Source organism: uncultured Mediterranea sp., assembly GCF_902493215.1.
Taxonomy (GTDB): Bacteria; Bacteroidota; Bacteroidia; order Bacteroidales; family Bacteroidaceae; genus Bacteroides.
In genome coordinates this window covers 288,357-346,027 of sequence record NZ_CABUOL010000001.1, presented here as the reverse complement: position 1 = coordinate 346,027, position 57,671 = coordinate 288,357, and the positions used below count along the sequence as shown (strand labels likewise).

Genomic DNA, 57,671 nt, shown 5'->3' with positions numbered 1-57,671 from the left:
TGGGTGATCCGCTTGTCTTTCCATTGGACGGAGATTTCAAAATTGCCCCGTGCCACGAGCCCTTCATAGCTTCCCGTCTGCCAGTTGTCGGGAAGAGCCGGTAGCGGACTGATATACGCTTCATGGCTTTGCAGAAGCATTTCGGCAATGCCTGCGGTCGTTCCGAAGTTTGCGTCAATCTGGAAAGGCGAGCGGAGGACGGCGATGCAGTTGGTCCATAAGTTATCTGCTACGGCTGTTTTCAGCAGCGTTTCGAGTACCTGATGGGCCCGTTCTCCGTTTCCGGTTCTGGCCCAAAGATTCAGCTTGTGTGCCATGGACCATCCTGTCGAAGCGTCTCCGCGCAGGTTGAGCGTGGTTTGGGCGGCATCAATCCATTGTGGCGACTGGTGGTTGATGAGGGTACCCGGGTATAGGCCTATCAGGTTGGAGATGTGACGGTGGTTGGTCTCCAGCACAATGTCGTCGTAGTATTCTTCTTCGCGATATTCCTTGACCTGACCGGACTTGCCGACGATTACGGGGTCGAGCTGTGGCATAAGTTTCTTGATTCTTCGGGTCAGGGCATTGCTCCGATGAAGGATTCGGGAAGTCTTCAGGACGTCGTTGAAGGTCTCGTAAATCATTTGCTGGTCGAAGGCACATCCGACGGTGGGATAGGGTTTCCCCGTCAGCTTGCTGAACTGTTCGGGCGACGATGAGGGATAGGCCAGCATGTGGCCGAGTGTGTCGGTCAGCGTTTTGCAGAAGAACTGCGCCATGCCCGCAATGGCCGGATAGCTTATTTCCTTGAGGATGTCGTCATCGGCCGTAAAGTAGTAATAGTCGGCAAAGAGTTTGGCGGTCATTCCTCCGGTACCCGGGCCTGAGTGCCCTCCTGGCTGTCCGATGAAGAAAGGCCCTGCACCAGCTCCGATGACCCATCCGTTGTCGCCGGGTTTGGAAGAGTAGGCATCGGGATGGTGCTTTCGGATATATGCCGAGGCTATCTGTTCCGCTTTCGGGCGGTAGGCCTTGTAGTAGTCCACATAGCTTTCGAAGAGCTCTGCCAGGTTCGTACTGAAAACGGGCCAGTAGTTCATCTGTATGTTGATGTTGTGGGTATAGTTGTTGTTCCACGGAGCCAGTTCGTACTGGTTCCACACGCCTTGCAGCAATGGGGGCAGGGTTCCCTTGCGCGAACTGCAGATCAGCAGATAGCGTCCGTACTGGAACATCAGTTCTTCCAGATAGTTGCTGCTTTTCCCTTCCTTATAGTCTTTCAGCAGCTTGTCGGTGGGCAGCGCGGGCAGAGCTTCGCCCAAATCGATTTTCACGCGGTCGAAAAACTGGCGGTAGTCGGCCGAATGCCTTTCCAGCAGCTGTTCGTAACCCAGGGCAGAGGCTTTTTCAATGGTCCTGACTACCTCGTCGTGCGGGTCGGCCTGATTCTTCAGCCTGCCGGCAGGCGCTCCTTCGAAGACGGAGGTCTGCAGTTTGTAGTTGGTACCTGTCGTCAGGAGTATGACTGCCGAATCGGCTTTCTCTACGTGCAGCCAGTCGTTCCCGTCGTCCGTGCGGTTGGCATGGATGCTTCCTCCGTAAGGGATGACTTTGATTCTTCCCTCATAAATCATTTTCAGGTATTCCGTTTCGCCACGCATGGAAAGGATGTTGTCGCTTTCGGCCACAACCCTTCCTGTACGTCCGTTACCGCTGAATCGGGTTTGTGTAGGTCCGCTCAGATACCCCTTGGTGATGGAATCGGGGCGTTGTAGGGCTCCGAACGGTACCAGATAGGGAATCTGTATCCGCAGGTTGAACGTGATGCTGGCCGCCTGATCTGCCGTCAGCTTGATGGCGATAATTTTGTCCGGATAGCTGGCAAAGTAGGTACGCTTGTAGGTTGTTCCCTGATAGCTGTATTGCACCCGCTGGATGCCGTCGTTCAGTGTCAGGCTCCGTTCATAGTCCTTGCGGTTGTTGTGGAAGAAGTCGAGATAAACATTGGCAAAGGCCGTATTGGTCTCGGTTCCCCATAGTCCGCGGATATGCAGGGTCTTGTCGGACAGAAGGATGCGTTCGGAGTCGGTCCGCCCGAAAACCGATGCGCCCATATAGCCGTTGCCGATGGGCAGGGAGTATCGTTCCCAGTCGGCGTCGGTGGGGCGGTCGCTCCAGTCTTTTTCAAACACCCCTCCATCGTTGGCTGCGGGAGCGGTGTACCACAATTTGTAGATCTTTTCTGTTCCGTTTGCCGGTTGCGCCGTAACAGCCAGAAACAATGAATAGGTCAGAATCTTGATATATTTTGTCATAACATGGATTTTATATGAGTATAAGCGGGTTATTGAACTGACAGAATCTTGTCTTTGATGAGTTTGACGAATTTGTTTTCATACCAAAACATCCAATCGGAGTTTGTTGTCTGGATGGCCAGATGTGAATGATAGTTCATCGGCAACAGATAACCTTCCGGCTGTCCCAGGACGCGTATCTGCGAATAGACGCTTTCCATGTTCTGCCGGACCGTGTCGAACTTGTTTACACAAAGTTTCAGGTTGTTCAGGCTTGGAAAGTCCCGTCTTTGGTCATACTCGGCCAATGCATACAACAGCTCGGCCGTATAGCCCGTCAGGTCATTGATACATTCGAAAACCTGAATGGAATATTCGTTTCGCACAGCCTCGTTCCGATACACAGACAGAAGCTCACGCAACTGCTGATGTTTGGCCAGTCCGGCTCGGGCTTCTTCCAGCCGTTGCTGGTATTTCCGGCTCCATTCGCCTTTGTTCGGTGTAGGCAGGCTCATCAGCTTGAATTTGCCGCCAGTACGATACAGTGCACGTCTCACTCCTTCGTCCAATAGGCCGGTTTCCCAAAGGGCGAATGTACTTTCCAGCAACGGACGGAAGTTGGGCAGCTGGGCTGCTTCATATCCGAATTCATTGATACGATAACGCTTGTCGAATTCGTCCTTTGGCATCTCCTGCTGTATGTTCCAGCTGTATTGCGCATGGGCTATAAAGCCTTGCCAGAACGTATCGCTGAGCGGAGACGCATCGTCCCATGCGGTACAGAGTACGCCTTCGATAGGAATATCTTTTCTTGCAAGCTGAAAGCTTTTGATATTGTCGACAAAACCTCCCAGGGGCATCATGGCAAAGGTGGTCTGGGCTGCGGTGGCTCCCATTGTTTTCAGCTTGTGGTCGTGATACCACTTCAGTGCCTTCTTGTTGCCCGGCTGGTTGGCATTCCCATACTGCCAGCGCATGTAGATAACCTCTTTGGGAAACGATTGGATATGTTTGTCTAATTCGGGAAGTTGCCTGTTCCACACCGAATCTACTTGCTGAGGTGGAATCTGGTCCAATATGGCAGGATAAAGTCCGGCTTGTTTGAATACCATGTCATCCCAGAAAATAGGGGTTCTGCCGTGCTTTACGGCATAGTCGCTTACACGTTTCAGCCATTTCATTTGCAGTTCGAGTGCGTTCTTGTGCTGCTTCTTGCATAAAGGGCAGGTTCCCAATGTCCCGACTTCGTCGCCGCCTACATGCAGGTATTTCCCATGTGGAGTAGCCTTTATGGCATCAGCATAAAGACTGAATTGGACTTTATAGTAATCTTCGTTCGACGGGCAGCATACCCAGTCGGAAGCGGGGTTTTCGCGCAAATGTTTCATCTCTTCATGCTTCAGGATGTAATCTGCGTGTCCGATGCCTTGAATCAGCGGACTGACTTCAATATTGAGCCGGTGGGCATATTCGCACCATTTTTTCCATTCGTCTATGCTCCATGCATTGGGAGCACCGATGACAGGGTATGTCTCATATTTTATTTTGTCTTCGAACTCAACGATAGCTGCATTCAGCTTATACGAGGCCATCTTGTCCAGGATGTGGTACATATATTCCTTTTTGTCTATATGGTGTTTCAAGTCCAGATGAATGGCCCGATACTTGCTGTAAGGTTTGTCCTTTATTTGGAGGGCAGGTATTTCAGCCTGAATCTCACGTGCCACTCTGGCCAGCTGTTCCAGTGTCATTAAGCCGTATAGCAGCCCTTTGGACGTCCGGGCGCATATTCTGATCTGTTTATCCTGGATGGTCAGTTCGTATTCTTCTTCATCTTGTATCTTTCTGTCTGTTTCAAGCAGGATACTCCCTTCTTTCGTGTCCCTCATGACGTAGGGAAAACTCTTGATACTCTTGATGCTATCCGGTAGCTGAACTTTTTTCGCAGCATATAAGCCTTTGATGTCCATTGGGCTGACACCTTCCTCGTCGTAAGTTACGACAGATTGCGGTGCAGGCAGTAATGCGTGGATAATGGCCGAATTCTGTTCATCGGAATTTTGGGCCTCCATATGGGTGCAAACGGAGACGAACGCACACAATGTAATAAGGATGAGCTTGTTCATGTTATTAATCATTTAAGTTTCGTTCTCATAGTTACACAATTTCCACAGTCTTTACCTTGAGGTAATGGGATACTGTAACTTTTGTTGTTGAAGATGATTTCTATTTCCTTCAGGTTGGGATTCATGGTTGCGTCTGTAACTGACAGAATCATTTCGCCTTCCTGTTGCTGTATCATGACAGCACAAGGTGACGATACTTTTAAGTTCAGTTTTGATGCTTTCAGGCCATTATTACCAGGATAGAATACAGCTTGTATGGTCTGCTTGTCCAGGCTTCTTATGGCTTGTACCAAGGTATCGTTTCGCAAAACTTCAAACGGCAATTTCCCGGTTGGAACACCCTGGCCGGTATATACTACGTAGCCATAGGTCCCATTTTTGGGAGTTTGTCCATGATCAGCCCAAATACGCAGTACACGTACTTCAGCAGGAAGATTTTTAATGTTCTTGTTGGTGGGATTCATCTTGACCCAGTCGGCAGTTTTCGTTTCACGACTGATATACAGCTGGGAGGTGTATTGAGGAAGGCGGCAATAAGAGAATTTATTGTTCTGTGTAATCCATACCGGTTCTTTCTCTTTACCGCTCAGAATGGTGTCCGGAGCAGTCAGCAGATACTTCTTTCCTTTATGGGTTACGTAGACTTCATCGGTCCATGCCGTTTGGTCTACAGTCGTCCGTATATGTCCTTCCCTTTCAGGAGCCAGATTGGTTACTCCTGCTCCCAAGCCGACGAAATAGTCCCCCAGGATGAAATAACCTTTGTAGGCCTGGAAGTTGTACAAAATGTCGTTGGCTATATCTCTGTCACCCCTATCATTAACATCCTTTTTGTCGGACCCGTTCATTTTCTCGAAAATGTATCCAGCCACTCCATTTTCTTTGGAGTCTGTAGCTCCGGCCGCATAGTTGTATTTGCTGCAATAACCGCGCCAGTTGGTCACGGCCGTAAGTTTGTCCATGCCTTCGCGTGCTGTTACACCCGGCATGGCCGTTACGTCCCATCCTCCCATAATCTGGAAGTATTCGTTGCCGTCCCGTTGAAACAAGGTAGCCCCGTCAGTAGGGTAGAAGTTGTAATTGTCGGCGAAAGCTGCGCTCTCCAGGCCATCTGTACGTACAGAAGACATATTGATACAAAGATGGTATTGAGGAGTCTTCTTCATCAAATCATCGTTATTGAAGAACCAGCGTACTCCACTGTATGCACCTGCTGGATACCCTTCCATGAGGATGTTGTTTTGTTTGACTTCTGCTTGTAACTTTTTCAGTTCGCTTTGTTCTTCGAGGGTAAAGGAAGAAAGCCAGTTTTCCATCACATTGTTCAGCATCTTGGTATAAGGAATGGACCTTGGGGTCGGATTATAGGCGTAAGACCCTCTGTCGAGTCCCGGCAGGCGGAACCCTTTGTAGTAATACCAGTTACCGCCGCGGAAGAAGTTCATGAGTGCTTCTTTGTTCTCTGTGGAGAGCTGTTTGGACCAAGGAGTTCCCCGTAACATGTTGAGCAGATTCAGTGCGTTTGACGCACCGTCGATGGGGTATCCCCATACCAGGCATTGCATACCGTGTCCCCATCCGGCACCATCGGCTGTAAAGCCTTCTGTCCAGAAAGAATCGTGGTAAGTGGTTTGCGAGGTCGTGCTGATACCTTTCTGACTGACTTGCGCCAAAAGGTCAACCATCGGGATAGAGTGGTACATCACGGCGACAGGCAGTAGAGAACGGTATCCTAGCGCATTTCCGCCCACCCACCAGACGTGGTTGCGGAAACGTTCAAGCGATACCACATTTTTGTCGGTTTCATCGTTACGTAAGGGTTGTGTCCAAGCTTCCAGACCTACTGTTTTCAACATGTCACAGGCTCCTTTCATTAGCGGACTTCCTTCATTTCTTTCTGCTTCCTCCATTTGGGGGAGAAGAGCAAAATATACGTTGACCGCTGCTGTCGGGATGGCAAAGCAGGAGGCATGGAAACGGGGCTTATCATTCGGACGTCGGATTTCTATTTCACCGTAATGAATGATGGCTTTCCAAAAAGCATCCCAGGAGAACAGGCCTTTATCCAATAAGTCCAACCGATGAGCCGTCGCGATATGGAAAAGGCGTTCGTAAGCTTGGGCTATGAAGATACCTACTTCATCTGTCGTTGTATTGCCATATCCTTTTTGATAGGTATTTTTTCTTTCGAACCTTTCTTCTGTTGGGTTCATATCTTCGAATGTTCCGTCTGCCTTCAGCAACTTAAGAAACTCGAGTGCTTTTTTACCAGAGTTATCTGCTTTCAGACGGTAAGGGTGGGTGTGAAAGTAGGTACGCAGTTGCACAATGGCCTGTTGTTTCTCCTTGTCTGTTACCTGCTTTGCTTCCTGATAGTAACGGTGATAATTGTCGATAGCCCATTGGCGCTCGGCCTGTTGGGCATAACTGTAAACAGATAGTGTTATACAAAATCCTGTTATAATTTGTTTCAGTTTCATGGTTATCATTTTGTCTTTAGAGTTTGTGACCTTTATAACAACTCTTATTCTTACATTTATTTTAGAGTCAATACGGTTTGATGTGTCTTTCCTTTGGATACACCATCACCGGCAAATTGGTCGAAAGTATATTGTCCTTTCTTACCATTTACTTCTATGGTGATTGTCAGTTGGTTTAACCGTTGGGATGGATCCGCGAAAAACAGTTTGTAGCTTTTCCCATCCATTTCTTGGATCATCAGTGCGCAAGGTTTGTCCACTGTGACTTTCAATTCGTCTGTGCTGATCGAACCGGCTTGATAGAATAGGGCTTGTAGAAGTTTCTTTTTGCCATCTGTTACAGCCTGGACATCGGAACTGTTGGCTACGATGCGATAGTCCTGCACGTTGAATCGGGACATGTCGTTTCGTGCGATTTTAGGTACAATAATATAGCTGTAAGTTGAGTTAGAGGGCGTTGTACCGTGATTCAGCCACAATGTACATACATCTTGATTAATTATTTCATCACTCTTCCCTTTGTTGATGTCTTTCCAGGAACCGCTTCTGTTTTCAAGTTTGAACGAGACTTGTTGTTTTTCCGGGAAGAAATAGCCGATGTCTCCATGCCAGAACCACTCTATGGGTACGTCGGTAACTGAACTACCGTTGGATACAGTGGCAATATTACCTGATGAAGAATAGACCGCATCGCTACGAAGCAGACATTGGTCCACGGTTGTATTGACCGGTTGAGACATGGGGGAGGAAATTCCACTACCCAGGCAGATGATGGCTCCATCCATAAAGAACCACGATTTGTATCCTGAAATCTGTACGCCATATTTGGTAATTAGCATTTTGAATCCACTTAAACCGTTTTTCCCATCGGAGAGACCACCACAGAAATCACTCTCACCAGGTTCTCCCCATCCTTTACACAGAGGTATCTGATTCTCCATTTGTGGATTGGTAACACCCGGTACCCGGTTCCAGTCCCAAACAGGAAAGATGTTAAGATATTCTCCACCTTTGACCCCAACGTCGATTGAACCGTCACTCATAAAGAATGATTTGATGTTTTCGTTATTTCCGTGTTCAATTTTTCTTGTACGGTTGGAAGCCAGACGTAGGCATGCAGAATAATTTTCTCCTTGAAAGAGTGTCCAGTCACCAATGTTATAATGAGTCAATGTTTCCTTTATACCGGCGTAGTTTCCTTTTTGGATGTAGCTGATGTGCCGGTCATAGTCCTCGGCATGGTTTGGATCTATTTTTTTCATACGTTCAAAGAGATTGGCAAGTCCACTGCTTTTTAAAGAATTAGGTCGGCTCACACTACGTCCTACGATATTGAAGAATTGTATATTGCTGCGAAAACTACGTGCATAGGTTTCGTTGACAAAACGATAGAGTATCTCTTGTTGTTCTGCTGACATCCGATATTCTGTACCTGCTGTATATTCAGCTACGCGCATTACTCCGCTGAGCATGACCGGTCCATAACCACCGATATAGGTTTGTGGCCCATGTTGGAAATACCCTAAGTCATATTGTATACCTTCTTCCTGGCTGTTTACGTAACTCAATGGCATGAATGTGTGGGTCACGGCTGTTTTTATCACATCTCTATCCTGTTGTAGGAGTCCCCGATACAACCAGTGTAGGGCCACATCTGTCTTATTGGCACCGGTATGTTTGGCAGGGTCACTGGCTGTTTCAATCATGTAGTCAAAAATCTTGTTTTCCAGTTCAGGCGAGAGCGGTTCGGCTCCGTATCGTGAAAGAATCAGAATGACTCCCATTTTTTGCGGAACAGAAATTTGATTGTTCCACCAATTATCGCATGTAGGTTTTTCTGTAATCCAAAATGAGAGTCCTTTAGCAATGGCTTTCTGTAGTTCTGCTTTACCGAAAACATCGCATTCTTTGAATATATAAGCCTGTACCATTTGTGTGAGACGGTCTATATGTGCTTCTGGCTTGAAGCCTAAAGAACGGTCTTTGTAGTCGATGTCAGGGAAAGCTCCTTGTTCGTTTATAACAGACAACCATTTGACTGCGTTTTCGTTGAGATATTGCGCATTCGTTCCCATGTTGGCTGTCTTGATTCGTCCTAATATAACATCACATGTCTTTTGAAAATCTGAATCATCGGGTTCGGGAGTCATAGGTGTATCGGCCGAATGTCCGATACCGTTGTCACTGCATGCAGCGAATAGCATGGGTGTTGACGAACATGCATAATAGAAACAACAAAGCGAGACTATATATTTTAGTTTTATCATTTTAATAGGTTTTATTTGTTAGACTTGTGTGAAGTTGGTTATTCAAGAACAAATCTATGGATATTTGTTGATTTTGCATAACAGGATACGATAAAAAGTATGTTCTCTGGATGTTTTAGCTGTTAACGTCCTACTGGAGTGAGCTGAATATAGCAGGGGAGACCATCTTTCAGTTCAACGGTGAGTTTTGTATATTCTCCATCAGGCGAGCAAGATAAAATACTCTTGTCCAGACACCGTTTGACATGCCAGCACCCTTTGAAAATTAGGGTTGAATGGGTTGGGCTCGATTTCCAGGTTTTCTTTTCTTTGTCGTTCTGAGGTCTTAGGTCCGGACTGCATATAGCCAGATCCAGTAAATTCTCTTTTTTAGAGAAACGCTCCATCAGTAACAGTGGTGTATCACTTGCCTGTAAAAAACCATCCTGTAAAGACTTGGCAGGTGCAAACAATGCGTAAGCCAATGTTTTTGAAGGTTTGTGCTTTATGATGTGTAAAGAATCTGCTTGTTGGCATATTTCGAATATACCTTTTTTCTTGTGGAATAGTTTTCGACTGTGTGCTGATAGTTCCTGAGGTGTAGTGCCAGGGACTACTACGAAACAATATTTCTTATTGGAAGGTTTTACACCATGATTGATGTAAGCTTTCGAAACTTCAAGACTATTGAACGATGATTCGGTAATACCTTCTGGTCCAGGTGTGGATTGGGTATTGTTGACAACAACCAATGGGTCATTACCTGCCGGAATAATATATCCGGTTGAATAAGGGGTTATCAACCAATTATTTTTATCTGTTTCTAGAATGACGTTTTTACCTTTTCTGATTTTCTCCCCATTAAGAATCATACAATCATTGTTAGGATTGTTGATAGCCTGGAATAAGTTGGTAGCAGTAATCTGGTCATTGCCATAATTCCCATTTGAACAGATTCCACTTCCTAGACTTAATAAGAAGCCGTCAAAAACAAATACAGATTTACAGAATGAAAGATTGGTTGGCTCAAATCTTCTTCCTCCCCAATGATCGCCTTGATTGAAAGAGGCTGCAAATATTCCACAGTCTTTCCATGATAATGCACCTGAAAAATTCGTTGTCTTTGCCCATTGGTCAAAACGATCGGTATTATTCCCGTTAGGCATCATTTCTTTCCAATCAGTATAATGTACGGTGGTGGTTCCTGGCACGACATTCCAGTCCCATCCTCCCCGTTTTCCGCTGAAGCGTTCCCAGTTGTCAGGGTATCCAGACTCTTTCAGCGGACCATTGTATATGATTTCCAAACTTCCGTGACTTTGGTAACGACCGAATCTATTTGTTTTGCTATAGATTTCACCTCCCCAAAAACGGGTTGTCGGGCATCTCATGGTTGCTACCCAGTTTTTATAACGATAGATACCTACAGGACTATAATTGAATTGATAAAATCCGTCCAGTTTATGCGGAGTGATGTCCTTATAGACGTTTGTTTGGAAAAAAGCATTGTAATAAGCAGCCAGGTCTTTATCAATAGTTTCTCCTTGGATGTCTCCTCCTATTTCTACTAATTTTTGAAACAACTCGGAGCCGAAGTCTACTTGTAATCCGGCAAAAGGATGTCGTCCAGCCAGGCTATTGGCAAAATAATGTTGTTCGCCAGATATTGGCAGATTGGCCATTAAATATTCACTGACAACAGCTCTCTTGATTCTTTCATAGGCGTTCTTGTCTATTCGGAAATCTGTCCCTTTTAAACGATATATATATTCAACCCATGTTTTATAAGCATACATATAACCATTATAATGTGTCCTGTGATGAAATCCTGTCCCATCAATTTTTAGGCCATCCATATCGCCTTGACTATATTCTGTACACGATGACAAATAGTGGGAAAAAGCTTTTAGATCTGCAATGGCTTGAGTCTCGTCAGGTTGTTGTAATGCGCAAACGAACAGGTGAGGCAATACGTTATAAATATAATCGGTGTTGATGTTTTGTTTAATGATATCGGTACTTGCATAGAGCTTGTTGAATTCAATCAAAACTTTTACAGCCTTTATCAGGTCCTTTTTCTGCTGTATATTACATGCTGGTAAAGCTGATAACAGATGAAAGGGTATTTCTCTGACATTTCCATAACTGCTATAAATCAATTTAGGAATACGGGCTATGATTTTGTTATCTAATGTTTTTTGAATAAAATCATTGAAAATAGTTTGTTGGTTTACATTCGATAATGCTGCGTAGGCTAAGCTATGAATTACCTTTGAAAAGTTTAAGGCTTCATTCCAATCCATGCTTTCTTTTGCTTCGTAAGGGAAAGCTTGTGCCAGTTTAATAGCGTCTTTAATCTCTTCATCTTCTACTTTATTACATGTCCAAGGATATTTTTCTTTTAATCTTAGCAAATCTTGTTTTTGCTGTAGACTGTACTTGCAATCTTGAGCATAAATTATAGGGAATATAAGAAAGAGAAAAATAAAGATTAAAAATGAATGGATTGTATTTGACAGGTAATAAGTTTTCATAAGCATTCTTGTTTTAGGAAGAAATTTTGGACTGGAATTTGATATCATGGCTTTGACGGTCTTCTTTGGGTATAAGCTTAAACTGCTGAGATAGATATGATTTCTATCCCAGCAGTTCGTTTTGAGGTTAGAAGAATATCCAATATATCTATATTGGTGTGGCGTTATGTCATTCCGATTTTACCATCCAGGATTCTGGGTTAAATTCGGATTCACAAAAATCTCATTTTGGGGAATCGGATAAAGATACATCTTGTTGTCCCAAACACGTTCCTGAACTTTAACTTTCTCGTATGACAATGTTCCGTTATTATTCAGAATCTTCACTCCGTAGATATCTTTTACAAGTTCGCCTTGCTGCCAGCGACGAATATCCCAGAATCTGTGGTCTTCAAATGCCAACTCTATGCGACGTTCTTTGTGAACCTTTTCACGGAATTCGTCTTGTCCGTTAGCTACAACCGGTGGCATATTGGCAGCACTGCGTACCTGGTTCAGAGCTTCCCGTGCAGACAAGGGGTGCTCATTGTCTGTATAATCAGGGTTCTTCCATTCGTTCATAGCTTCTGCATAGTTCAGTAGAATTTCTGCATATCGGAATGCGGGATAGTGATGAGGTTTCTTTACAGGCTTAATAGGATCGATCGATACACTTTCATCAATCATTTTCTTTAGATAATATCCTGTTGTGGTGGCTCCTTCAAGTGGATATCCGTTTTTACCTCCTTCAAAAGTTTCCAGCTTGATTTTTTTGAAGGTATAGCCGTTGCATAGAATTGTTTTGTAGAAACGAGGATCTCTGGTCGGTTTTCCATCCTGATCATAATACATGTTTGCGACATGTTCAGGGTTGTTCCAATCGAAGGAACTACCATCTTTCATCTCGTATTCGTCTACAAGATTCTGGGTTGGAACATTTCTTCCCAATGATACTTCTCCGAAACCTCCAACAGGGAAATTATTCATTTCAAATGAATTGTTTTCAGAAGTTCTGGTCTCAAAAATCAATTGCTTGGAAGTCAAGACGTCATTTCCACTTTTGTTCCATAATGGATCCTTGTCTATCTTTTCCAGTGAATAAACTCCCAAATTTATTACATCGTATGCAGCGTCAGCAGCCTTTTCCCAAAGGGCAGGATCATTGTTTTTGTTGAACAATGGACTGGCTGCATATAGTAAAGCGCGAGAACGGATGGCATAAGCAGCACCACGGTTTACACGTCCTACTTCCTGTCCGATAAAGTCTACAAACGATAAGGGCAGTTCTGGAGCTAACGTTGCACATTCTTTGTCGATGTAGTCTATGACATCTTTGAAAGAGGATTTCTCAATAGAGTTAATCTCATTTAATGAATATGTCTGGAGCACCAGCGGAATATCTCCATAGCGTTTGGCCAATTCGAAGTGGTATAGAGCACGTAATACTTTTACTTCTTTCAAAGACATGCGGGCCTTCTTAAGTTCATCTTCATAGTTCTTGTCCCATTTGAATATTTCAAGGGCTTCTTCAGAATAGTCTTCCAAGAACATATTGGCATCATGAATGAGTTCATAATATCCCCCCCATTGATTGTCAATCTGGTTGATGGGACTCCATTTATCATTATAGATATCATAAACAGCATTGCTGTTCAGTGTATACATGGCGTTGTCTGTAGCCGATTCGCGCAATGCGCTGCCAATACTTCCAAAATCAGATGGAAGTTTCCGATAGATTGCTGTAGACAACGATTTTATATTGTCAAAAGCAGCATAAGCATCTTCTTGAGTGATTCCCTGTGATTCATCAAAATCCAGGAAGTTGCAGCTGCTGAGTGTTGCAGCTGCGAGTATGCCAATATAATATTTCTTTATTTTCATAATGTGTTTCTTTAGAAGTTTACGTTTACACCGAAATAGACGGACATCAAATCCGGGTAGTTGACAGACAAATCTTCGCAATTTGAGTAGGCAATATGGTCTAATGAGAATAAGTTGTTTCCTCTAACATAAACTTGGCAATTGTTAACTCTCATTGCGTTGGTTATTTTTTTAGGCAAATTATAATAAACATTCAGGTTGCGTAATTTGAAATACGATCCGTCAGCCAACCATTGAGTACTATTTTGAAAATTGTTAGCATTATTCAATGTTGTCAATCTTGGCAGATTGGCTGTAGCTTTAGTGTTTTCTGTCCACCGGATATTATCTTCAGTGTACCATGTAGATAAATTGTTGGTACCATTTCGCAAAGCCCAATATACGCTTGTAGATGTTTTGGAGTCGTCTGAAGCCAACATTCTGCTTACTTGTCCTATGCCTTGGAATACCATGTCTACTCCAAAGCCTTTGTATTCAAATCCTAAATTGAGGCCGTAGTAGAAACCTGGTGTTGTGGAATGTCCTATTGCAACTACATCCCATTCGTCAATCTTCTTGTCACCATTCTGATCTTTATATTTGATATCACCAGGACGTACATCCGAGAACATTTGTTTGGGGCTGTTTTCGATTTCATCCCAATCATTGAAATATCCGATAGCTTCGAGACCGTAGTTCTGTCCCAGACGGTCACCTTTCTTGTATAGCCATTCATACGGTTGATATCCCTCGCCATTTTCTATAATTTCTGTTCTCATTTTTGAGAAATTGCCTCCCACATAGTAGGTAAAATCGTTACCTATCTTGTCTTTCCATGACAAGGACAACTCAAGTCCTTTGGTATCTATAGCTCCAATACATTGCTGAGGAATTCCGGTTCCTATAACATCAGAATAAAGTGATGTCGCGTTTACAAGCATGTTTCTACGTTTGTCCATATAGAAGTCTGCTGCCATTGACAAACGTTTGTCCAACATTTGCAAGTCCAAACCTACATTGTATTTATCTGCCATCTCAATGTCCAAATCTTCAATAGCAAGTGCTCCTGCAATCAAACCCGGGGTACCTTGGGGAGTGATACCAAATTGGTAACTTCCTCCACCTACCCAGAATCGTTTGTCGAGGTCGTAACCGATGTTGTCATTACCCGAACGTCCCCATGAAGCACGTAATTTCAAGAAATCAACAATATCTTGATTCTTCATGAAAGCTTCTTCGGAAACAGTCCATGAAGCAGAAACAGCAGGATATGTTCTATATTTGTCATTTTTTGACAGTACACTTGTACCCATCCGGTTCACAAGTATGTCAATTCCATATCTGTCAGCATAATTATAACCTGCTGCAAACATATAGGATTGACGGTATTTGGAGGCATTTCTTCCTTTGGGAACGTATGATTGCTGCCAATATTGTGCCAAACCACTGATCGAATGCTTTCCGAATGAACGATTATAGGCTACATTGCCTTCAATAACAGTACGCATGTATTGGCTGTTAAGCCCTCCGTTGCTGATAGACAACGCTTCATCTTCACCTTTCACCTCTGTTACAACTTCATAGTTTCCGGTTTCAGGATTCAAGACCAGATAGTTTTGTTCATATTCATATTTTTGTGTACCTGTTTCTTGGAATACTGCATCATTGTCGTATGCAATCGAGAGACTGGCACTCAAACCTTTGGTGAGCATAGACAAATCTTGATTGATACGCAAATTGGATTGAAGCAGACGTCGGTCTGTTCTGAAATATCCTATATCTGCAATTTCTGCAATGGGGTTGTGAGGGAATAATGTACTTCCTCCCCATTTGCCCGATGTGGTTTTTACGGGATATGCGGCAGCCGGAGTATCATATAAGTAGCCAAACATGTCTGTTTCACCGGTTCTTGGACGGTTCTCTTCTCGGAGTAAACCAAACATAGATAAGGTGGCCGTTGTTGTATTGGTTATGTCAATATCCAAATTGATACGTGCGTTCAAATCGTATTTCTTCATTTGCGCATCGTATCGATCGGACATGCTTGTGAGCTGTTTGTCCAAAATACCTTGGTCGTTTTTATAATTAATCAAGGCATAATAACGAACAGACTTGCTACCTCCCCGGAAAGATAAATTCAGCTGATGGTTGGTTGTATGATTGCGTAACGCTTCACCCAACCAATCGGTATTGGCATATAAATCGGGTTGGCTTCCATTTTTGAAAGCCTCCAGTGCCTTGTCATCATATTGAAGAGGAAGTCCATCGTAATACAATGCTTCATTCTTCATTTGAGCGTAAGTATAACCGTCAACGAATTCGGGCTGGTTGATAGGCATTCCCATACCGAAGGTATAGTTGACGTTGAATTCCCTTGAATTGTATTGTCCACGTTTGGTTTTGACGTTAATGACTCCATTAGAACCGCGTAACCCCCAAAGAGCTGTTGCAGCTCCGTCTTTTAATATGGTGATGCTTTCAATTTCCTCCATATTGACATATTGCAAATCACGGGGAACGCCGTCAACCAATACCAAAGGTTCTGTTCCACTGAAGGCTCCTCCACCACGGATGGTCAGAGAAGCATTGTCTGTCCATCCAGTATTTTGCTTTACAAGAAGTCCTGGGAACATTGCGTTCAAGGCATTGGTAAGGTTGTGGGTCGAATTCTTTCTCAGTTCATCTCCTGAAATTGTTGTGAAGGATTGACTCTTGTTACGTTCTGTATAGGACGTTCCTTGGTTTTCAGTTACAAAATCCATATCAGTCAAACTGATTTTCATGGAGTTGTCAGAAATCCACAAACGTCTTGATTTACCATCGGCGTAATTCACCTCGATATAGTCACCCTTTTCTGCTTTGAGGGTAAATACACCGTTTTCATCAGTAATGGCCTTATTGTTGGGTGTGTCTACTGTACAAACGGCTACACCTTTGACAGGGGTACCATTAGCATCTTGAATAATGCCTGTAATTGTTTGTTGTGCTTGTGCTACTGCAGAACATGAAAGTAACCAAGCCAAACTGAACATGAATATATTTTTCCTTTTCATCGTTCTAAATTAATTTGATTAAGAATTGATTATTCCCATCCAGGATTCTGTACCAAACCATATTTTTTATTAATCTCTTCCAATGGTAGCGGTACTAAGTAATACTTGTCATCCCAACGTTCTACCCATACACGTTTGTTGGGGAAGAATTGTGTCGGTTCATGTCGGAATGATCCGTCATCTTCTTTCCAGGTGTCGAGTGTATATAGTTCGACATCCAGATAGTCTTTATGTTTCCATCTGTTGATATCGAAATATCGTACTTCTTCGAATCCAAATTCCAATGCGCGTTCGCGAAGAATCGTTTCACGTAAGTCAACGCCCGGAGCGACCATCTCAGGAGTATACCCCCACATTTCAACTCTGTCACGAACCAGATTAATATAATCGTATGCATTTCTTCCGAATTCGTCCTTTTGCTCGGCTATCCCTAATTCATTCATTGCTTCGGCAATGCTCAAATATACTTCCGGCAGTCTTAATAATGGGCATTCATAGAATTTATTCTGAACATCCTGTCGTAAGTCTTGGGTATGTTTACGGACTGCATATCCTGTAATGGCATAATTGTTCCAGATCCAGTCTCCATTTCCTTTACCGCCCATACGGTTCGGCGCATCGCGTCCACCCCAATAGATTTCTGCTTTTCGGCCTAACATTTTGTCTTGGTTTACTATGACAGTTTCATATAAGCGCGGGTCACGAACCATGTTACCGTCTTGATCAAAGAACGGATACTTTTTGTGAACTGGATTGTCCCAGTTGAATTCAGATCCATCCTTCATTTGGAACATATTGATATAATTCAATGTCGGTTGTCCGGCTCCATATCTGATTTGTGATACGGCTTTTCCGTTGACATTCCATTTCGTGAATCGATGACTGCAAATCAGAATCTCCCGATTGGCGCGTGTGAAATATCCATCCCAAAAGTCCTGACGGGGATTTCCTGTATCTACTAATTTATAGAAATCACCATTCTTTTGATTTTCGCGCAGGAAAGCAAGTCCGGCATCCAGTGCTGCTTGCCAACGTTGCTTATCGTAATTTCCCCACCAGGTGTAGTGAAGATCGCTAGCTTCGCCTGCTCTGAAAGGTTTGTCGCTATTGAAGAGAGGACTGGCTGCAAACAAAAGAAAACGTACCTTCAATGCCATCATACCAGCTTTGGTCATACGGCCGTCTTCCAGTTCATCTACGCTCCAGGGGAGCATTTCTGCAGCTTCGTCAATCAAGGCACATACTTTGTTGACCATTTCTTCAACAGTCAAGCGTGTGAATTTCATTTCTTCTTCAGGAGTATATGCTTTGTCAATCCATGGCATACCTCCCAGATAACGGAACATTTGTGCGTAATGAAAGGCAATGATTGCTTTGGCTTCACCCTTGCGGATACGTTTTTCTTCTTCTGTCATATCCGGAACCCGGTCTACATTCTCTAAAAACAAGTAGGCCTTACGAATACCCCATGTTGCAGAAAAGGCACCGTCTGTTGTATTGTACAGCAACTGATAAGGGCCTCCGCCTGGATCGGCTGCAGAAATCGTTCCTTTGTGATATCCGTTTCCACCACCTTTGGTCATATCTGCCAAATCGGTCAAAGACTCCAATATACCCCAAGACAATCTGTTCTCATGGGGTTGGAAGTCTGGTAAAGTGTGGTAAACTTGTGCTAATGCTTGTTCGGCATATACTTTATGGGCATATACGCTATCAATGTTCATTTCATCACTCAAAGGCTTTTCGAGAAAAGCATTTCCGAACTTGAAATCGTCGCATCCGGCTATCAGTAATGACGAACACAGAAATAGGCTACTGATATATTTTTTCATAAAAGTTTCTTTTAGTAATTTGTTGTACTGATTTTAGAAAGTGATGTCCAAACCTATATTGTAGATTTTTACAACAGGATAGCGGTCGTTGTACCAGTCTGGATTGGACTCGGGGTCCATAATCTTCAAATGGTCGAAAGTTAATAAATTGTATCCTGTGAACTTGATACCCAGCTGGCTGATACCAATTTTTTTGAGGGCCGGCTTGTTGGTAAAGTTATATCCAACTGTCAGGTTTTTCAATTTTAAATAAGAACCGTTTCTCACCCATAGGTCGGATTGGCTATAATTATAGTCTGCATGATCTTTGGAGAGGCGTGGAGCTGTGGCTGTTTCAGCAGTTTCTGGTCTCCAGATTCCTTCGGTCTGATATTGCATCAAGGTTCCATTGAAAGGATCGCTAAATTGCTGAGAAAGGATAACGGAACGTTCGGCTGTACCTGTCCAGTTCATGGAGAAATACAATCCTTTATAGTCCAGTCCATAATTCAGACCGAATGTGTAGTTCGGACGTGATGAGAATCCGATTTCACATTGGTCATCGGTATCGACCCGGCCATCATTATTCAAATCTTTGAATTTGACATCACCGGGGAGTGGGTTGAGCTGAGGAACAGGCATACCTTCTTTTAAGTTATAGACTTTGTTTCCTTTACTGTCGGTAGTGATATCAAAATCTTCATCATTATAGAAGCCGTCACTTACGTATCCGAATACAGCTCCCACTTGTTTTCCAGTACGCCATAAGTAAGGCTCGTTTGGTTCTACTTCATCCTGATAGATGATTTTATTTTTGGCGTATGACACGTTTGCATTGATGTAGTAATGCAGGTCCTCACCGATACGGTCGTTCCACCCGATTTCAACTTCATAACCTTTATTTTCTACCTCACCCATGTTGACAACAGGCAATAGTGATGAAGTAAAGGCTGTAATTGCCGGTATTGTCTTACGGGCAATCAAAATATCTTTTCGGTTTTCAATGAAGTAATCGAATGTAACCTTCATGCGGTTGTTCAGGAACTTTAAATCGATACCATAATTTTGCTTTAATGATGTTTCCCATGTAACGTTGCGGTTACCAAGTCTGTTTTCCAGAGCTCCAGGAATAATGGTCGTATTGTCTTTTCCAAAATTATAGCCCCATTGGTTGTTTCCCCATGTCCCATCCAATCCAGTTTTGTCTACATCATATGTATCGGGCAAATAAAGGAAACGGTTACTACTCATGTTGTCGTTACCAACCAGACCTAATGTTGCTCTGAATTTTAAGAAATCGAGGAACTTTATGTTTTTCATAAACTTCTCTTCGGAAAGGATATAACCTAATGAAACGGCCGGGAAGGTTCCGAAACGTTTTTCAGGAGAGAAGTTCTCGGATCCGTTATAACCAATATTGAATTCAGCTAAATAACGGGACTTGTAATCGTATGTAATACGGCCTACCAAACCAACATAAGCTGTCGGTATGAAACTGTATTGGCTGGGATAGTATTTTTTACTTTGATTATACAGTAATAATCCTGTTACATTATGGTCTCCAAACTTACGGGCATATCGGAGGCTGGCCTCAAAATACCAGTCACGGCTTCGGCCTGTACTTTCGCTATATGTAGGTTTTTCTTCATCGCCGGTTACAAGGTATACAATCTCTTTGTTATAATTAGGATCAGTGGGAAGCATTTCAGGGTTCTCCATCTCTGATTGGTAGTAGGCATGGTAGGTTCTTAATTGGCTAGCCTGTTTTACCATACCCTTGTTGAAATTATAGCTGGTATTATAAGCACCCTTTACTTCTGCAGAAAGTCCTTTGGTAAGAAAATCCAATTTTTGAACCAGATGCAAATCCATGTTTAGTGTATTTGTGATGTAACTCATGTGGCCTCTATTGTATATGGCACCTACAGGGTTATTATTCACAATATCACCATATCGATTGTCAATAACTACATATTTCCCATCTATGACACCGGGACTACTAAATGGTTGGCTGTTGTTGATTGTTCTCCAAATGTCTTGTTCGCTTACAGCAGATTGCTTTCTATCTCCTACAACACCACCTATTCCAACTTTTAAAGTAGTACTCTTGCTTAAATCAATGTCGAGATTGCTTCGGTAATTGAAACGGTTATAGTTGTAGCCTTCAGAACCATTGCCGAAATCCTTGAACAAGCCGTCTTGGAAGAGATATCCTGCTGAGATAAAATAGCGGATATTGTCTGTTCCTCCTGAAATGTTCAAGTTATGCTGTGTCTGTACAGCGGAATTTTTCAGCATGTATTCACGCCAGTCCATACTTGGGTACATCTGCGGTTCGTCACCTAAACGGAAGCGCTCCAGGTCGTATTCGGTGAAGTAACGGTCGGGATCTCGTCCGTCATTCTTCTCACGCTCTCTGAATAAGGTGGCATAAGTATAACTGTCTGCATTATGTAACATACGTGTGGGAGTCTGGATACCGACTGAAGAAGATAAAGAAACTTTAGTCTTGCCTTTTTCACCACGGCGAGTCGTTACAAGAATTACGCCGTTGGCACCTCGAACACCAAATACGGCAGTAGCAGAAGCGTCTTTCAATACGGTTACGTCTGCTATTTCATTGGGGTCCATCTGGAAGAAACTACGTTCTACACCATCCACAAGAATTAAAGGAGCTGAACCGGATTCAGTCAGAGCTCCGGCACCACGGATAAAGATTTTGGGGTCTTCGGCTCCAGGTTGTCCGCTGGATTGTACTGAAGCGAGTCCTGGAATCTTACCGGACAAGGAGTTGGCAACACTTGCATTCGGTGACGCCAGCAAAGCATCAGTTTTCACAGAAGAGATGGCACCTGTTAATGTCTCTTTCTTTTGCACACCGTACGCAACAACCGTGACTTCTCCCAGCATGTTGCTGTCTTCACTCATTTTGACGGTAATGAATGTCTTTCCTTTAACAGGGATTTCTTCGGTAGCATAACCGATAAATGAAATCTGTAAAACACTCGTTTCTTTGTCTGGGACAGTGATGGTGAAATTACCATCTAAGTCGGTAATTACACCAATGGTCGTTCCTTTTACCAGAACGTTGGCACCGATAATAGGTCCCATTTCATCTGAAACTTGCCCTTTTATAGTTTGTTGTTGGGCAGAAACTGTTCCTGTTATCACAGAGAATAACGTGAACAATAGCCAAAAGGCCATTTTCTTTTTGAAATAAAATCGTCTCATAATATTAAAATAGCTTCCATGTTTAACAACGTTTTGTTCAAGTGAATATAAAACTGGGCATCAATAATGATGATGCGATTGATAGTTTGCTATCAATCGGAAGAGAATGCAAGGATCTAACTACTTCGTTTTTTCATGATGATGTCATTTTAAGGTAATTAATGCTGTTTTAAATAAGTTTTTATATCGCAAAATTAGTTTGCATCTCCTTTTATGGAATGCTTATATCGTTCACAAATGGTACAATTCCGTACAAATGTCCCTTGTAGGGTATTGAAGGGGGATTCTTGGATTATTTATGTCCTCCTTTTATCCCCTCCAGCAATTTCGCCAGCTGTTCGGCTTTCTGTGAATTGTCCTTGAAGACATTGTTCTTTTCGGAAGGATCTTCTGCCAGATTGTACAGCTGTGCCTCGCGGGAATTTCCCAATTCCATTTTTGTCCAAAACTCGATGGCAGGCTGGTCGCTGGGTTCTATATATTTCCAATTGCCTTGAATGATGGAGAGGGTATTGTTCAAATTTTGTTGGACTACGTATTCGCATCCGGCAGTATCTTTACCCAAGAATGTCGCAAGCTGATTGCGGCTGTCGGGGGCGGCTCCGGCAGGTAACTTATAGTCCAAGAGATTGGCCAATGAAGCATAGACATCAATCATGGAGAACAATGCCTGTTGTTTGCCCGGCTGGATGGCGGCCGGCCAACGTACAATGAAGGGAATGCGCGTTCCGGCCTCGTAGGCGCTGTATTTGCCGCCACGGTAGTGCTTCATCGGTGTGTGGCCGTTCAGCAATTCGCGGGCTTGGTCCTGATAGCCGTCGTCGATGACGGGGCCGTTGTCACTGCAGAATACGAAGAGGGTGTTGTCGGCAATACCCAGGCTGTCGAGCGTGTGCATGATTTCTCCCACTGTCCAGTCCAGCTGAAGGATGACATCACCACGGGTGCCCAGTCCGCTCTTACCCGCAAAACGGGGATGGGGTACACGCGGAACATGTATGTCTTGGGTTCCCATATAGAGGAAAAAAGGTTGGTCCTTGTGGTCAATAATGAAGTTCTTGGCTTTGTCTGTGATGACATCCGCAATGTTCTCGTCCACCCATAGCGCCGATTTGCCGCCTGTCATCCATCCGATGCGGGGAATGCCATTGATGATGGTGTTGTTGTGCCCTTGGCTGGGTTTCAGTTTGACCAGCTCCGGATTTTCTTCTCCGGTGGGCCAGTTGCCTACCTTGTGTTCATAGCTTACAGTAATCGGGTCGTTCGGGTCGAGACCGTCTACATGGCCGTTTTCCACGAAGACACAGGGAACGCGGTCGACAGTAGCGGGTATGATGTATTCGTATCCGAAACCGATGTCCTGCGTATTGGGCTTGATGAGGCCATTGAAGTTGGTCCCTCCTTTGGGACCCAGCCCCAAATGCCATTTCCCGATGGCGGCCGTAGCGTACCCCTTTGCCTGGAACATATCGGCCATTGTAACACAGGCGGTGTCGATGATAAGTTCAGAATTGCCGGGAGCGATACCCGTATTTTTCTGTCGCCAAGGGTACATGCCCGTAAGCAGGCCGAAGCGTGAGGGAGTACTGGTCGATGATGTGGCGTATGCGTTGGTGAACTGCAGTCCCTGGCCGGCGAGACGATCAAGGTTGGGGGTACTGATTTGAGTGGCACCATAACAACTCAAGTCACCGATTCCCAAATCGTCGGAGATGAGATAGATGACATTGGGCTTGTCATTGCTCCTTGTCTCTTTTGACTGTTTGGAAGTATGGCCGCATGCTGCCAGCAGTGTACATCCTGTAGGAAGCAGGAATAAAATGTGGAATGAAGTCCTCATGGCGTTGATGTTTGGTTTAAAATTCACGCAAAAATAGAGGTTGCTTCGGGATGCGGGTGTGAGGAATCGTTCAAAGAAAGTCGAAAAACGTACATGAAAGCCTTTTTCGGGAACTTAGGTAGCAGGTTGTGGCTGCCGACCTTGTAGGATACCTTGCACAAGATGCCATCTTGAGCAGCATGAGATGCCATCTTGTGTAGCATGAGATGCCATCTTGTGCAACATGAGATACCATCTTATGTTATGAATGGTACAGACTATCTTGTCGGAACATTCTGTCTTCGAGTGTCATTCCTTGTCGCAACCCTTGTCTGTGTCGGTATCTTCTCCTTTCCGGTAGGCCAATGGGCTGATGTGGTAGACGTCTTTGAAACATTTGGAGAAATAGCGGGAAGAACTGAATCCGATGCGGTCTGAAATCTCTGTAACGTTCAGTTCGGGATTGTTGCGCAGCATGTAAGCGCCCTTTTTGAGGCGGATGGTCAGAATGAATTCGTTGGGCGTCTGTCCGGTAATGGCTTTCAGTTTGGCAAAAAGGTTGGTACGGGCCATTCCCATCTCTCGGGCGAAGGTGTTGACATTGAACTCTGCATCGTCCAGGTACTTTTCGATGACAGCCATGGCGCGGTCGAGGATGTCCTTGTCGATAGGGTTTGTGGCCAGTTGCTGTGCAGTGGTTTGTGGCTGTTTGCTGAATTTCTCTTGCAGCAGGATGCGTGAGTTCACCAAATTGTTGCATCGCGAAATGAGCAGACTGGTATTGAAGGGTTTGGTGATGTAGTCGTCTGCACCGATACGGAGGCCTTCGATATTTTGTTCGATAGCGGTACGGGCAGTGAGAAGAACTACAGGAATGTGGCATGTGTTGAAGTCGGACTTGATGCGTTTGCACAATTCGGTTCCCGACATGCGGGGCATGACAACATCGCTCACCACAATGTTGGGTTGCTCTTTGTTGATTTGTTCCCATGCCTCCTCTCCATCTGCAGCGGTCATTACTTGATAGAAGGGTGAAAAGATTTCTTCCAGCATTTGGCGTATGGAGTCGTTGTCTTCTACAATCAGTATTTTGTGGGAGCCGGATGCCTGGGAAGTCTGCCGATACTCTTCCATTTCGCTTTTCAGCAGAATGTCCATTTCCGGTTTCTCAATGTCTATCTGTTGGCTGACTGGATTGCGGTGGTCTATTTCTTCTTCCTTGTACAGACTGTTACCCAATGGAAGAGTAACGATGAATGAGGTCCCTTCCCCCAATGTACTTTCCACACGGATGCTGCCATGGTGCAATTCAACGATACCCTTGGTCAGGGCAAGTCCGATACCTGTCCCCGACGATTTCTTGATGCCTTCGGAGGTAATGGTATCTACCTGATAGAAACGGTCGAAGATTTTGTCGATTTCCTTGGCGTCAATGCCGTCTCCTGTATCGCTTACACGGATGATGGCATTCCCGTCCTCGCTGCCGACAGACAGCGTGATGACATCTTCCGGGCGGGTATGCTTGATGGCGTTGGATAACAGATTGTTAACGACCTTCTGCATTTGTTTTTGATCGTACCAGACTTCCAGGTCTTCTGTCTCTTTCTGAAATTTCAGTTCTACCTGCCGGGTACGGGCATACTCCAAAAACAGCAGGTAATTTTCGTATAGGAAATCAATGATGTTGTGCTGGCTGACTTTAATTTTCATGTGCCCCTGCTCCTGCTTGCGGAAGTCGAGCAGTTCGGTGATGAGTTCGCGCAACTGGATGCTGTTCTTGTACATGCTCAATACCTTGTTGTAGAGTACCGGAGTGAAATTCTGTGTCTGAAGCAGTGTCTCGATTTGAGAGATGATTATGGTGAGCGGTGTGCGGAACTCATGGGAGATGTTGGTGAAAAAACGTAGTTTGGACTGGTTGAGCAGTTCGATGTCCTGTGCATGTTTTTTCTCGTATTTGAGTGATTCTCTTAATTTAATGCGCATCTTGTAGGTGCGGATGAGATACCAGGACAGACTGCCGATTGCCAATGTATAGAGCAGGTAAGCCCATATGGTTTTGTAAAATGGAGGCAATATGTGAATGCGAAGCTGGACGGGCGGGCAAATGTCGTCCGTTTGGTTCTTGGCTTTAATGATCAGCGTGTAAGTGCCGGGATTGAGGTTGGTATAGGTAATGGTATTGCTGGCATGTGTATCGGTCCATTTGTTGGAAAACCCTTTCAGCTGATAGATTATTTCATCTTTATTGGCTGCCACATAGTTGGAGGTAGCAAATTCAATGGTAAACATGGATTGTCCGGCCTTGAGCGTTATTTCGGGAGTGTACCGGAAGGCTTGTGGCAAGATACCGCTTTCATCTCCTGTTTCTATTTCTTTCCCATTGACATAGAGTTTTGACAGGATGATGTTATAAGGCTTTTTGGGGAAATGCAGTCTGGTTTCTTGGAAAGCTACCATCCCTTTGGTACTGCCTAGAAAGATTTCACCGTCACTTGTAACGCATAAGGCGTTTTCGTTGATGGAAGACAAAGGGAAACCATTGTCGCGGTTGTAATTTCGTGTTTTCATGGTGTGCTGGTCCAGGATGGAAAGACCTTGGTTGGTGATGAGCAACAGGTTGCCGCTGACGGGGGATTGTTGTGCGGCATAGATACAGTCGCTTACCAATCCGTTGTGCAGCTGGTCAAAGTTCTGAAAATTATCAGTTTCAGGACGATAAAGATCCAGACCGCTTCCTGACGTTGAAAACCAGATATGGCCCTGCTTGTCGCATAATATGTTGTAGACATTGTTGTTGCTCAGGCTGTTGGGGTTATCGTTGGAATGGCGGTATTTCTTTAATTGTCCGTCTTTGAAGTTGAACCGGTATACACCTTCACCGGTGGCTGCAACCCAAAGCTGGCCTTCTCTGTCAAACTCAATGTCGGCCACCATTTTTATCATCTGTCCTTCTTGTGTGTCCTGAAACAATTGGCGGCATCGGCCTGTAGCCTTGCTGAGCAGGCATACTCCGTTTTGGGTGGCAATGACCAAACTGTCGTGACCATATGGTTCGATGTCGCGTACGATGTTGGAAGGTAGAGTGTTTGGATTGCCTTCCTCCATACGATGATGAGTGAAACGTCCGTTTCGTATATCCAGACGGTCGAGACCACCTAAATGAGTACCAATCCAGATTTCGTTATGAATCGAATCATAATAAAGGGCTTTGATATTGTCGTGAGCAAGAGTGTTGGAATTGTTCTTGTCCGAACGGTATCGGCGGAACTCATTTTTATGTCGGTCAAGGTAGTTTAGGCCGCCACCTTCGGTCGCTATCCATAAATTATTGTCTTTATCTTCTACAATACGTCCTACAACAGGGGCACTTAATCCTTCTTTTTCATTGGATGAATAGTTATAGACGGTATAGATGTTATATTCCGGATTGAAATAGTTGACGCCGCCAAAGTAGGTACCGAGCCATAAAGTGCCTTGCTGGTCTTTCACAATGCACCAGACAGAAGAATGTGTCAGACCGTCTACCTGGTAATTGTTGGCTGTGTGATTTTGGAAACGCCCGTTCTTTTTGTTGTATTGGTTCAATCCATTGAACGTCCCAATCCAGATATTCCCTAAATTGTCTTCACAACATGCTCTGACGAAATTGGAAGAAATGCTGTATGGATTGTTGGCGTCGTATTTGAAGTTCTGTATACTGCCATCAGTTTTGATGTTGTACAAACCATCATCCCAACTTCCTATCCAAAGCTCTTTTTCATTGTCTTCATAGATACTGGTAATGTTGCCGGTTGGAATGGGATGCGACAATTCGTGATTGTCCAGCCGCATGCGATAGACTCCCTCACTTGTGGTACCTATCCATAGATAACGGCCATCGGAATGCATACAGTATATTTCCGGATTTTTGCCGGCCAATTGGTAGTACAGGTTGAAGTTGCCGGTACTTTCGTTATAGATATATATTTCGTTATTCTTGGCTATATACAATCCATTGTGATAGTATATGCTTTGTATGTTATCAGCTATCAGTGTTTTGAATTGTTGTGTGTGGAGGTCCAGTTGGGCCACTCCATCATTGCACAACAGATATATTTTCCCGTTCTGGTTACCGGTAATTGCATTGACGCTATTGCTGAAAAGGCTGTGTGGATTGTCTTTCTCCAACTTGTAGGTCTTTATGTCTGTACCGTTATACCGGTTCAACCCTTCACGGGTACCAATCCAAAGCAATCCGCTTTCGTCGATGTAAAGGCTGTTGACCGAAAACTGCGATAAGCCGTCTTCAGTGGTCAAATTACTGAATGTTATGTTTTGCGCCTGAAAGTACGTCGTTATAATGCAAAATATACAAAAAAGTAATGAACGGATAGCCATTTTTTTAACATTAAGAGTGCTTTTTACAGATCTGCAGACAAATATAGAAAGTTTTTATACAATCTTGCGCTTTTTTCTTTCTGTTTTTTCGTTTTTATCTGTTTAAATGCCTAATTTTGGCCATTCATCAAGTTATGTGTAAATTAAAATTTTTGAATCATGAAAGACCTTTTATCTATTGTATCTCATTTTCAATTGGCGGATACAGTGCGTGAAATCAATCCCTTGGGATCGGGTTTGATTAATGATACCTACAGAGTCGTTACAGCAAACAGTAATCCTGACTATGTGCTGCAGCGCATCAATCATGCCATTTTTCAGAATGTGGAGATGCTGCAGGCAAATATTGAAGCTGTGACCCGCCATATCCGTAAAAAATTGGAAGAAAAAGGCGAAACGGAAATCGACCGTAAAGTATTGCATTTCTTGCCGGCCGACAATGGCAAGACCTATTGGTTTGACGGTGAGAATTATTGGCGCATCATGGTGTTCATTCCACGCGCCAAGACATACGAGACGGTAAATCCGGAGTATTCGGGCTATGCCGGACAGGCATTCGGTAATTTTCAGGCAATGCTGGCTGATATTCCAGATCAGTTGGGAGAAACAATTCCTGATTTCCATAATATGGAATTCCGTTTGAAACAATTGCATGATGCTGTGGCTGCTGATGCTGCGGGCCGTGTGAAGGAAGTTCAGTATTATCTGGATGAAATCGAACGTCGGGCAGAAGAAATGTGTAAGGCAGAACGCCTTTATCGGGAGGGCAAACTGCCTAAGCGTGTATGCCATTGCGACACGAAGGTGAACAATATGATGTTCGATGAAGATGGCTCTGTACTTTGTGTTATCGATCTCGATACGGTAATGCCTTCTTTCATATTCTCCGATTATGGCGATTTTCTCCGTTCGGCTGCCAATACAGGTTTGGAGGATGACAAGAATCTTGATAACGTGAACTTCAACATGGATATCTTCAAGGCATTTACCAAGGGATATCTGGATTCAGCCAAATCGTTCCTACTTCCCATTGAAATCGAGAACCTGCCTTATGCGGCTGCATTGTTCCCTTATATGCAGTGTGTACGCTTCTTGGCCGATTATATCAACGGTGATACGTATTATAAGATACAGTACCCTGAACATAACCTGGTACGTACGAAGGCACAGTTCAAGTTGTTGCAGAGTGTGGAAGAACATACTCCTGCCATGAAAGAATTCATTGCTTCTTGCATCTGAAATCAATGTGTTATGAGTCCCAAAGAAATGAATGTCAAAAGACTGGATTGTCTTGTGAACAAGGCTGAAGAGGTTCCGGCTTGTTTTGCGGCAAATAATGTGGCTTATCAACCAATTACGAATGTTAATTGGAAGGATGAATATCCCTATCAGCCCAACGTCGAATTTGCGATAGCTTATACGGATGAGGCTGTCCTTTTACATTATCGAGTTACCGAGGCTTCGGTGCGTGCTACAGCAGGGCATGATAATGGTCCGGTATGGGAGGATGCCTGCGTAGAGTTTTTCTCGATGCCTGGAGGTGATGATGTATATTACAATGTGGAGTGTAATTGTGTTGGTACTTTGTTGATAGGTGCGGGAGATTCTCGAACGGGACGGCAGCATGCTCCCGAAGCTGTGCTAAGCCAGGTGTCGCGTTGGGCTTCTTTAGGAAAGGACGGATTTGAGGAGCGTATTGGTGAGTGCAGTTGGGAAGTGGCTTTGGTTATACCTTTCTCGGCCTTTTTCCTTCATCATATTTCTTCGCTTCAAGGGAAATCTGTTCGCGCTAATTTTTATAAGTGTGGAGACAAGTTGCAAACCCCTCATTTCCTGTCTTGGAGTCCGATAGATTTGCCTAAGCCCAATTTCCATTGTCCCGACTTTTTCGGTACATTGCATTTTGAGTGAGTTGTCCCAATCAGATAAAAAAATGGCTGGATATTTTAGTCCAGCCATTTTTTTATATGTACAACCTTATTTTACAATACCTTGTGAGCCTCTGATAAAGTTGATGATATTATGTATCTCCTCGCTCATCGGAACTTGGTCTTCAATTTTCTGTAAGGCATCTTGTATGCTGAAGTTACCTTGGTAAACCAGTCGGTAGGCATTCATGATGTGGCGTAGGATACGTTCCGTTACTTGGTTCTTGTGTTGGAGTACCATAGCGTTCACACCATGATATTCAGCGGGATTTCCAGCCATGATAATATAGGGTGGGACATCCTTGGGGATACGGCAACCGCTTTGTACCAATGACCAGCTTCCGATATGACAATTCTGCTGCAAGAGAACGTTGCTGCTGAGGATAACGCAACTGTCTATGCGACATTCACCGGCAACGGTGGTTTTGATACCCAATACACAGTGGTCGGCTATCTGTACATCATGACAGAGATGTACTCCATCCATCAGATAATTTTCATTACCGATTTTTGTACATTGTCCTTCGTGTGTACCGCGGCTGATTACTACATTTTCTCGAATGTCGTTTTTATCTCCGATTACAAGCAACGTATGTTCACCCGTATATTGAAAGTCTTGTGGCTCGGCTCCCAATACGGCTCCATGATGAATTTTGTTATCATGCCCCATGCGGGTACCGTTCAGGATACGGGCACCAGACATGATAATGTTGTTGTCACCGATTTCCACATCTGCTTCGATGTAAGCAAACGGTTGCACGGTTACGTTTTTGCCGAGTTTGGCGGCAGGGTCTACATAAGCTAATGGACTGATCATAATATTGTGATGTTAAAGGTTATTGTCTTCCTCCACCCAGTGCCTGATACAAACTGATGACAGCCTGCATGCGGCTGAATGCATCGCTGACTTCTGAAAGCTGTGCGCTTAGGTAAGATTGTTCAGCTGACAAGACTTCCAGATAAGTTGACGTGCCTAAGTTAAACAATTCTTTTGTATAATCGGCTGCATTCTTGGATGAATTTACTTGCATGTTGCGTGCCGTCACCTTTTCAGTACATGACTGGTATTGGGTAAGGGCATTGCTGACCTCATTTCCAGCGTTCAGCAAAGCAGTCTGGAATTGAATTTTGGCTTCCTCCTGTTGTGCCTTGGCTATTTTCAGCTTGGCGATATTGGCTCCGTTCTGGAACAGAGGTTGGGTGAGTGAAGCGATTGCACTGGCCAATAATTTACCGGGATTGACGATTCCTGCCCCTGCACTGTTGGTCCAGCCGGCCGATCCACTGAGTGTAATCCGCGGATAGAAATTGGAACGTGCTACGTTTGTATTGTAATATGCAGCTGCCAGAGCCTGTTCTGCCGCTTTCACATCCGGTCGATTGGACAGTAACTGAAGAGGGATACCTACGGAAAATTCACTGGGAAGTTTCTGGTCTTCCAAAACACCGCGTTCGATGGCATGCGCCGGTTCACCCAGCAAGAGGCAGAGTGAATTCTCTATTTCGCGGATATTGGCACGGATATCGGGCAGTGAAGCCTGTACTTGTGCGTATGCGGCACGGCTTTGTTCTACAGCTGCCTCAGTGGTGTTGTAGATGCCTGCATCCTTCATGGCTTCCATTGTTTCGGTATTCTTTTTCAGGATTTCTGCGGTCCCTTCGGTTATCTGTAACTGGCGGTCAAGCATCAACAGAGTGTAGTACAAGTTTGCGGTGTTGGCAATGAGCTGTACACGGGTGTTCTGTTCGTATGCCTTTGTTTGTTCCAAAGTAACCTTGGCCTGGCGTTTCAGGTTCAGAAGCTGGCCTGACAAGTCTATCTGCCAGCTGGCAGTGACAGGTAACGAGTAGGTTTGTGTGGCTTTCCCTTTATCCCAGCTGCTTACTGTTCCCTGGGGGGATAGAGTTAAGGACGGTATGAAAGCCAGTTTGGCTGCAAGTAACGGAGCTTTTGCCTCTTCAACCTTCAAAGCGGCAGTAAGAATATCGGGGCTGCTTGTAAGAGCTTGTTCGATATAGCCCTGCAATTGAGGATCGGTAAATACTTCCTTCCACGGCAGATTACCGAAGTTGGCGGTATCCGAAACCAATGTATCGTTGGCTGCTAGAGTGTCGCGGTACAGGCCGGCAGTCATGATATCCTCGGGGCGGTCGTAGGTTTTATAGATGTGGCAACTGCTCAACAAAGCAGAAGCGCACATCAGAACTATGATTTTTTGTTTCATATTTATGTCTCTTCGTTGAGGTTGAAGGATGAAACAGGGATTCCATCCTTCAACCGGAATACTTCATTTATTTACTGTATTGTTCTATTTCGGCCGTAGCGTCAGAATTGTCTACGTCTTCCCATTCCATCGGTTTGAATTTCTCCTGCAAATATTGGAAGGCTACAAACAGAGCGGGAACAATGAAGATTTGCAGAATCATACCGATCAACATACCACCGATAGCAGATGTTCCCAATGTACGGTTACCATTGGCACCTGCGCCTGATGCAAACATCAGCGGGAGCAGACCGACAATCATAGCCATAGACGTCATCAGGATAGGACGCAAACGGGCGGCGGCACCCAATACGGCTGCCCATGTGATACTCATACCCATTTTGCGGCGGTCGAGTGCAAACTCTACAATCAAGATGGCGTTCTTCGCCAACAATCCCATCAACATAATCAAGGCGATTTGCATGTAGATGTCATTGGACATGGAACCGATGATCATCTTCAAGGCAGGAACACTACCAATGGCACTGGCACCGTTGACGAAGAGGAAGCTTCCCAACAAACCGAAAGGTATGGAAAGCAATACAGACAACGGAAGAATGTAGCTCTCGTACTGCGCACTCAGCAACAGATAAACGAATACAAAGCAGAGCAGGAAGATGATACCTGTGGTGCTGCCGCTTGTCTGAGCCTCTTCACGTGCCATACCACCGAGTTCGTATCCGAAACCTGCGGGCAGGTTTTGTTGTGCCACTTCGGCTATGGCCTGCAGAGCCTGACCGGATGTGTAACCGGAAGCAGGTGCTACCATCACTTTCATAGAGGTGTAGAGGTTGAAACGGCTGATTACATCCGGACCATATACCTTTTCGATAGACACGAATTGGGTGATGGGTGCCATGTCGTTTCCGTTGCGTACTTTGATACTCTGCAGAGATTCCAGATTTTTGGTTGCATCCGGCTCTGCTTGTACCATAACACGATACATCTTACCAAAGCTGTTGAAGTTGGAGGCATACAGACCACCGTAATAACCTTGGAGTGTTGTCAGGATGTCACTGGGGCTGATGCCTGCCTTTTTACAGGCTGCAGCATCAATGTTCAGCATATATTGGGGGAAGTTGGGGTTGAAGCTGGTACGTGCGGAGTTTACTTCCGGCCGTTTCTCCAGTTCTGCCGTATATGCATTCACCACATCGAAGAAGTGATTCAAATCACCACCCGTTTTATCCTGCATGTTCAGTTCGATATCACTGGATGCCGAATAACCGGGAATCATAGGCGGAGCGAAGAACAATACCTGTGCTTCCTTGATAACCTTTTGTGCACGCATGAAAAGTGTAGCGTAGACAATGGTTGAGTTCTGCATGGTTGAACGCTCTTCCCAATTCTTAAGTTTGATGATGACCGAACCGTAAGATGGTCCTTGGCCGCCGATGAAACTGAAGCCGGAGATGATGGTACGTGATTCTACGGCCGGATCGGCTGCAACAAGACTGTCTACACGGCTCAGAATCTGTTGGGCGCGTTCCTGAGAAGTTCCGGGAGGCAGGGTTACGGCACCCATAATGGTACCCGTGTCTTCATTGGGAACCATACCGGTAGGAGTGATTTGCATGAAGAAAACCAGTAATGCAATGGAGGCAACTACAATACCTCCAGACAGCCATTTTTTCTGGATAAACCTCAATACTTGTTTCTTGTACTTGCCAAGGAGTGAATCGTATGAGTCATTGAAAGACTTTTTGAACTTGTCGGTTGTCATGCCTGCCAAAGCCAGAATACTGATAACAATCATTACGATACAGAGTACGGGATGGCTTTCAAAGCTGAAGAAACCGAAAATCATACCGATGATGGCAATTACAGTAAAGATAAGGGTAATGCCCGGGCGCATCATTCTTCCCAAAGAGTCTGCATAGCGGGCCAACATGATTTTGCGTGCTTCTTTGGTAGCTGTACCGACACGCTCTTTCAGGTGACCCTCGCTGTTGTGTGGTTTCAGGAAGATGGCACACAAGGCCGGACTTAAGGTCAATGCGTTGATGGCTGAGAAGGCGATGGCGATAGCCATTGTCAAACCGAACTGGCGGTAGAATGTACCTGCTGTACCTCCCATGAAGCTTACAGGAACGAATACAGACATCATGACCAAAGTAATGGAAACAAGTGCACCGCCTAATTCGTGCATGGCGTCGATGGATGCCGCGCGTGCCGATTTGTATCCCTGGTCAAGTTTTGCATGCACACCTTCGACAACCACAATGGCATCGTCGACCACAATGGCAATTGCAAGCACCATGGCCGAAAGTGTCAGCAGGTTGATACTGAAGCCAATCAGCTTCAATACGAAGAAGGTAGCAATCAAGGCAACCGGAATGGCAATCGCAGGAATCAACGTAGAACGCATATCCTGAAGGAATATGTATACCACGATAAATACCAGGATGAACGCTTCGATCAACGTCTTTACTACTTCATGTATGGAAGCGAAGAGGAAGTCGTTGGCATTTTGTGCAATATTGATTCTCAGGCCTGAAGGCAATTTTGCAGAATAGTCTTCAAGCAGCTTTTCGATGTCGCTGATGGTTTGGGTTGCGTTGGTACCTGCCATCTGATACACGATACAGCTGACAGATTTGTGCCCGTTTACCGTATTGTTGAATGTATAAGCCAAACGACCCAATTCAACACGTGCAATATCTTTCAAGCGAAGCACTTCACCGTTTTCCAAGGCCTTGATAACGATGTCTTCGAACTCGGCAGGCTGTTGCAGACGGCCTTTGTAACGTAAAGTGTATTGGAACGTTTGCTTTCCTCGTTCACCCAACTGACCCGGAGCGGCTTCGATGTTCTGTTCGCTCAAGGCTGCCACTACATCATTGGGAATCAGTTTGTATTGCGCCATGATATCAGGCTTCAACCAGATACGCATGGAGTAATCCTGTCCCATCACATTGGCATCACCTACACCGGTGACACGTTTTACTTCAGGAATCAGGTTGATGTTGGCATAGTTTTCCAGGAACTCGATGTTGTATTGGTCTTTTTCATCGTAGATGGAGAAGATCATCAACATAGAGGTCTGGCGTTTCTGGGTGGTTACACCGACTTTGGTTACTTCGGCAGGAAGCAGACCTTGTGCCATGGATACACGGTTCTGTACATTGACGGCAGCCATATCGGGGTCAGTACCTTGCTTGAAGTAGATTGAGATATCCGCAGATCCGCTGTTGGATGCATTGGAAGTCATGTACATCATGTTCTCCACACCGTTGATCTGGTCTTCCAGCGGGGATATGACTGAATTCAATACTGTCTGCGCATTGGCACCGGTATAGGTGGCACGTACAGATACCGTAGGCGGTGCAATGTCCGGGTATTGGGTAATTGGCAGCGTGGCCAACCCGATAAAGCCCAGAATTACTAACAGGATGGAGATAACTGTTGACAGTACCGGACGGTTAATAAATCTATCTAGTTTCATTCTTTCTTACAATTTGTTGGTTGGGTTTGTTTTATTGAAAGGCCGTTTGAATATTGCCATCTTTCTGGTCTTGCAAAGCTTTCTGGTATTCAGCTTCTTTGTCAGCCGGTGTAATGGGCGTGATGGCTTGTCCGTCTTTCAGTGACTGTACACCTTCGATGACTATCTTGTCACCCTTTTTCAGTCCGTCGGTCACGTAAAAGTATTTTCCGTCGTCCAAGGTGAATACTTTGATTTCTGTATTCTTCAGTGTATTGTCGGGCTGGAGTACAAGTACGAATTTCTTGTCCTGAATTTCGGTTGTGGCCGATTGGGGAATCATGATTACGTCGTGCAGCGGGTTGTGGAAGATGACGTTACCAGTACCTCCACTGCGCAGGATGTTGTGCTTGTTGGGGAAGAGTGCACGCATGTTCACAGAACCTGTAGCCTGGTCAATGACTCCGCTGATGGTTTCCACGCGGCCGCTGTCCGGATAGATGGTACCGTCTACCAGGCTCAACTGGATATCCGGCATTTTGTCGAGGATTTCCTTCATCGTACCGCCTTCGCGTATCATGGCCAGCAGCTGACGTTCGGTCATGGAGAAATAGGCGTACATTTCAGAAATGTCGGCAACTGTCGTCAAGGGTGTTGCAATGGATGCGCTTACCAGACTGCCTACACGGTAGGGGATGGTTCCTACTACACCGTCGCTGGGGCTGGTTACTTCCGTGTACGACAGATTGTTTTGGGCGTTGACGAGCTGTGCCTTAGCTTGTGCCAGATTGGCTTTGGCCTGTGCCAGCTGGTTCTCGGACATTTTCAGATCGTAGTCGCTGATGATGTTCTTCTTGTTCAGCTCGCGTTTGTTTTCAGTAGTCAGTTCTTGCGTGTTCAAAGCTGCCTGGGCTGTTTCAACGCTTGCTTTGGCTGAGTTCACGGCGGCTTGGTATTGTACAGGGTCGATGGTGAACAATACTTGCCCTTTGCGGACAACAGCACCTTCATCTACGTGCAGTTTGGTGATAAAACCGCTTACCATCGGGCGGATTTCTACATCCTGTTTACCTTTGATGGTAGCAGGATAACTGTTTGTCAGGTTTGCAGTGGTGGTATTTACCTCCATGACTGCAACTTCGGGGGCACTACCCGTACTTTTGTTGCCTTGTCCGCAGCTGCTGAGCAGGGCTAAGCAACTTGCCACTAATATTAATCTACTCTTCATACTTATTTATCTCTGTGTCTAATTATTAATGTCAACCCATGCTTTTTCTGAAAACTTAAGCGCTCTGTTTAGTTTTCAAGCATGCAAAAGTACCGATTTTTGATATATATAGGTTTGTAAAGGTGGTATTTTTTAACTATGTTTCAGAGAATTCTACCAGTATTCAAGAACGAAGACAGTAAGAAGTGTACTGTAGGTTTCTACCTTACATGACACAAGATACCGTCTCATGTTGCACAAGATGCCATCTCATGCTGTTCAAGATGCCATCTTATGCTGCTCAAGATGCCATCTTATGCTGCTCAAGATGCCATCTTGTGCAACGGATGATTGAAACTTGTACGGGCAAAGGCGCATCCTTTCCTCTCCGATGTCGGGATTTGCAGGTGGAAGTCTATGCGGATAAAATGTTTTTCGGTTCCTGATTCACATAAAAAACCAAAATAAAGGGACCTTTGTGCATGCTGTATGGATAGTTGTTGTATCTTTGCGTCAATATCTTTTGGTTGATAGATTCAGACTGCATGAAAGGATTGAAGAAAAAAACAGATAACGGTAGGGATGCGCTGTCGCTCAGACGCCTGCCTGTCTTCTTGGTTTTGGGTGTTTTGCTGTACTCATGTGCCAGCATAGGCCGTATCGAGGGAGGGCCGATTGACGAGACTCCGCCCCGGTTCCTGCAAAGTACACCTGAGCCGGGACAGCTGAACTATAAACGCAAGCGGGTAACCATTGCCTTCGACGAATATATCAAGCTGGACAATCCGAGTGAGAAGATTGTAATCTCGCCCCCCCAGATACAGCAGCCTGAAATCAAGACGAACGGAAAGAAGGTTATTGTCAATTTTCAGGATACGATGAAGACGGGCGTAACCTATACGATTGACTTCGGAGATGCCATTCAGGACAATAACGAAAGCAATCCGCTGGAACAGTTTACCTTTACGTTTTCTACAGGGGACAGGCTGGACACGATGGCCGTATCGGGCACCGTGTTGAATGCCTCCAACCTGGAGCCGGTGAAGGGTATGCTGGTGGGGTTGCAGTCCAATCTGGCCGATTCTGCTTTTACCTCTGTCCCCTTCGAGCGGGTGGGGCGTACGGACAGTCGCGGACGTTTTTCCATTCGTGGTGTAGCGCCGGGGACCTATCGCGTTTATGCCTTGCAGGATGCCGACCAGAATTTTTATTTTTCCCAGCCTGCCGAACAGATTGCCTGGCATGACTCCCTCATTATTCCGCGTTATGAATATCGCATGCGGCAGGATACCTCTTGGATTGACTCGCTGACCATCGATACGATAGTTGAGCACCAGTATACCCACTATTTGCCGGATGACATCCTGTTGCGCAGCTTTAAGGAGATACGATACAACCAGCGACTGGCCAAGAGTGAACGTTTGACGCCGCAGAAGTTTTCGCTCTACTTCACGGCGCCGGCCGACAGCCTGCCTTTGCTGAAGGGTCTCAATTTTGATGAGCGCGATGCGTTTGTCATCGAGCAGACGACCGGGCGCAATGATACGATTCACTATTGGATCAAGGACTCGTTGCTGTATAAGCAAGATACGTTGAATGTGGAGTTGACCTATCTGGCAACAGACACATTGGGACAACTTTCCCAGCGGAAAGATACACTCCGCCTGCTGGCGAAGCTGACCTATGCCAAACAGCTGAAGCAAAAGCAGGAGCAGGACGAGAAGAAGCTGGAAGAACTGAAGAAGGCTGCCAAGAAAAAGAAGAAACGGGATGAAGAAGGCAATGTAGTAGAGCCGGAAGAACCCAAGTTGCCGACCGAGTTCCTGCCTGTTGAGGTGTATGCGCCTTCGTCGATGGATGTATACGACTATATTACGCTGACTTTCCAGGAACCATTGACACGCATTGATACAGCGGCTTTCCATCTTCGGCAGAAGGTGGACACGCTGTGGAACGATATCCCGTTCGATTTCCAGCCAGACTCGCTGGACTTGAAAGTCTATAATGTATTTGCCGACTGGAAACCCGGTGAGAGCTATCAGTTTGCAGTGGACTCTATGGCCATCGAAGGTCTGTATGGCTTGTATACGGATAAAATCAAGCAGGAATTCAAGGTAAAGACCATAGAGGAATACGGTACCATCCTTTTTGATATAGCTGGTGCCGACTCCACTTCTTTCGTTGAGTTGCTGAATGCACAGGATGCAGTGGTACGCACCGTACCGGTAGTCGACGGGAAGGCCGATTTCTATTATCTGACGCCAGGCAAATATGGAGCGCGCCTGGTTGCAGACAAGAACCGGAATGGTATATGGGATACGGGCGATTATGAAAAACATATTCAGCCCGAGATGGTATACTATTATTTTCAGGTAGTGGAGTTGAAAGCCAACTTTGAACTGCAACAGACCTGGAACCTGTTTGACAGGGCGTTGGATGAACAGAAACCTTTGGAACTTAAAAAACAAAAGCCGGATGAAAAAAAGAAAAACAACAAACGAAGCAGTACCGGCAGCCGTTAGGCTGCAACCGGTACAAAAGCTGTGCAACGGCGGAATGAAAAGCTGGATGGCTGCACTGCTGCTGGTATGCGCGATATGCGCAGTGCCTGTCGGATCGTTGCGTGCGCAATGCACGGTTGAGAACAAGGCGTTCAAATCGGGTGAGCACGTGATGTACGACTTGTATTTCAACTGGAAATTTATCTGGGTCAAGGCAGGGCTGGCCAGCCTGACGACCAATGCCACGACCTATCATCGGAAACCGGCTTTTCGTTTCAACCTGCTTTCGGTAAGCAGCAAGCGGGTCGATTTCTTCTTCAAGATGCGCGATACGCTGACTTGTTACGTCGGCGAGCGTCTGGAACCGTTGTACTTCCGCAAGGGTGCCGAGGAAGGCAAACGCTATACCGTGGATGAAGCCTGGTTCGACTACAAGGACGGTGTGTCGTATGTGAACCAGCGGCGCACATGGCGCGACGGGCATGCCGATACGATGTCCTATAACGACAGCCGGTGCATTTACGATATGTTGAGCATCCTGGCCCAGGCCCGCTCCTGGGATCCCAAAGACTACAAGGTAGGGCAAAAGATCAATTTCCCGATGGCTACAGGACGTAGGGTAGAGGAGCAGACACTCATTTACCGTGGCAAAGAGAACGTCAAGGCCAACAACGATACGACCTACCGTTGCCTGGTATTCTCATTTGTGGAATACGTGCAGGACGGAAACAAGAAGAAAGAGAATGAAGTCATTACCTTTTTCATTTCCGACGACTTGAACCATCTTCCCATCCGTCTGGACCTGTATCTCAACTTTGGCTCGGCCAAGGCATTCCTGACCAGCGTGCGTGGCAATCGCTATCCGTTGACGTGTATAGTCGAGGATTAGGCCGGATGATAGTAGAACCCGTACTCCTTCCCGTTACAGATGGAAGGGGAGCGGGTCGTTTTTGCGGAAGGTCGTAGACTCAAAGCTGGCCACGATATCGCCGTGCTGGTTGGTGATTGTCACCTGATAGTATCCTGTGCTCCTTCCTATGTAGCATTCACGCGCTTCGGCAGTGAGCGTATCGCCTGCACCGCTGCTGCGCAGGAATGTGATGTGTGATGAAAGTGACAGGGCCAATGTCCCGTGTGAGTTGGCTGCTGCAGCCAGTGCCAGGTCGGCTAGTGTGAAGAGTACTCCTCCCTGTGTGCGCCGCCCTGCATTCAGATGTATTTCCGTGATTGTCAGTTGCGCTTTGCTATAGCCTTCTCTCACTTCTGTCAGTTCGATGCCTACTTTGCCGGCAAAATGGTCGTTCTTGAAAAACTCCTGTGGTGTCATTGTCTCTTGTCTTTTTAAGGGTGGTTGGATCCGTTTTCCGCCAGATAATGCATCGGTCTGGCGGAAAAAGTATGATTCTGCTTGCAAATGTAACAATTTTGTCCTTTAACTGTATGATTTAAGTATGTCTATCTTCCGGAAAGCACATACCTTTGTCCGTGTCAAAGAAGTATGAACTATACATTAATTTATAATCCTTTGTTATGAAAACAACCCTGACAACCCTGGGAGTTTCCCTCCTGATTTTTGCAAGTTGCGCAGGCCAGAAGCAGGCGGAGAGCAACTTCATCCAAGACAACATCGACAATGCGGTGGCGCAGCATACCTTGCAGACCGACATTATCGAGAAATCCGGTAAGATATTGAATCCCCGTACCATCGAAAAGGATGGAAGCATTCACTATGTGCCCATTGACGACTGGTGCTCGGGTTTCTTCCCCGGCAGCATGTGGCTGACTTATGAATTGACCGGCGACCAGAAATGGGAGAAGCTGGCCGAGAAATATACGGAAGACCTGGACTCGGTAAAATACCTGAAGTGGCATCACGATGTCGGTTTCATGATCGGTTGCAGCTATCTGAACGGATATCGTCTGGCCGGTAAGACAGAGTATAAGGATGTGATTGTAGAGGCTGCCAAGTCGTTGTCCACCCGTTTCCGTCCGGGAGCAGGCGTTATCCAGTCGTGGGATGCCGACCGTGGCTGGCAGGGAACACGCGGCTGGAAGTGCCCTGTAATCATTGATAATATGATGAACCTGGAACTGCTGTTTGAAGCGACCCGCCTGTCGGGCGATTCCACTTTCTACCAGATAGCCGTGAAACATGCAGACACAACGCTGGCCAACCATTTCCGTGCCGACAACAGTTGCTATCATGTGGTGGACTATGATCCAGAAACCGGTGAGGTACGCAGCAAGCAGACAGCACAGGGTTATGCACACGAATCGGCTTGGGCGCGCGGACAGGCCTGGGCTTTGTATGGCTATACCGCCTGCTACCGTTATACTCACGACAAGAAGTATCTGGATCAGGCAGAAAAAGTATACAACTTCATCTTCAACAACAAGAATCTGCCGGCCGACCTGGTTCCTTACTGGGACTACGATGCGCCCAACATTCCCAACGAACCGCGCGATGCTTCGGCTGCCGCCTGTACGGCTTCCGCTCTTTATGAGCTGAGTACGTATGTTCCCGATAAAAACTACAAGGAAACGGCCGACCGCATCATGGAAAGTCTGGCTTCTCCGTCCTATCGTGCAGAAGTGGGGACGAACGGCAATTTCATCCTGATGCATTCCGTGGGCAGTATTCCTCATAACGCCGAGATTGACGTGCCGCTGAACTACGCCGATTATTATTTCCTCGAAGGATTGATGCGCAAGCGCGATCTTGAAAAGAAATAATTCGGTTACAGATATAAGTTGCGGGCTACAGACTGCAGGCAGGAAGACCAAGTGCCGGTATCTGCAGTTTGTAGCCTGCAGTTTGTTTCTCCCTCAAACAACAATGAACCATGAAACATTCTTTCAATCTTATCATAGGCAGTGCCGGTCTGCTTGCTTTGGCCGGATGCAAGGCACAACAGTCTGAACAACCTTGCCAGCCCAATGTCATCTATGTATTTCCCGACCAGTACCGCAATCAGGCCATGGAGTTCTGGAGACTGGAAGGCTTCCGCGAACATGTCAACTTCCGGAATGACCCCGTTCATACGCCTCGTTTGAACGATTTTGCCCGTGAGTCGGTGGTGTTGACTTCGGCACAGAGCAACTGTCCTCTGAGCAGCCCGCATCGTGGCATTCTGCTGACGGGCATGTATCCCAACAAGAGCGGAGTGCCCTTGAACTGCAACGCCGACCGCCCCATCAGTTCCCTGCGGGCGGATGCCGAATGCGTCAGCGACGTTTTCAGCAAGGCGGGTTATGACTGTGCTTACTTCGGCAAGCTGCACGTCGATTTTCCCACGCCCAATGACCCTGCCCGGCCGGGCCATTATGTAGAAGACCGCGTACCGGCCTGGGACGCCTATACGCCGAAGGAGCGTCGCCATGGCTTCAACTATTGGTATTCCTACGGAACGTATGACGTACACAAGAATCCCCATTACTGGGATACGGAAGGACGTCGGCACGACCCCAAGGAGTGGTCGCCCCTGCACGAGGCCAAGATGGTGGTCAACTATCTGAAGAACGAAGGCAACGTGCGCAATCCGAAGAAGCCGTTCTTCATCATGGTGGGCATGAATCCGCCCCATAGCCCTTACCGCTCGCTGGACGACTGTATGGAGGAGGACTTCAATCTCTACAAGGATGTGCCGCTGGACAGCCTGTTGGTACGTCCCAATGCCGATGCCACGATGGAGAAGGCAGCCAGTACCCCCTATTATTTCGCTTCGGTGACCGGTGTGGACCGTGCTTTCGGACAGATACTCGATGCGCTGAAGGAACTGGGACTGGACAAGAACACCATCGTTGTCTTCTCGTCGGATCACGGTGAAACGATGTGCAGCCAGCGTACCGACGATCCCAAGAATTCACCTTATGCCGAATCGATGAATGTGCCTTTCCTGGTGCGATATCCCGGCAAGCTGGCGCCGCGTGTGGACGACCTGATGCTTTCGTCGCCCGACATCATGCCTACCTTGTTGGGGCTGGCCGGCCTGACCGATTCCATTCCTGCTGCGGTGCAGGGACGCAACTATGCACCTCTTTTCTTCGATGAAAAGGCTGATATGGTGCGCCCGACTGGTGCACTCTACATCCAGAATGTAGACGGTAAGAAGGACGCCGAAGGCAAGGTGCAGACTTACTTTCCCTCGGCCCGTGGTTTCAAGTCGGCCCGTTATACACTGGCACTCTACATCGACCGTCAGACCCGCCAGTTGAAGAAGTCGCTCCTCTTCGATGATGTGAACGATCCGTATCAGCTGAACAACCTGCCGCTGGATGAACATCCCGAAGTGGTAAAGGAACTTTGTGCCGAGATGGGCAAGGTGTTGAAGGAGATAGAAGATCCCTGGTATCTGGAGGGCATTCTGAAGGATATGATACCATATTGATGCCGTTTTTTCTCTTTCTTGACAGAAATATGCCCTTGCATGCTGACGAAGTGCTTCCTGAGAGTCTGATGCAGTGCTTTGTCACCCTCTCAGGAAGTGCTTCGTGACAACCTCACGAAGCACTGTGTCAGACCGTCAGGAAGCACTGTGTCGCAACGCCTGCCTGCGGGTGTTGGTGATAGGATACAAGCGAGGCTGCATCCCGTATCATTGCGGGTGCAGCCTCGCTTGCCTTTATCGGAAGTTTGCCTCCCGTTTTATTTGTTCAGTTTCCATTCCGAACCGTCCTTGCCGTCTTTGATTTCGAAGCCGAGGGCGGTCAGTTCGTTGCGGATTTTGTCGCTCGTAGCCCAGTCCTTGTTGGCCTTGGCCTTGGCGCGCTCTTCCAGCAGCATGTCCACTACGTGGCCGAAGGCTTCTTCACGGGCAGCGTTCGAGGCGTTTTCAGCCTTCAGTCCCAGGATGTCGAAGCAGAAGAGGCGGAAGGTCTCTTTCAGTTCGTCCAGGTCGGCAGCGGTGATGGTGTCGTTACCGGCCAGGATGTTGTTCACCATCTTGGCACCATCGAACAGGTGGGCGATGACGATGGGCGTGTTCAGATCGTCGTCCATGGCGTCGTAACACTTCTCGCGCAGTGCCTTTACGTCGACCGTCGATGCCTGTGCGGGCGTTATCTTCTCCAGTCCGCTGACGGCATCCATCAGTCGGGCCAGTCCCTTCTCGGCAGCCTTCAGGGCTTCGTTGCCGAAGTCCACGGTGCTGCGGTAGTGGGCCTGCAGGGTGAAGAAGCGGATGGTCATCGGCGTGTAGGCCTGCTCCAGCAGCGGATGTGTGCCGGTGAAGAGCTGCTCCAGTGTGATGAAGTTGTTGTAGCTCTTGCCCATCTTCTGTCCGTTGACGGTCAGCATGTTGTTGTGCATCCAGTAATGTACCATGTCGTCGCCCTGGCTGGCTACGCTTTGTGCGATCTCGCATTCGTGGTGGGGGAAGATGAGGTCCATACCGCCTCCGTGGATGTCGAAGTGTTCGCCCAGGTACTTGCGCCCCATGGCCGTACATTCGCAGTGCCAGCCGGGGAAACCGTTACCCCAGGGCGAGGGCCAGCGCATGATGTGTTCGGGCTGGGCATTCTTCCACAGGGCAAAGTCGGCAGGGTTGCGCTTCTCGTCCTGTCCGTCCAGTTCGCGGGTGGTGTTGAGCACGTCGTCCAGGTTGCGGCCCGACAACTTGCCGTAGTGGTGGTCGTGATTGTATTTGGCCACATCGAAGTATACGGAACCCTTGCTTTCGTAGGCATATCCGTTCTTCAAGATTTCCTTCACCAGTTCAATCTGCTCGATGATGTGTCCCGAAGCCTGCGGCTCGATGCTGGGACGCAGTACGCCCAGTGCATCCATGGCCTCGTGGTAGCGGTTGGCATAGTATTGTGCCACTTCCATCGGCTCCAGCTGTTCCAGGCGGGCCTTCTTGGCTATCTTGTCCTCGCCTTCGTCGGCGTCGTGTTCCAGGTGGCCCACGTCGGTGATGTTGCGCACGTAGCGCACTTTATATCCCAGATGTTTGAGGTAACGGAAGAGAATATCGAAGGTAATGGCCGGACGGGCGTGTCCTAGGTGTGGGTCGCCATAGACCGTAGGGCCGCAGACGTACATACCCACGTGCGGGGCGTGCAGCGGCTTGAATACTTCTTTCCTTCGGGTCAGCGTGTTGTAAATCGTCAGTTGATGTTCCATATTGTTAGGTTTTTATTTCCGGTTGAAAGCACAAAGTTACTGTTTTTCGGATAAGTAGCTCCATGATGGCCCTGTTTTTTTGCCGGCATCTTACTTCGCTGTTTTCTTGTTAACGTTTGTTAAGACTCGTTTGTGCAGTATTTCCGGCCTTTCCATCTTTCTAAAGCAAAGACTAACTGACTAAACTGAACAATGATTATGAAAAAAGAAATGAAATTCAACCGCCTTTTTGTGTCCTTGATGTTGGCCGGCTGTACGCTGGGTTTTGTTGCTTGCAGCGACGACGACGATCCCCAAAACCCCACTGAACCGAAAGTAGAAGATGTATACGGTGACTATGCCGGCTTGATGCAGACCGCTTTGTTGGATCAGTCGACTTTTGCCGAAGGAGAAGGTGAAGAACCTGCAGGCGTCGATGTGGCTGCTCAGGTGAAGAACGATACCGTTTACTTCGATGAGTTCCCCGTGCGCGACCTGATTGTTTCCATCGTTGGTGAGGAACAGGCCGATGCCATCGTTGAGGCCGTTGGCAAGGTAAGCTACAAGGTGGGCTATGAGGCTACGATGACTGCCGCCAAGGACAGTGTCTACATGGCATTCGACCCGAAACCGCTGGAAATCTCCGTACCGATGGATGAAAACAATACGTTGACCGTAAAGGTAGAAGTGGCAGCTGCCAACAAGGGCAACTACGAGTTCGAGACAAAGAATCTGAACCTGGGACTTGAAGCCAGCAGCGTGACGGTCAATGACCAGCCTTTCCCGGCTTTCCCTGCTACCGGATTTACCTTTGAAATGAAGAAGAAATAAGTAAAACGAATGAATAACTGCAAGTTAGTCTGATACCGATAAAAGGGATGCCCGTCGTGGCATCCTTTTTTGTATCTTTGCCTCCGTAACGCTTAACAGACCGAACGATGGAGAAACGTGTATTGCTGGGCATGAGCGGAGGGACCGACAGCTCCGTGGCGGCCATGAAGTTGCAGGAAGCCGGATACGAGGTGACAGGCGTCACCCTCCGCCTGCACGACGACGGAGGGCGTGGTGCCGAAGAGGCTGCCCGTCTGGCCGACCGTTTGGGTATTGCCCACTTCGAATACGACGCCCGCGAAGCCTTCGAAGCGCAGGTGGTCCGTTATTTCACCGAAGAATATCTGGCGGGTCGCACGCCCGTACCCTGTACCGTGTGCAACAATCGGCTGAAGTGGCCGCTCTTGGCCCGTCTGGCCGATGAAAGGGGCATCTCCTGCATCGCCACGGGGCACTACGTGCGGAAGGTATGCCGCGACGGGCTGTGGTACATCGCTCCTGCCGCCGATGCCGACAAGGACCAGTCGTTCTTCCTTTGGGGACTGAAGCAGGATATACTGGAGCGCATGCTCCTGCCCATGGGCGACCTGACCAAGGTAGAGGCCCGTGCCTATGCCGCCCGTCGGGGATTTCAGCGTGTGGCCGAGAAGAAGGACAGCCTAGGCGTATGCTTCTGCCCGATGGATTACCGCACCTTCCTGCGCCGGGTGGTTCCGGCTGATTGTTTGCCCGGACGGGGAGCCTTTCTCGATGAAAACGGTGCTTTTCTGGGGTGGCACGAAGGCTATCCCTTCTACACCGTAGGCCAACGTCGCGGACTGGGCATTCACCTGAACCGTGCGGTCTATGTGAAGGAGACATGCCGCGAACGCAATGAAGTGGTACTGGCGCCGCTCGCCTCCCTCTATCGGACGGAGATGTGGCTGAAGGACTGGAACCTTGTGGATGAGGCCCGGGTCTTGGGCAGTGGGGCGGTCATCGTGAAGATACGATACCGCAAGCAGGCCAACCGCTGCCTCGTCTCGCGCACGGACGACGACCGCCTGCACGTGCACCTGCTCGACCCGCTCGAAGCCGTGGCTTCGGGGCAAGCCGCCGCTTTCTATGATGCCGAAGGGCTGCTGCTCGGGGGTGGAATTATCCTATAATGTTTTAGACTAAAACATACGACCTTTTGCCCCAAAACATTACCGCTTTTGGAGCAAAAGGTCCTATGATTTTGAGAGGAGCGAAGCCTGTCCTTTATGCAAGCCTTCCCTCGTCTTACAGAAGTCTGTGTATCAGCTGCTTTCTGTTTTCCTGTCTCGGAAACCTTGAGAATCAGAAATGGTAGCGGATGCCGACATTGAGATGCAGGCGGAAAATGCCGGAAGCACTGTCGTCGGACTGCGTGGCGCCATCCTGTTCGGGCAGCGAACCGGCGATATATCCGATGTTGGCTCCGATACCGATGTGCTTGGCCACGTTATACTCCGCACCTATGAGGAAGTTGTATCCTACACCGGCCGTTGAAGCACTCCCGAGGTCCGATGATTCCTTGTAGTTGAAATAGCCGATGCCGGCTTTTTCCTCGAAAGCCCAACGCCCGGCTTGCTGTTTCATGACAAACTGCGGGGCGACGTAGGTAAGCGCTACCTTGAAATCGGTTGGGCCGTATGTGTAGGAAGAATGGTAGCCCGAGTACATCAGTCCTGCACCGAATCCGTTTTTTGATACCCAGTCGTATCCCAGTTGCCAGTCCAGACCGTTCTTGGGATGCCCTGTGGCTCCTTGCGGCAAATAGAACTTGCTGGTCATGAAAGCGTATCCTATGTTGGCGTAGAACGTATGATGCTGGAGAGTGGATGGATCTTCACACTTGCAGTCGTCCGATGCGGGTACGGACGATGTGTTTCGTGCGGACAACGTTTCTGCCTTTGTTCCGTCTATCCGAAGCATGTTGCCTGTAATCTGATGGCAGCTGCTCCATAGCGAAGGCTGTTTGTGTCGGGTCAGGGCCAGCGCATTGCCTCCGCTTTTGGCAGTTTCTTCTTTGGCCAGTGCCACCACCTGCTCGTAGCTGCATTGGGTAGTCATCCCTCGGTCCACGACCTTTACCTGGCCTATCTGCTGTGCGGTTTGCGGTACGGAGTCGCCCACTTCGTACAACCGTACCTCGTCGGCTGTGGCGAGGGGCGGATAAGAACGGGTAATGTCTGTAATTACCTTCGGAGCGCAACTGCCCAACAGAATGGGCAGAAGGAGCCATAGCTTTTTCATTTTCATATGTAATCCTTTTAAGGTATGACTTGTGTGGCGGAGGCAGACCCTCTGTCGGCCTGCCTATCGGTTCAGCTTCAGCATTTCTTCGATATATTCGCGCGTGTTGCTCAGGCGGGGAATCTTGTGCTGTCCGCCCAGCTTGCCTTTCTGGTCGAGCCAGTCGTGGAAGAGGCCCGTGCGTGCCACGATGACTTCCAGCGGTTGCAGGGCCAGGTCGTTCTGGCGTTTGGCCTCGTAGTCGGAGTTGACCTCCTTCAGCGTGTCGTCCAGAATGCGGGCAAACTTGCCGAGGTCGTCGGGCATCTGGGCGAACTCAATCAGCCACTGGTGGCGGCACTTGGCGTTCGCATCCATGAAGACGGGAGCGGCGGAGTAGTCCGTAATGCGTGCGCCCGTCTCGGCACAAGCCTTGGCCAGTCCCTTCTCGGCATTGTCTACGATGAGCTCTTCGCCGAAGGCGTTGATGAAGTGCTTGGTGCGGCCCGTGATGACGAACTTGTAGGGACGGTTGTTGGTGAACTTCACTGTATCGCCGATGATGTATCGCCAGAGGCCGGCCGAAGTGGAGATGACCATGGCATAATTCTTGTTCAGTTCCACCTCTTCGAGGCAACAGATGCGCGGGTTCTCCTTGCCGATGTCCTCCAAAGGTATAAATTCATAGAAGATACCATAGTCAATCATCAGCAGCATGGAGCGGTCGGTGGGGTCGCTTTGCGTACCGAAGTAGCCTTCGGAAGCATTGTAGGTCTCTACGTAGTGCATCTTGCTGCTGCGTATCACCTCCTTGTATTGCTCGCGGTAGGGTGTGAAGGCTACGCCGCCGTGGAAGAAGACTTCCAGATTGGGCCACACTTCCTCCAGGCTCTGCTTGCCCGTTTTTTCCAGGATGTGCTTGATGAGCACCAGCATCCACGACGGTACGCCCGACAGGTTGGTGACGTTGGCATGGATAGTTTCGCGGGCAATGGCTTCCATCTTCGGCTCGAAGTGTTCCATCAGTGCCGTCTGCTTGCTCGGTACGCGGATGTAGTTGACCAGCGGATTGAGGTTTTCCATCAGGATGGCCGACAGGTCGCCCACAAGGCTGTGGTTCGTGTTCAGGTTGGGAGCGTGGCTTCCGCCCAGAATCAGTCCCTTGCCCGAGAAGAATCGGCTTTCGGGGTTCTGACGCAGGTAGAGGGCTACGGCGTCCTGACCGCCGCGATAGTGCGTGTCGTGCAGCGATTCCTTGCTGACGGGCAGGAACTTGCTCTTGTCGTTCGTCGTACCCGACGACTTGGCAAACCAGCGTATTTCAGACGGCCACAACAGGTTTTGCTCTCCGGCCCGCAGGCGGGCTACGTAGGGCTTTATTTCTTCATAAGTCTGTATCGGCAGGCGGTTCTTGAAGTCTTCGTAAGTGCGTATGGAACTGAAGTCGTACTTCCGGCCCCATTCCGTCCGGGCGGCCTTGCTGACAAGGCGCATCAGTACACGGTGTTGTATGTCTCCGGCATTTCCGGCATACAGGTCTATTTCCTTCGCGCGGGAACTGAAATAGATGTTGTTGAGGAATCGCGTTATATTCATCTTTCTTATTGAAATCAGATTCTGCACGCAAAAGTAATCTTATTTCCGCTCTTCTCTATCTTTTTTCTGTTTTTTTTCTATCTTTACGGCTGCATTTGTGGTGCAAACTGACATGTTGACCACTTTATACGACGTAATGATAAAATATTTTCTCCGAAAGGGGAAAAGAAGGAACGGAGGTACTATATGAGAATCGGTATTTTGACTTCAGGAGGCGATTGTCCGGGTATCAATGCGACAATCCGCGGTGTGTGCAAGACGGCCATCTGCCATTATGGAATGGAGGTAATCGGCATTCATAGTGGTTTTCAGGGGCTGATGACCAAGGATGTGGAGACGTTTACAGAAGATTCCTTGTCCGGCTTGCTGACACAGGGCGGGACAGTGCTCGGCACGTCGCGCGAGAAGCCTTTCAAGCGGGGAGGCCTGATGGACGGTGTGGACAAGCCGGCCTTGATTGTGCAGAACATCAAGGAACTGGGACTGGACTGTGTGGTGTGCATCGGTGGAAACGGTACACAGAAGACGGCGGCCAAGTTTACGGCAATGGGCGTGAACATCGTATCCGTGCCTAAGACCATCGACAACGACATTTGGGGAACAGATTTTTCCTTCGGCTTCGATACGGCGGTGAGCATAGCCACCGATGCCATCGACCGTCTGCACTCCACGGCAAGTTCGCACAAGCGTGTGATGGTCATCGAAGTGATGGGGCACAAGGCCGGCTGGATTGCTTTGTATTCAGGTATGGCCGGTGGTGGCGACGTAATCCTGATACCCGAAATTCCTTATAATATCCATAACATTGGCGAAGTCATCCTGAACCGTCTGCGCAAAGGGCGTCCTTACTCCATTGTGGTGGTGGCCGAAGGTATTCCGACCGACGGGCGGAAGCGGGCAGGAGAGTACATTGCTCAGGAGATAGAATACGAAACAGGTATTGAGACACGCGAAACGGTACTCGGCTATATTCAGCGCGGCGGTTCGCCCACACCTTTCGACCGCAATCTGTCCACACGTATGGGCGGGCATGCCACAGAGCTGATAGCCAGCGGCCTGTTCGGCCGTATGGTCACCTTGCAGGGTAATGACATTTCGTCCCTGCCGCTCGAGGAGGTGGCCGGAAAGTTGAAGCTGGTGACCGAAGACAATGATTTGGTCGTACAGGGACGTCAGATGGGCGTCTGCTTCGGATAAGAAGAATCTTCGGAAGGGCAGGGAGCTTCGTCGGCTTCCTGTTTTTCTATAATGGGTGTTTCGGAAACAGATATTTCCACTTCGACGGAGGTCAGGGAAACTTCTGCCTCAGAGGCTTCGGTCGCCGGAGCTTCGTCGGCAGGCAGAGGATCGTCTATGGTTGTGGCGGCGGCCTGATGTTCGGCCTTCAGCCGTTCTATCTCTGCTTTGAAGGCTTCGTCGGATTTGAGTTTCTTGAGTGCCATCTGCGCGGCGTTCTGCTGGGATTCCTTCTTGGAATATCCCGTGCCTGTTCCTGCCGGAAGTCCTTCTATACGTACTTCGGTTTGGAACATAGGGTTGTTTTCGTGGTCGATGAACTGCTCGATGAGTTCAAACGAAACTTCTACCTTGTGCTTCTGGCTCCATTCGATGAGCTTCGACTTGAAGTTCATCTCCTTGCGCGACATCTTGTCCAGGTCGATGTATTGTTTGAAGATTTTCTGCTCGATGAATTGCTTGCATCGGTCGTACCCTTGGTCAAGGTAGATGGCGCCGATGAAGGCCTCGAATGCGTTGCCGTACATGTAGCTGTTGTGCGAGGAAGAGCGCGAGGCATACTTCACGAGCTTGTCCAGGCCGATTTCTACGGCCAACTTGTTCAGTGTTTCGCGTTGTACGATTTTGGAGCGTGTGTTGGTCAGGAAACCTTCACGCTTGCCTTCGAAGTGCTTGAACACGATGTCGCCCACGATGGCGTCGAGAATGGCATCGCCCAAAAACTCCAGGCGTTCGTTGTTGATGGGTCTTCCTTCCTCCGAACGGAGCGAGGTGGATTTGTGGAGCAAAGCCTGTTGATAGACTTTCAGGTTGCGGGGAAAGAATCCCAGGATGCGATAGAAACAAAAATAAGACTCCCGTTCCTTATGGAACAAGAGCCTTATTCTGTCTATCTGGTTACGTAACACGACTTTACTCTGCGTATTTCTTGAAGATGACACAAGCGTTGTGACCGCCAAAACCAAAGGTATTGGACAAGGCAGCGTTGATTTCACGCTTCTGAGCCTTGTTGAACGTGAAGTTCAGGTCGTAGTCGATGTTCTCGTCGTTGTCGCCCTCAGTGTGGTTGATGGTCGGAGGTACGATGCCATTCTTGATGGCCAGAATGCTGGCAATGGCTTCTACGGCACCGGCTGCACCCAGCAAGTGACCTGTCATAGATTTGGTCGAGCTGATGTTCAGTTCGTAGGCGTGCTTGCCGAATACTTCCTGGATGGCTTTTACTTCCGAAATGTCGCCCACCGGAGTGGATGTACCGTGTACGTTGATGTAGTCAATCTGTTCGGGTTGCATCTCTGCATCCTCCAGAGCGTTTCTCATCACGAGTTTGGCTCCCAGTCCTTCGGGGTGTGATGCTGTCAGGTGATGGGCGTCGGCCGACATGCCTACACCGGCTACCTCAGCATAAATCTTGGCGCCGCGCGCTTTTGCGTGCTCCAGTTCCTCCAGCACGAGACAACCGCCTCCTTCACCCATTACGAAGCCGTCGCGGCTGGCGCTGAACGGACGTGATGCCGTTTCGGGTGAGTCGTTGCGGGTGGACAATGCGTGCATGGCGTTGAATCCGCCTACACCGCAAGCGGCGATGGCAGCTTCCGAACCACCTGTTACGATGGCATTGGCTTTGCCCAGACGGATCAGGTTGAATGCATCGGCAATGGCATTGGTCGAAGTGGCGCAAGCCGAGCACGTAGCATAGTTGGGTCCGTGGAAACCGTACAGAATGGAAATCTGTCCGGCTGCAATGTCCGAAATCATCTTGGGGATGAAGAACGGATTGAACTTGGGACCGTTTTCCTTGCCCGTCAGTGCATAGTTGCCTGCTTCTTCTTCGAATGTGCGGATACCGCCGATACCGGCACCGAATATAACACCAATTTTGTTCAAATCCTCATTTTCGACATCAAGACCAGAATCTGTAACGGCTTGCTTGGCCACGCCGATGGCATACTGGGTGTAGAGGTCCATCTTGCGGGCTTCCTTGCGGTCGATATATTCGCTTGCGTTGAAGTTCTTCACTTCGCAGGCAAACTGGGTCTTGAATAATGATGCGTCGAAATGAGTAATAGGTCCCGCCCCACTAACTCCATTGACAAGGTTGTCCCAGAATTCCTGGACGTTGTTTCCAATGGGGGTAATGGCACCGAGACCTGTTACTACAACTCTTTTTAATTCCATGTTCTAAAAACTGATGGATAAAAATTACTTAGCGTGCTCTTCGATGTAAGATACGGCGTCACCTACGGTAGCAATCTTCTCAGCTTGATCGTCGGGGATAGAAATGCCGAATTCTTTTTCGAATTCCATGATAAGTTCTACAGTGTCAAGAGAATCAGCTCCCAGGTCGTTAGTGAAGCTAGCTTCGTTAGTAACTTCTGATTCTTCTACGCCTAATTTATCGACGATAATCGCTTTCACTCTTGATGCAATTTCAGACATAACTTTAAGTTTTTAGTTAATAAATTGAGTTTATTTCTCTATTTTTGCGTTGCAAAGGAATGAATATTTATTGTTCTGAGCAAATATTTGACGAATTAAATGCAATTTTTTGCACAAAAAACAGTCTTTTGTGCAAAAATAAGGAGGTTTTATGGGGAAAAATGTTGCAATTTTGGCTTCGGGTAACGGTACGAATGCCGAAAACATCATCCGTTATTTCCAAACGGAAGGAGGAGAAGACAGGGTGGTGCTGGTCGTGTCTAACCGTCAGAATGTGAATGTCTTCAAACGGGTGGAAGACTTGCATGTTCCTTGTATATATATAGGTAAGGAGAAGTGGGCAACCGGCGAGGAGGTCATGAAGCTTTTGGCTGACTATCGGGTGGACTTCATTGTGCTGGCCGGCTTCTTGGCCAAGGTGCCCGATGTATTGTTGCATGCTTATCCACAACGCATCATAAATATTCATCCCTCGCTTTTGCCCAAGTTCGGCGGTAAAGGCATGTATGGCGACCGTGTCCATCAGGCCGTCGTGGAGGCGGGCGAGCACGAGAGCGGCATCACCATCCAATATATCAATGAGCACTATGACGAAGGGGACATCATCGCCCAATTCAGTTGCCCTGTTTTTCCAGAGGATACGGCGGAAGACGTGGCGATGCGGGTGCATGCGTTGGAGTACGAGCACTATCCGCAGGTCATCGAACGATTGTTGGCCGAGATTTGACAGAAGTAGGGCAAGCGGGAGGAAAGCAATGCTTTCTCCGAAGGAAAAGGCTGTTTTCGTCGAAGGAAAGCAGCCTTTTCTTTTTCGCTTAAATATAGTTCACTTGGAAGGCCTCTTTTTCGCGTCGCAGGGGATAGTCGCCGCGAAGCTTCTCGAAGCATTCGGGGTGGAGGCGCAGGGCTTGGTCATCGCGCCGCGGGTCGTACATGGCGAGGCTGGCTTCCGTCAGGTCATGGGCCTCGATAAGGGGCTGGGGCGGTGCGGGCGGCTCAATGCGGTAGTGGGCATCGATGTGGAAGAAGCGGCACAGCGCGTCGAGCGACATGCGGGTGGCGTTGGCCTTGCCGTCGGCCGAATAGCCGGCAATGTGGGGCGTGCCGATGAAGACGTGGTCGAGCAGGTTGAGGTTGATGTCGGGTTCGTGCTCCCAGACGTCGATGATGGCGTCGCGCACCTTGCCTTCCTGCAGGGCGTGGAGCAGGGCTTGTGTCTCGATGACTTCGCCGCGCGAGGTGTTGGCGATGACGGGGCGTCGCTTCAGGCGGCCGAAGAAGGCTGCATCAGCCAGGTGAAAAGTCTTGTGAGCCTCTTCGCGGATAAGGGGGACGTGGAAGGTCAGCACGTCGCATTCTTCCATCAGCTGCTCCAGCGGAGAGAAGAGGTCTCCTCCTTCCTTCTCCTGTCGTGGAGGGTCGTTCAACAGGACGCGCATACCCAGTTCGCGGCCTACCTGCGCCACTTTTGTGCCCACATTGCCTACACCGATGACGCCCAGCGTCTTGCCCTCCAGCCGGAAGCCCTTCTGGCGTTGGAGGAGCAGGAGGGAGGAGTGCATGTATTGAGCTACAGAGGCTGAATTGCAGCCAGGAGCATTCTGCCACGTAATACCTGCTTCCTGGCAATAAACCGTGTCGATGTGGTCGAAGCCGATGGTGGCGGTGGCGATGAAGCGCACGCGGCTGCCCTCGAGCAAGTGGCGGTCGCAACGGGTGCGGGTGCGGACAATCAAGGCATCGGCATCCTTGACAAGTTCGGGCGTGAAGTCCTTGCCGGGCACGTAGACGGCTTCGTCGGCAATGCCGGCCAGCGCTTCTCTGATAAACGGAATTTTGTCGTCGACTATAACTTTCATGTGGTTTGAGGATTTACTGGGGCAAAGGTATATAAATATTGCAGATATGAGAAATATTCTCTACTTTTGTCAATTAGAATATATTGAGAATGAAAATTCATATAAATAAGAACTTCGACTTTTTGTCCGAATGGTTGTCTGGACTTCCTCTGCGATTTGATGTGGAAGGGGGAAAGACGTTGCACGACGGACGGAATGTGGTTCGCTGCTTTGAAGAAGGCGGTGTACGCCTGGTTGTAAAGCGTTTCAAACCGGTTAATTTTATTCAGCAGATTGCTTATACTTTCTTTTGCAGGACAAAGGCTGAGAAAGCTTATCGTTTTGCAAGAATCTTCCAGGAACGTGGGTTTGATACGCCTGCGTCGGTCGCTTATATTGAAGATTACCGGTGGGGATTGTTCCGAATAGGCTACTTTGTATCTTTGTATTGCGAGAATCCTCCAGCTTTTCCGGCTTTGGTTCCTGTAGAGCATTATGATGAGCAGTTGGCACAGTCTTTGGCAGAGCTGATTTGTCGGATGCATTTGAAAGGCATTCTGCACGGAGATTTGAATTTTGGTAATTTCCTTTATCGGAAAATGGAAGATGGACGTTATACTTTTACCATCATCGATACCAACCGTTCTCGTTTTATGGAACATTGTCCGGATGAAGAATCCTGTCTTTATAACTTGCGCACCATGACGCATCGTCGTGACTTGTTCTGTTATATGGTACGTGAGTATGCGAAATTGAGAGAATGGAATCCGGACGAAACCGAACAGAAGGCCTTGCATTATTTAGAAAAGTTGGAATTGAAACATAAACGGAAAGAACAATGGAAGAAACTCAAGAAACACTGATCCCCAAGGTAATTCATTTTTGCTGGTTGAGTAACGATCCTTATCCATTGAAGATTCGTCGGTGTATGGATACGTGGAAGAAGGTTATGCCCGACTACGAAGTCAAGTTGTGGAATACAGATAACTTTGACATAGATTCAGTTCCCTATGTTCGTCAGGCTTTCGAGGCTCGCAAATGGGCGTTTGCTGCCGATTATATCCGTATGTATGCATTGTATACGGAGGGAGGCATTTATCTCGATTCAGATGTGAAAGTGCTGAAACCGTTTGACGAGTTTCTGCGTTATTCTTTCTTTTCGTGTGTGGAACATCATCCTACTCAATTGTTACAAACGGATACTGCTCGCCTGATAGCCGAGGATGGTACCCGTATGGGTGACGGTTACATATCGGGCATGCAGATTCAGGCTGCAGTGATGGGAGCGCAGGCCGGTTGTCCTTTTGTGAAAGATGTGCTGGATTGGTATGCAGGGAAAGATTTTCAGAAGGAACTGCCTGCGAATTTGTTTTCTCCTCTGATTTATGCTCGGATAGCGGAAAATTATGGCTTCCGATATTTGGATATGGATCAGCAGTTGAGTGGCAATATGAAAATTTTCCGCTCAGAGATTTTTGCAGGGAATAAACATGAGGCAACGCCATTTTCTTACGCTATTCATTTTTGCGCACATAGTTGGAAGGATTCGTTCGTTGACAGATTGTGGCGTCTCTTGAGGAAGTAAGTTTAATAATCAGTATTGTTTTTTGATTAGGATGGAAGCCCGATGTTTATTCAGCATAGTGACGGTATCATATAATTGTGCTGCTCAGTTGGCTCGTACAATAGAGAGTGTGTTGTCTCAAAGTTGTATGGATTTGGAATATATCGTTATCGATGGGGGGTCAACGGATGGAAGCGTGGATGTTATCAGAAAATATCAGAATGCTTTGTCCTATTGGTGCTCAGAGCCTGATGGCGGAATTTATCAGGGTATGAACAAAGGTATTGATCATGCCCAGGGAGAGTGGATTATTTTTATGAATGCAGGGGATGTGTTTGCAGGGCAAGATGTGTTACGGCAAATGGCTTTTCATATCCGTCAGAATCCGTGTGATATAATTTATGGTGATATATTAACCATCAAAGATGGAGTTGAAAGATTGAAACCGGCATCTGATCCTTGTAATAAACAACGGATGTATTTTTGTCATCAGGCAGTTTTCGTTCAGACACATATTCTGAAACAAATGCATTTTGATGTCCGTTTTCGCATGTCTGCAGATTTCTATTTCTTTAAGTGGTGTTATAAGGCCGGGTATAGATTTGTACATGTGTCACTTCCAATCGCAATATACGATTCCAATGGTATATCCAACACCCAACGAACCAAAGGCCTCTATGATAACATTCGCGTTATAAAAGAGTTGGATA

At 47.2% G+C, this 57,671-nt stretch carries 36 protein-coding genes (2 of these 36 cut by a window edge); 13 read left to right on the top strand and 23 right to left on the bottom strand.

Annotated elements, in window-relative coordinates:
- From RDO88_RS01240 to RDO88_RS01190, 11 genes are all read right to left on the bottom strand, one after another.
- On the bottom strand, window positions 1-2,297 hold the 5' portion of the coding sequence (locus tag RDO88_RS01240; protein WP_307757618.1) for a glycoside hydrolase N-terminal domain-containing protein. It extends 178 nt beyond the left edge of the window; only the first 2,297 of its 2,475 coding nucleotides appear in the window; the start codon lies at window positions 2,295-2,297; the stop codon falls past the left edge of the window.
- A 29-nt stretch (window positions 2,298-2,326) separates the two neighbouring features.
- Complete coding sequence (locus RDO88_RS01235) at window positions 2,327-4,402, bottom strand: family 20 glycosylhydrolase (protein ID WP_307757617.1); 2,076 nt, start codon at window positions 4,400-4,402, stop codon at window positions 2,327-2,329.
- Between the two features lie 8 nt (window positions 4,403-4,410).
- The gene (locus RDO88_RS01230; RefSeq protein ID WP_307757616.1) at window positions 4,411-6,882 is read right to left on the bottom strand and encodes a polysaccharide lyase family 8 super-sandwich domain-containing protein; all 2,472 of its coding nucleotides are present in this window, start codon (window positions 6,880-6,882) and stop codon (window positions 4,411-4,413) included.
- A gap of 56 nt (window positions 6,883-6,938) precedes the next feature.
- Window positions 6,939-9,032, bottom strand: coding sequence for a polysaccharide lyase family 8 super-sandwich domain-containing protein (locus tag RDO88_RS01225; RefSeq protein ID WP_307757615.1), 2,094 nt, complete (start codon window positions 9,030-9,032; stop codon window positions 6,939-6,941).
- 239 nt (window positions 9,033-9,271) lie between these two features.
- The gene (locus RDO88_RS01220) at window positions 9,272-11,662 is read right to left on the bottom strand and encodes a chondroitinase family polysaccharide lyase (protein ID WP_307757614.1); all 2,391 of its coding nucleotides are present in this window, start codon (window positions 11,660-11,662) and stop codon (window positions 9,272-9,274) included.
- Window positions 11,663-11,842: 180 nt separating this feature from the next.
- Window positions 11,843-13,522: a RagB/SusD family nutrient uptake outer membrane protein gene (locus tag RDO88_RS01215; RefSeq protein ID WP_307757613.1), complete on the bottom strand. Its 1,680-nt coding sequence runs from the start codon at window positions 13,520-13,522 to the stop codon at window positions 11,843-11,845.
- Between the two features lie 11 nt (window positions 13,523-13,533).
- Complete coding sequence (locus tag RDO88_RS01210; RefSeq protein ID WP_307757612.1) at window positions 13,534-16,554, bottom strand: SusC/RagA family TonB-linked outer membrane protein; 3,021 nt, start codon at window positions 16,552-16,554, stop codon at window positions 13,534-13,536.
- Window positions 16,555-16,583: 29 nt separating this feature from the next.
- Window positions 16,584-18,386: a RagB/SusD family nutrient uptake outer membrane protein gene (locus tag RDO88_RS01205; RefSeq protein WP_307757611.1), complete on the bottom strand. Its 1,803-nt coding sequence runs from the start codon at window positions 18,384-18,386 to the stop codon at window positions 16,584-16,586.
- Window positions 18,387-18,419: 33 nt separating this feature from the next.
- Window positions 18,420-21,569: a SusC/RagA family TonB-linked outer membrane protein gene (locus tag RDO88_RS01200; RefSeq protein WP_307757635.1), complete on the bottom strand. Its 3,150-nt coding sequence runs from the start codon at window positions 21,567-21,569 to the stop codon at window positions 18,420-18,422.
- Window positions 21,570-21,888: 319 nt separating this feature from the next.
- On the bottom strand, window positions 21,889-23,436 hold the full coding sequence (locus RDO88_RS01195; RefSeq protein WP_307757610.1) for a sulfatase-like hydrolase/transferase: 1,548 nt from the start codon (window positions 23,434-23,436) through the stop codon (window positions 21,889-21,891).
- 288 nt (window positions 23,437-23,724) lie between these two features.
- Entirely contained in the window at window positions 23,725-27,795 is a 4,071-nt protein-coding gene (locus RDO88_RS01190) for a two-component regulator propeller domain-containing protein (RefSeq protein ID WP_307757609.1), read from the bottom strand.
- Between the two features lie 159 nt (window positions 27,796-27,954).
- Between RDO88_RS01190 and RDO88_RS01185 the strand changes: the two genes are divergently transcribed.
- On the top strand, window positions 27,955-29,034 hold the full coding sequence (locus RDO88_RS01185) for a phosphotransferase (RefSeq protein WP_307757608.1): 1,080 nt from the start codon (window positions 27,955-27,957) through the stop codon (window positions 29,032-29,034).
- A gap of 12 nt (window positions 29,035-29,046) precedes the next feature.
- A complete protein-coding gene (locus RDO88_RS01180) occupies window positions 29,047-29,706 on the top strand; it encodes a carbohydrate-binding family 9-like protein (RefSeq protein WP_307757607.1) in 660 nt (219 codons plus the stop codon).
- 66 nt (window positions 29,707-29,772) lie between these two features.
- On the opposite strand, the gene lpxA is transcribed toward RDO88_RS01180, so the two are convergent.
- From lpxA to RDO88_RS01160, 4 genes are all read right to left on the bottom strand, one after another.
- Window positions 29,773-30,540: an acyl-ACP--UDP-N-acetylglucosamine O-acyltransferase gene (gene lpxA, locus RDO88_RS01175; RefSeq protein ID WP_307757606.1), complete on the bottom strand. Its 768-nt coding sequence runs from the start codon at window positions 30,538-30,540 to the stop codon at window positions 29,773-29,775.
- A 19-nt stretch (window positions 30,541-30,559) separates the two neighbouring features.
- Window positions 30,560-31,948 carry an efflux transporter outer membrane subunit gene (locus tag RDO88_RS01170; protein ID WP_307757605.1) on the bottom strand — a complete coding sequence of 463 codons (1,389 nt, stop codon included), beginning with the start codon at window positions 31,946-31,948 and terminating at the stop codon, window positions 30,560-30,562.
- Window positions 31,949-32,015: 67 nt separating this feature from the next.
- Window positions 32,016-35,432, bottom strand: a complete 3,417-nt coding sequence (locus tag RDO88_RS01165) for an efflux RND transporter permease subunit (RefSeq protein WP_307757604.1) — start codon at window positions 35,430-35,432, stop codon at window positions 32,016-32,018.
- Window positions 35,433-35,463: 31 nt separating this feature from the next.
- Window positions 35,464-36,639: an efflux RND transporter periplasmic adaptor subunit gene (locus RDO88_RS01160; RefSeq protein WP_307757603.1), complete on the bottom strand. Its 1,176-nt coding sequence runs from the start codon at window positions 36,637-36,639 to the stop codon at window positions 35,464-35,466.
- A gap of 524 nt (window positions 36,640-37,163) precedes the next feature.
- On the opposite strand from RDO88_RS01160, the gene RDO88_RS01155 reads away from it, so the two are divergent.
- Together RDO88_RS01155 and RDO88_RS01150 are read left to right on the top strand one after the other, a co-directional pair.
- The gene (locus tag RDO88_RS01155; protein WP_307757602.1) at window positions 37,164-39,140 is read left to right on the top strand and encodes an Ig-like domain-containing protein; all 1,977 of its coding nucleotides are present in this window, start codon (window positions 37,164-37,166) and stop codon (window positions 39,138-39,140) included.
- Window positions 39,141-39,186: 46 nt separating this feature from the next.
- Entirely contained in the window at window positions 39,187-40,008 is an 822-nt protein-coding gene (locus RDO88_RS01150) for a DUF3108 domain-containing protein (protein WP_307757634.1), read from the top strand.
- Between the two features lie 33 nt (window positions 40,009-40,041).
- On the opposite strand, the gene RDO88_RS01145 is transcribed toward RDO88_RS01150, so the two are convergent.
- Complete coding sequence (locus tag RDO88_RS01145; protein WP_307757601.1) at window positions 40,042-40,446, bottom strand: hotdog fold thioesterase; 405 nt, start codon at window positions 40,444-40,446, stop codon at window positions 40,042-40,044.
- A gap of 203 nt (window positions 40,447-40,649) precedes the next feature.
- Here RDO88_RS01145 and RDO88_RS01140 point away from each other — a divergent pair, with 203 nt between their 5' ends.
- Together RDO88_RS01140 and RDO88_RS01135 are read left to right on the top strand one after the other, a co-directional pair.
- On the top strand, window positions 40,650-41,852 hold the full coding sequence (locus tag RDO88_RS01140) for a glycoside hydrolase family 88 protein (protein WP_307757600.1): 1,203 nt from the start codon (window positions 40,650-40,652) through the stop codon (window positions 41,850-41,852).
- 110 nt (window positions 41,853-41,962) lie between these two features.
- Complete coding sequence (locus tag RDO88_RS01135; protein WP_307757599.1) at window positions 41,963-43,507, top strand: sulfatase-like hydrolase/transferase; 1,545 nt, start codon at window positions 41,963-41,965, stop codon at window positions 43,505-43,507.
- A gap of 257 nt (window positions 43,508-43,764) precedes the next feature.
- On the opposite strand, the gene cysS is transcribed toward RDO88_RS01135, so the two are convergent.
- A complete protein-coding gene (gene cysS, locus RDO88_RS01130) occupies window positions 43,765-45,240 on the bottom strand; it encodes a cysteine--tRNA ligase (RefSeq protein ID WP_307757598.1) in 1,476 nt (491 codons plus the stop codon).
- 198 nt (window positions 45,241-45,438) lie between these two features.
- Here cysS and RDO88_RS01125 point away from each other — a divergent pair, with 198 nt between their 5' ends.
- Both RDO88_RS01125 and mnmA read left to right on the top strand, forming a co-directional pair.
- Window positions 45,439-46,050, top strand: a complete 612-nt coding sequence (locus RDO88_RS01125) for a DUF4840 domain-containing protein (RefSeq protein WP_307757597.1) — start codon at window positions 45,439-45,441, stop codon at window positions 46,048-46,050.
- A gap of 107 nt (window positions 46,051-46,157) precedes the next feature.
- The gene (gene mnmA, locus RDO88_RS01120) at window positions 46,158-47,198 is read left to right on the top strand and encodes a tRNA 2-thiouridine(34) synthase MnmA (RefSeq protein ID WP_307757596.1); all 1,041 of its coding nucleotides are present in this window, start codon (window positions 46,158-46,160) and stop codon (window positions 47,196-47,198) included.
- Between the two features lie 172 nt (window positions 47,199-47,370).
- Here mnmA and RDO88_RS01115 read toward each other — a convergent pair whose 3' ends face one another.
- Together RDO88_RS01115 and RDO88_RS01110 are read right to left on the bottom strand one after the other, a co-directional pair.
- Window positions 47,371-48,315, bottom strand: a complete 945-nt coding sequence (locus RDO88_RS01115) for an outer membrane beta-barrel protein (protein WP_307757595.1) — start codon at window positions 48,313-48,315, stop codon at window positions 47,371-47,373.
- A 57-nt stretch (window positions 48,316-48,372) separates the two neighbouring features.
- Entirely contained in the window at window positions 48,373-49,884 is a 1,512-nt protein-coding gene (locus RDO88_RS01110) for a GH3 auxin-responsive promoter family protein (protein ID WP_307757594.1), read from the bottom strand.
- Window positions 49,885-50,070: 186 nt separating this feature from the next.
- Here RDO88_RS01110 and RDO88_RS01105 point away from each other — a divergent pair, with 186 nt between their 5' ends.
- A complete protein-coding gene (locus RDO88_RS01105; protein ID WP_307757593.1) occupies window positions 50,071-51,081 on the top strand; it encodes an ATP-dependent 6-phosphofructokinase in 1,011 nt (336 codons plus the stop codon).
- Here the strand turns inward: RDO88_RS01105 and rnc are convergent.
- The 3 genes from rnc to RDO88_RS01090 are packed head-to-tail and all read right to left on the bottom strand — an operon-like array spanning window position 51,057 to window position 53,559.
- Window positions 51,057-52,028: a ribonuclease III gene (gene rnc, locus RDO88_RS01100; RefSeq protein ID WP_307757592.1), complete on the bottom strand. Its 972-nt coding sequence runs from the start codon at window positions 52,026-52,028 to the stop codon at window positions 51,057-51,059. The genes RDO88_RS01105 and rnc overlap by 25 nt on opposite strands.
- 4 nt (window positions 52,029-52,032) lie before the next feature.
- The gene (gene fabF / locus RDO88_RS01095; RefSeq protein ID WP_307757591.1) at window positions 52,033-53,298 is read right to left on the bottom strand and encodes a beta-ketoacyl-ACP synthase II; all 1,266 of its coding nucleotides are present in this window, start codon (window positions 53,296-53,298) and stop codon (window positions 52,033-52,035) included.
- 24 nt (window positions 53,299-53,322) lie between these two features.
- A complete protein-coding gene (locus tag RDO88_RS01090; protein ID WP_021846803.1) occupies window positions 53,323-53,559 on the bottom strand; it encodes an acyl carrier protein in 237 nt (78 codons plus the stop codon).
- Between the two features lie 151 nt (window positions 53,560-53,710).
- Between RDO88_RS01090 and purN the strand changes: the two genes are divergently transcribed.
- The gene (gene purN, locus RDO88_RS01085) at window positions 53,711-54,286 is read left to right on the top strand and encodes a phosphoribosylglycinamide formyltransferase (RefSeq protein WP_307757590.1); all 576 of its coding nucleotides are present in this window, start codon (window positions 53,711-53,713) and stop codon (window positions 54,284-54,286) included.
- Between the two features lie 88 nt (window positions 54,287-54,374).
- Here purN and pdxB read toward each other — a convergent pair whose 3' ends face one another.
- Complete coding sequence (gene pdxB / locus RDO88_RS01080) at window positions 54,375-55,418, bottom strand: 4-phosphoerythronate dehydrogenase PdxB (protein ID WP_307757589.1); 1,044 nt, start codon at window positions 55,416-55,418, stop codon at window positions 54,375-54,377.
- A gap of 89 nt (window positions 55,419-55,507) precedes the next feature.
- On the opposite strand from pdxB, the gene RDO88_RS01075 reads away from it, so the two are divergent.
- The 3 genes in view from RDO88_RS01075 to RDO88_RS01065 are tightly spaced (at most 31 nt apart) and all read left to right on the top strand, a layout consistent with a single transcriptional unit that may run on beyond the window.
- Window positions 55,508-56,260 (top strand): lipopolysaccharide kinase InaA family protein, encoded by a 753-nt coding sequence (locus RDO88_RS01075; RefSeq protein ID WP_307757588.1) that lies wholly within the window; start codon window positions 55,508-55,510, stop codon window positions 56,258-56,260.
- Window positions 56,236-56,982, top strand: coding sequence for a glycosyltransferase (locus RDO88_RS01070; protein ID WP_307757587.1), 747 nt, complete (start codon window positions 56,236-56,238; stop codon window positions 56,980-56,982). The genes RDO88_RS01075 and RDO88_RS01070 overlap by 25 nt, the downstream gene beginning before the upstream one ends.
- Before the next feature lie 31 nt (window positions 56,983-57,013).
- On the top strand, window positions 57,014-57,671 hold the 5' portion of the coding sequence (locus RDO88_RS01065) for a glycosyltransferase (protein WP_307757633.1). Its footprint extends 92 nt past the window's final position; the window shows 658 of its 750 coding nt (coding positions 1-658); the start codon lies at window positions 57,014-57,016; its stop codon lies beyond the right edge, outside the window.

Bases quoted from the DNA above. Each gene is read 5' to 3' on its own strand.
- RDO88_RS01110 (WP_307757594.1), bottom strand. From the start codon at position 49,884: ATGAATATAACGCGATTCCTCAACAACATCTATTTCAGTTCCCGCGCG.
- RDO88_RS01170 (WP_307757605.1), bottom strand. From the start codon at position 31,948: ATGAAACAAAAAATCATAGTTCTGATGTGCGCTTCTGCTTTGTTGAGC.
- RDO88_RS01150 (WP_307757634.1), top strand. From the start codon at position 39,187: ATGGCTGCACTGCTGCTGGTATGCGCGATATGCGCAGTGCCTGTCGGA.
- RDO88_RS01145 (WP_307757601.1), bottom strand. From the start codon at position 40,446: ATGACACCACAGGAGTTTTTCAAGAACGACCATTTTGCCGGCAAAGTA.
- RDO88_RS01185 (WP_307757608.1), top strand. From the start codon at position 27,955: ATGAAAGACCTTTTATCTATTGTATCTCATTTTCAATTGGCGGATACA.
- RDO88_RS01090 (WP_021846803.1), bottom strand. From the start codon at position 53,559: ATGTCTGAAATTGCATCAAGAGTGAAAGCGATTATCGTCGATAAATTA.
- RDO88_RS01205 (WP_307757611.1), bottom strand. From the start codon at position 18,386: ATGAAAAAATATATCAGTAGCCTATTTCTGTGTTCGTCATTACTGATA.
- RDO88_RS01235 (WP_307757617.1), bottom strand. From the start codon at position 4,402: ATGAACAAGCTCATCCTTATTACATTGTGTGCGTTCGTCTCCGTTTGC.
- pdxB (WP_307757589.1), bottom strand. From the start codon at position 55,418: ATGAAAGTTATAGTCGACGACAAAATTCCGTTTATCAGAGAAGCGCTG.
- RDO88_RS01195 (WP_307757610.1), bottom strand. From the start codon at position 23,436: ATGAGGACTTCATTCCACATTTTATTCCTGCTTCCTACAGGATGTACA.
- RDO88_RS01210 (WP_307757612.1), bottom strand. From the start codon at position 16,554: ATGAAAAGGAAAAATATATTCATGTTCAGTTTGGCTTGGTTACTTTCA.
- RDO88_RS01070 (WP_307757587.1), top strand. From the start codon at position 56,236: ATGGAAGAAACTCAAGAAACACTGATCCCCAAGGTAATTCATTTTTGC.
- RDO88_RS01155 (WP_307757602.1), top strand. From the start codon at position 37,164: ATGAAAGGATTGAAGAAAAAAACAGATAACGGTAGGGATGCGCTGTCG.
- RDO88_RS01135 (WP_307757599.1), top strand. From the start codon at position 41,963: ATGAAACATTCTTTCAATCTTATCATAGGCAGTGCCGGTCTGCTTGCT.
- RDO88_RS01225 (WP_307757615.1), bottom strand. From the start codon at position 9,032: ATGACTCCCGAACCCGATGATTCAGATTTTCAAAAGACATGTGATGTT.
- RDO88_RS01115 (WP_307757595.1), bottom strand. From the start codon at position 48,315: ATGAAAATGAAAAAGCTATGGCTCCTTCTGCCCATTCTGTTGGGCAGT.
- RDO88_RS01190 (WP_307757609.1), bottom strand. From the start codon at position 27,795: ATGGCTATCCGTTCATTACTTTTTTGTATATTTTGCATTATAACGACG.
- RDO88_RS01160 (WP_307757603.1), bottom strand. From the start codon at position 36,639: ATGAAGAGTAGATTAATATTAGTGGCAAGTTGCTTAGCCCTGCTCAGC.
- RDO88_RS01220 (WP_307757614.1), bottom strand. From the start codon at position 11,662: ATGAAAACTTATTACCTGTCAAATACAATCCATTCATTTTTAATCTTT.
- mnmA (WP_307757596.1), top strand. From the start codon at position 46,158: ATGGAGAAACGTGTATTGCTGGGCATGAGCGGAGGGACCGACAGCTCC.
- RDO88_RS01215 (WP_307757613.1), bottom strand. From the start codon at position 13,522: ATGAAAATAAAGAAATATTATATTGGCATACTCGCAGCTGCAACACTC.
- fabF (WP_307757591.1), bottom strand. From the start codon at position 53,298: ATGGAATTAAAAAGAGTTGTAGTAACAGGTCTCGGTGCCATTACCCCC.
- RDO88_RS01075 (WP_307757588.1), top strand. From the start codon at position 55,508: ATGAAAATTCATATAAATAAGAACTTCGACTTTTTGTCCGAATGGTTG.
- RDO88_RS01105 (WP_307757593.1), top strand. From the start codon at position 50,071: ATGAGAATCGGTATTTTGACTTCAGGAGGCGATTGTCCGGGTATCAAT.
- RDO88_RS01125 (WP_307757597.1), top strand. From the start codon at position 45,439: ATGAAAAAAGAAATGAAATTCAACCGCCTTTTTGTGTCCTTGATGTTG.
- purN (WP_307757590.1), top strand. From the start codon at position 53,711: ATGGGGAAAAATGTTGCAATTTTGGCTTCGGGTAACGGTACGAATGCC.
- RDO88_RS01165 (WP_307757604.1), bottom strand. From the start codon at position 35,432: ATGAAACTAGATAGATTTATTAACCGTCCGGTACTGTCAACAGTTATC.
- RDO88_RS01200 (WP_307757635.1), bottom strand. From the start codon at position 21,569: ATGGCCTTTTGGCTATTGTTCACGTTATTCTCTGTGATAACAGGAACA.
- RDO88_RS01230 (WP_307757616.1), bottom strand. From the start codon at position 6,882: ATGAAACTGAAACAAATTATAACAGGATTTTGTATAACACTATCTGTT.
- RDO88_RS01140 (WP_307757600.1), top strand. From the start codon at position 40,650: ATGAAAACAACCCTGACAACCCTGGGAGTTTCCCTCCTGATTTTTGCA.
- lpxA (WP_307757606.1), bottom strand. From the start codon at position 30,540: ATGATCAGTCCATTAGCTTATGTAGACCCTGCCGCCAAACTCGGCAAA.
- RDO88_RS01180 (WP_307757607.1), top strand. From the start codon at position 29,047: ATGAGTCCCAAAGAAATGAATGTCAAAAGACTGGATTGTCTTGTGAAC.
- cysS (WP_307757598.1), bottom strand. From the start codon at position 45,240: ATGGAACATCAACTGACGATTTACAACACGCTGACCCGAAGGAAAGAA.